This window comes from Verrucomicrobiia bacterium (genome assembly GCA_019634625.1).
In the GTDB taxonomy this organism is placed as follows: Bacteria; Verrucomicrobiota; Verrucomicrobiia; order Limisphaerales; family CAIMTB01; genus CAIMTB01.
In genome coordinates this window covers 115343-173013 of record JAHCBA010000005.1, presented here as the reverse complement: position 1 = coordinate 173013, position 57671 = coordinate 115343, and the positions used below count along the sequence as shown (strand labels likewise).

The window sequence follows — 57671 nt, the reverse complement described above, 5'->3', positions numbered from 1 at the left end:
CTTGAGTTTTGTTTCCCCGGCGAGACTCTTGCCGGCTCTATGTCTTCGGCAGCGACCCAACCGACGCCCGTGGCTCCCCCCCCGGAGCAGGATCGGATGATGCAGGTGATGGCCTGGCTCGAGATCCATCAGGCCCGGCTGATCGCGGCCCTGGTGGTGATCATCCTGGGGGTTTCCGTGCTGCTGGTCTGGCGGAACGTGCGGGCGGACCGGGAGTCGAAGGCCAATGCCGCCCTGCTCGCGCTGCGCGCCCGCCCCGGCGTTTCGGAGACGGCCCCCAGAGCGGCCGATTATCTGAGGGTGGCCGACCAGTATCCCTCCTCGATGGCCGGGCGACGGGCGCAACTGCTGGCGGCGGGGGCGTTTTTCGAGGCGGGTCAGTACTCGGAAGCCCTTTCCGAATTCGAGAAGGCGGGCGAACGCCAACGTTCGGGATCGCTCGCCGCCCAGGCCGCCTACGGTGTCGCTGCCTCGCTCGATGCCCTGGATCGGATCGATGACGCCGTGGCCCGTTATCAGGCGGTCATCGTGGAGTACGCGGGTGACAGCGTGGCCGGACAGGCCCGGCTTGCCCTGGCCCGCATTCACGCGAGCCGGGGGCAACCGGAGATCGCCCTCCGCCTCTACGATGAAGTTCTGCGTGACCGCGACGCCGGCGCCTTCGCCCAGCAGGCCATGCAGCAGCGCGAGTCGTTGATCCGGTCGCATCCCCAACTGGCCGGCAACGGCGCGCCGGTCGATTCGGTGCCCTGACGTGTCGTCACCCACGGCCCGGATTCCCATCGAGGTGGCTGCCGGGCTGATTTTCCGGGAGGGGCGCCTTCTCATCACCCAACGCCCGCCCGGTTCGCACCTTGCCGGGCTTTGGGAGTTTCCGGGTGGCAAGAGGGAACCGGGCGAGCCCTGGGAAGCCTGTCTCCGACGCGAACTCCACGAAGAGTTGGGGATCGAGGCGGGCGTGGACGGGCTGTATCAGGAGATCGAGTTCGAGTATCCGGGGAAGCAGGTGAGACTGCGCTTCTATCGGGCCCGGGTGCTCGAAGGGGAGCCGCAACCGCTGGGATGCGCGGCCCTGCGCTGGATTGGTCCCGATGGCCTCGACGCCCACGCGTTTCCAGCGGCCGACGCACTGCTCCTCGACCGCCTCCGTGCGGACCGCGTGTCCTGGGCGCGATGACAGGCGATCAGCCGTCTTCGGGGATGCGCCCCCAGCGCGTCGGCGTTCCGGGCGAGCGGATGCCGGGAGTCATGATGCCTTCGAAGCTTCGCACAGTACCTCCCACACCGGAGGTGGCTTCGCGGCTTGGCCTGGGCGGGCGGATCACATCGCCCCGCTGGTCAACGGGCGGGAGAGGGTAAGGCCGGGTGCCTGGGCGCGGCGCCGAACCGGCCCCGCCGGAGGCAGGCGTCTGGACCAGTCGGGGTGCGGCGAGCGGGGGAGGGATTGGAGCCGGGTGGGGATGCTGGGGCGGGCCGGCACTGGCCGCGGAGGCTCCGGGTGAAGCGACTGCCGCGGTGGCGTTGGGTGACGTCGGGGGTTCGGCGGACCCGGCAGACCGGGTCGATCCCGATGCGTCTGGGAGCAGGTCGGCCAGGGTTTGCTGCATCACCATCGAAAGCGTTCCCAGAAATCGCGCCGACAGATCGGCTCGCCGGGGCGTGTCTTCAGGGGGAGGGGCCTCCGAAGCTGGCCGGGGCGCCGGAGGGACGGGTGTTGCCAGCGGGACACTTGCAGGAGCCGTTGGGGCAGGCTCGTTGTGGGGTGCCTTGGGGATGGTCCATTCCGCCGCGGCCGACTGGTGGCGCCGCACCCAATCCGCCCCGTTCTCGGTGCGCTCGGTCAGCCCGGCCAGGGCGACCGCCAGAGTCAATCCGGCAGGCACCGCCGGGTGCGGATCGCGGACGCCAAAGTCGCGGATGCAGACGATGCGTTTCCGGAGGGTCCTCACGTCATCGAGGACGCCTGCCAGGGCGGGGACGAGGCGTTTCGGCGCACACTCCTCCAGCAGGCGCAGGAGAGTGAGCCCGTACTCCCGGGAGGCGCCCGGAAAGCACGACCGGAGGACCATGCTGTCGCAGACTTCCTCCCGGACGGCGAGCAGGCGCCGGAGGGCGAGCCAGACGACAGGGTTGAACCAGTGGAGGATCTGGATGGCCGCCAGGACCCAGTTCAGCGCCAGGTCCGCGCGTTTCACGTGAGCGAGTTCATGGAGGAAGAGAAACCGGATCTCGTCCGGGGTGAGCCGGCTGAGGAGACCATTGGGCAGGAGCAGGCGCGGCCGCCAGCATCCCGAGATGGCGGGGGAGGTGATTCCGGAAGTCTCGACGACCGTCACCCGTTCGCGCACCGCCATCACCGCCTTGCTCTGGCGGAGCAGGTCCAGCACCTCCGCATCGAGGATGGGCGAGGTGGCGCGCAAGGCGTGGACGAGCCGACGATGATCCCGCCAGACGAGAAAGGCCAGGATGAGCGCTCCCGGGAACCACAGGGCCAGCGCCCACACGAACCACCCGGGAGTATCGACGAGGGGATCGGGGAGCGCTTCGTGGGAGACCACCAGGGGCGCGGGCAGGCCCAGCACCTGCAATGCCACGCCGGCCACATTCGCCGGGGCGAGGTCCACCAGGTTGAAGAGGCTGAACGAGCTTTCCGGCGCGGCAGGCAGCAGCAGTCTTGCCACCACCACCAGCCACATGGCGTATCGCCAGCGCGGCGGCAGGCTCCTCCCCACGGTCCGCTCCAACCCCCACACCACGACCGCCAGGATGGCGGCATGGGCGGAGTTGCGCAGGAGCCAGCCGAACAGCCAGCCCGCCGCTTCGGCGAGCCCTTGCATGGCCTAGTCCCTGCCGGTCAACACATCCCGCAGCTCCTTCAGATCGGTGGGGGAGAGCCGCTCATGCTGAACGAAGTGGGCGACCATGGGCGCCAGGGCCCCGTCGAACACCCGTTCCAGGAACGACCGGCTGTAGTGGGCCACCGCATCCTCCTCGCTGATTCCCGCCCGGTAAATGTAGGCCCGGCCGTCCTCCTTGTAGGTGAGTGCCCGCTTCTTCACCAGCCGGCCAATCAACGTCCGCGCCGTCTTGGGATGCCAGGGCTCACGGGAATTCAACGCCTCGAGGATCTCGTTGGCCGTGCACGGGCCACGGGACCAGACGATCTTCATGATCTGCCACTCGGTTTCTGAAATGCGCGGAACCTTCTTCATGACGACTGTGGTGTTCCCACCCGACTACGCGGGTAGTCGCTTCAGGGCAAGCCGGAAATTGGGCCGGCGTCGGAAACCGATGCCTTCAGGAGCTGTGGGGAGAGAGGTGCGAGCCTCGCGAAGCGTGGCCCCGGAGGGCCGGGTTCCATGAGGCCCCAGGGGAGGGGTGCCATGGATTGGGGACTCGCGGAGCCCGTCCCTCCGATTCTCTGCCTCCTCACCCACCACCCGGGGTGCACCGCCAGGGAGCCTGTCTGAAACCGCGGGCCCCGCCGGTCACGCCGTCGGCCAGTCCCGCAGGAGCCCGATCAGGTCCGACACCGCCGGGCTGCGCCCCGTCCGCACATAGAATCCACTGGTCCCCACGCCGCACAGCAGGGCCTGGCCGTTGGTCAGGCCGAGGAGTTTCCCGAGCACGAACCCGGAATTGAAATGGTCGCCCGCCCCGGTGGTGATCAGGGGTTTGGCCACAAATGGGCCGTCCACATCGTCCACTCCGGCGCCGCTGGTGGCGAGGGCGTGCCGGGTCGGATGCACGACCACGGTATCCACCGGAACTTCGCGCCGGATGGCCGCCGTCAAGGCCTGAAGATCCGTCCGGCCCTGGTGAAAACCGGACAACCCCAACACCTCCCCCACCTCGAAGGCCTCCTTCTCGTTGAGGCCGAGGATGCAGTCGAAATGCTTCTGGAACCCGACGATCAATTCGAGGGCCCGCTTCCGCTCGCTCAACGGGCGCTTCTCGGGATCCGCCAGGTCGAAAAACATCGAGCGGCGCGGTCCTGTCAGCTTCGGGCAGATCTCCCGCTGCATTGCCTCCCAGATGTCGCTCATGTACGGCAGCATGGTCCAGTTCACGAACCCCACGAGCGACGTGCTTCCCATGTGGTGTTCGACCAGCTCCCGCTTGCCCTGTTCCTCGATGGCCTCCCAGGTCACTTCCGCCAAGGGAAACATCTTGCCAAGCAGCAGTTTTCCATCCTCGAACTCGAGCGCGTCGGTACGTCCCGGATCGGCGATGCTGTGGACCTCGGCCCGCGTCGCCAGTTCCTCGAAGACCGGATGGAGCGTCGGATGACCCAGGGCGCCGAGATAGGTGACGCGGACGCCAAAGGCGGCCAGGGCATTGGCCATGATGGGTCCGTTGCCGCCCAGTTTCGTGCGGGTGGTGACCAGTTCGATGTTGGTGCTGCGACCGGCGGCGGCGCCGATCCGTTCGGCCAGCGCCGAGATGGTGGGTATTCGCGAGTAGTCCTCCGAGTTTCGCCGCTCGTCCACCACCGCGATGATTTCGTCCACGAACCCGTCGAGGCCGAGGAATGCCGTCAGTTCCGGCACCCGGCCGGACGCGGCTTCGAGGGCGTCGGCGCAGGCGCTGCGCAATGCTGTTGTGTTCATGAATTCGCTTCGTTTCCTTGGCCGGGCCACCCCGGCTTCCCTAAACCGCTCCGTTTCCCGGAGGGTCGGATTCCTCCATGCGGATGCCCATGACCTCGAGGACCCGTTCGAGATCGGCGTCGTTGGCGAACCGGATGTCGATCTGCCCGCGCCCCTGGCGGTACCGCAGGTTCACCCGCGTTCCCAGGCGCTGCCGCAACTGGTCCTCCATCGCCGCCACATGCGGATCCCGTCCGCCTCCCGCCCCGGACGACGCGGGTGCCGCGGCGGGTCCGGAGGGCGCGGACTCCGGCTTCGCCGTCCACAGGGCGACGAGTTCCTCCACCTGGCGAACGCTAAGACCGTCGTCGAGCACCCGTCGGGCGGCGCGGGTTTGAGGTTCGCCGGGGGGCAGTGCAAGGATGGCCTTGGCATGGCCGGCGGTAAGGCGGCCTGCCCGCAGCCAGCCCTGAACGTCGCCCGGCAGCTTGAGGAGGCGCAGCGCGTTGGCCACCGACGCACGGCTTCGCCCGACCCGGGTGGCGACGGCCTCCTGGGTGAGGTCGAATCGTTCCATCAATTCCCCGTACCCCTGGGCCTCCTCCATCGGGTTCAACCCCTCCCTTTGGAGGTTCTCCACCAGCATCCATTCGAGTGCCGTGGTGTCGTCCGCCTCCCGCACGATGACGGGCACCTCGGCCATCCCGGCCCGCTGGGCGGCCCGCCAGCGCCGTTCTCCTGCGATCAGTTCGAGGAACTCGCCCTGTTGCCGTACCACTAGAGGCTGAAGGATTCCCTGTTCCCGGATCGAATCCGTCAGTTCCTGCAGGCTCTGCTCCGGAAAATCGCGCCGCGGCTGCAGGGCGGACGGACGGATCCGCCCGACCGGCACCCGCTCCACCCCGCCTTCTCCCGGCACCCTCGAGACCGCGGAGGGGGCGGAGGTCCCGGACGGCCCGATCGGCGGGGGCGCAACACTTGGCGTCGCATCAGGCGCCGAATTGGGCGCCGCATTGGGCGCCGCCGGCGGCCCTGACGCGGCCGGCGCGGACTCCGTCGAGGCCCCGCCGGGCGTTCTGCCGCCCAGCAACGCTGACAACCCACGACCTAGCGCCGGTTTGGACATCGAAGCGCGGACTCTCCCGAACCTTCCCCCCCAAGTCAAACCAGCCGGACTTTCCCCGGATCCCTATCGAACGATTTGGCTTGAGGAGGGATAAGGGCTTCTGGGGCCCAGAGGTTTTGTACGCTTCCGCTGCAGGCTCAGTTCGACGGACTGCTGGCGGGTTGGGAGACACTATCGCGGGGACAACCGGTCCAGGAGAGGAGAGCGATCAACCGATTGCTACAACAATATAAAATAATAGGACTGGCAAATGACTGTTGACCGGGTTGCATCTAATACGCCCGGCAAGATTGGGTTGACGATCTGCGATCAGGGCGTCCATGGCGGCTCGATCGGATTCATGGGGGGTACCGGGCAGGAATGTGGCGTCCACAACATAATGCCCGACTTAATATACTAGAATGCAATACCCGAAGAATTCGGGGACTTCCCTGCCGCCCGCCACATCGCTTCACTTCCCCGAACAACCCCGTCCCGCGATGCATGCCGCCGTTCGCGCCCTGGCCTTAGGTTTTGGCTTTGCCCTGCCCTGCGCTCCTGCCCTTGGGGTTGTCGCGGGCGGCGAATGGACCGAAGGCGACGGGTTCCGCCTCCGGCCCCTCGCCGGCCGGAATGCAGACCCGGCCCGGGTCGGGTTCACCCGACTCTCCGCCGACCGTACCGGAATCCGCTTTGTCCACCGTCTGGACGAGGCAGACGGGGCGGTCCGACGGGTTCTGGAGAACGGCGCCGGGGTGGCGGCGGGGGATTATGATGGCGACGGCAGGCCGGACGTGTTCCTGGCCAGTCTGTCGGGAGGGAGCGCCTTGTATCGAAACCTTGGGGACTGGCGGTTCCGGGAGGTTACGGACGAATCCGGCCTGGGCCTCGCCGGCGAGGCGGTCCGAGGGGCGGTCTTTGCCGACCTCGACGGCGATGGCCACCTCGATCTCCTGGTTGCCACCCTGGCCAATGGGCTCCGTTGCTTCATGAACTGTGGCGACGGGCGCTTTCGCGAGACCACCCGTGAAGCCTTTCCCGCGATCTGGCCCGGGACCACCACCCTGGCCCTGGCCGACGTGGATGGCGACGGCACCCTGGATCTCTACGTCGTTCGCTACCGGGCCGAGGACGTGCGGGACGATCCCAATGTCGAGGCCCGCGTCGTGGGGGGGCGCACGGTCCTGCATCCGAAGTATCGCGACCGGCTCTTCATCGGGCCCCGCGGGCTCCTCGAGTACGGCGAGCCCGACGTGCTGCTGCTGAATGACGGCACCGGGCGGTTTCGGGCCGTTTCGTGGACCGGAGGGGCCTTCCTGGACGAGGCGGGACAACCCCTCGCGGGTCCGCCGCGCGACTGGGGGCTCGCCGCGTCCTTCCGCGACGTCAACGGCGACGGGCTCCCTGACCTCTACGTTTGCAACGACTACTGGACGCCCGACCGGTTCTGGATCAACGCGGGCCAGGGCCGGTTTCGGGCCGCTCCCCTCGATGCGCTGCGCCACACCAGCGAGAATTCGATGGGGGTGGACTTTGCCGACCTCGACGGGGACGGCGAGGTGGATTTCCTCGTTCTCGACATGCTTGCCCGCGACCCGGCGCTGCGTCGTCGTCAGGCCCTCGCCCAAACGCCCCAGGGCCGCCTGCCGGGCACCTTCCTCGACCGTCCCCAGGTGATGCGCAACACCCTTTTCCTGAACCGGGGCAACGGCACGTTTGCGGAGATCGCCGACTTCGCCGGACTCGCCGCCTCCGACTGGTCCTGGCAACCGCTCTTCCTCGATGTGGACCTCGACGGGTTTGATGATGTCATCATCTCGACCGGACATCGGCGGGACATCCAGGATCTGGATGCCACGGCCCGGGTACGATCCCTCCAACGGCCGTGGCCGCCGGGTCTTGACGCGGAGGCCCGGTTGCGCCGGTTCCAGCAGGATCTCCGGGACCACAACCGGCTCTATCCGTCATTGGCCACGCCGATGGTTGCCTTCCGACAGACGGCTCCGCTGCGGTTTGAAGATGTCTCGGCCGACTGGGGATTCCGGATTCCGGGGGTCCATCAGGGATTCGCGGCGGCCGATTTCGACGGGGACGGAGATCTCGACCTGGTCATCAACGCGCTTGACGGTCCGGTGGCCGTGTACCGGAACGAGGCGGCCCTGCCCCGGCTCGCCGTTCGCCTCATTGGCCTGCCGCCCAACACGGAGGGCATCGGCGCCGTCGTCACGCTGCAGGGCGGTGCCGGTCCGGTTCAGTCCCGGGAAGCGGTCAGCGGGGGCCGGTATTTGTCCGGGGGTCAACCGCTGCTGGTCTTCGCCACCGGGCCGAACCCGGGCCCGATGAAGCTGACGGTTCGCTGGCGGGACGGCCGGCATCGGATCCTCGAAGGGGTCCGACCGGACCGCCTGTACGAGATACGGCAGCCGCGGCATCGGCGACGACGCCTGGGCGGTTCCCGCTGCCTCGGACGCCGCCTGGTCCATCCGGATCAGCAGTCCGTGAGCCCAGGGCGGCAGGAGCGCTGATTTTGGAGTTCACGACGGGCCGGAGGTGACTCCGGTCCGTTTTTTTGCCAAAGGAGGCCGCGATGTCCGATGCGCATCTGGTGTTTACCCTCCTCGGTCTGACCCTTGCCGCCTTCGTCTGGGGTCGGCTGCGCTATGACCTCGTGGCCTTGCTGGCCCTGATCGCGGCGGTGCTGGTCGGCGTGGTCGAACCCACCGAGGCCTTCCTCGGCTTCGGCCACCCGGCCGTCATTACCGTGGCCGCCGTTCTCGTTCTCTCCCGCGGTTTTCAGCGGTCCGGCCTGGTGGACTGGATGACCGGCCGGCTTCTCAAGGTTGGCGACGCGATCACCTGGCAGCTTCTCGCCCTGGTGGGGACCGTGGCGGTGATGTCGGCCTTCATGAACAACGTGGGGGCCCTGGCCCTGCTGCTTCCCGTGGCCATGCGTATCGCCCGCGAACATCGGACTCCGCCTTCCCGGCTGCTGATGCCCCTGGCCTTCGGCTCTCTCCTCGGGGGCCTGTCCACCCTGATCGGCACCCCCCCGAACATCATCGTCTCGAACTTCCGTGCCGACCGCGTCGGCGAAAGCTTCGGCCTGTTCTCATTCCTTCCCGTCGGCGGCGGTGTCGCTCTTGCCGGGGTCGCCTTCCTCGTCTTCCTCGGCTGGCGTCTCACCCCGCTCCGCAAGGGACAGGCCTCGCAGGACGAACTGTTCGAGACTGCCGATTACCTCAGTGAACTCCAGGTTGTCGCCGAAGCGAAGGGTGCCGGCTGGACCCTCCGCGAGCTGCAGGACGCCTGCGAGGACGCCGTGCCCGTGGTCGCCGTCATCCGCGGCTCCCGCCGCATTCCCGGGCACGCCTTTCACGGCATCCTCCGTCCGGAGGACGTCCTCCTCGTCGAGGCGGAGCCCGAGGAACTCCGCACGCTCCAGGAGAAGAGCGGATTCCAACTCGCCGGCGGCGGCAAGGTGGCAGAGCAACTCGCCTCCGCGGCCGACCTCAAGATCGTCGAGGCGGTCGTCCGATCCGACGCTCCGATCGTGAATCGCACGGTGGCCCAGCTCCGGCTTCACGAACGGCACGGCCTTCACCTCCTCGCCGTCGCCCGCGACGGCGGGCGGCTCCGGCAGCGACTGAACCAGGTCCGGTTCCATGCCGGTGACGTTCTCCTGCTGCAGGGCGATGACGATGGACTGGCGGAAAGCCTGTCGGCTCTCGGCTGCCTGCCCCTGGCCAGCCGCGACCTGGGACTCGGCAAACCCCGGCGCCTCCTCCTTTCCGTCGCCCTCTTCGCCGCCGCGGTCGTTGCCATGCTCCTTGGCTGGCTGCCGTCGGCCATCGCCCTCACCTTCGCCGCCGTTGCCTTTGTCCTCACCGGCATTCTGCCCCTGCGCGAGGTGTACGATGGCATCGACTGGCCCATCATCGTTCTGCTGGGCGCCCTGATCCCGGTGGGCGAAGCCCTCGAAGCCACAGGTGGAGCACGGATGATCGCCCAGGGTCTGATGTCGGCCAGTGGCGCGTGGCCCCCCTTTGTGGCGCTGATTCTCCTGTTCACCATCACCCAGGCGCTCTCCGACGTCATCAACAACGCCGCGGCGGCCGTCCTCATGGCCCCCATCGCCATGCGTCTCGCCGACGGCTTCTCGGCGTCCCCCGACCCGTTCCTGATGGCCGTCGCGGTGGCGGCCTCATGTTCGTTCCTTACTCCGATCGGGCACCAGTCGAACACGCTGGTCATGGGGCCCGGTGGCTACCGGTTTGGCGACTACTGGCGGGTGGGGCTTCCGCTCACTTTCGTGGTCATGGGGGTGGCGATTCCCCTGATTCTGGTGGTCTGGCCGATGTAGGGCGGCACAGCACATCGAGGGCCCGCAACGTCGCGGCATTCCGGTTTTCGGTGCCCAGCTTGTTGAAGATGTGGCCGAGGTGGACCTTCACCGTCTTTTCCGCCATGCCGAGGATGCCGCCCACCTCCGGGTTGCTCTTCCCCTGCGCCACCCAGAGCAGGACCTCCGCCTCGCGCGGGGTCAGGCCGAACGCCTGTTCCAGCGGCAGCGGGGAACTGAAATCCGGATGAAACCCCCCAGGTTCGCCCGCGGCTTCCGAGCGGGCCGCCTCCCGTTCCAGTCGGGCGCGCACCGCCCGCAGGACCTCGTCCACGGCCGCCGGCTTGACGAGGTAATCGTCCGCTCCCAGTTCCATTCCGAGCCGCTGGTCCTTCCGCTCGCCGCGGGCGGTGAGGAAGATCACCGGGATTCCGGCGGTCCCCTTTTCCCGGCGGAGGGTCCGCAGCACCTCATGGCCGTCCACCTCCGGCATCATCACATCGCACAGGATCACCGACGGCTTCTCCTGTCGCACCCGTTCCAATCCCTCCGCTCCGTCCACCGCGGTGACGGCCCGGTACCCTTCCATCTCCAGGATGGTCCGCAGATTCTCCCGCGTCTGGGCGTCGTCCTCGATGATCAGTATGGTGGTCATAGGGTCCGGTTCACCCGTCTCCCGGCTCGTCCGATCCGGTCCGCCCGGTCGCCTCGAACAGCGGCAACCGCACCGTGAACGTGGTGCCGGCCCCCACCGAACTGGTGAACGCCACGGTTCCACCGTGCCGCTCCACGCACCGTTTCACGATCACCAGGCCGAGCCCCGTTCCCGAGCGGCTCCCGACATTGCTGCCGCGGCGAAAGGATTGGAAGAGCCGAGCCTGGTCGGACTCCGGGATGCCGCATCCCCGGTCCGACACTTCGAACACCGCGTCCCGTCCCTCCCGCCGGATGCCGAATCCCACCGGCACACCGGGCGGGGAATACTTCACGGCGTTCGAGAGCAGGTTGGTGAACACATGACCCAGCAGGGACTCGTCCCCCGTGGCCCCCTCGAGGTCGCCGTCCGCATGGAATTCCCACGTCACGTCACCCCCTGTTGCCGCCCGCACCTCATCCCCCATCCGGCCCTGAAACGCCCGCAGATCGAGCGGCGTACGGGTCAGTTCCACCCGGCCCGCCTCGAAGCGGCCGAGCAGCAGCACCTCGTCCATCATCTCCGCCATGCGACGCACCGCCTTCCGGATCGCCGCGACCTGACCGGCCCGTCGGCCGGGCTCAAGCCGGTCGTGGTACCGTTCCAGGATCTCCGCGGAGGAGAGGATGACTTCGAGCGGCGTGCGGAATTCGTGGGAGACCAGGGAGACAAAGTTGCTTTTCAGCTCGCCCAGTTCGCGCTCGTGGGCCAGGGCCCGACGCAACTGTTCCTCGACGGCCCGCCGCTCGGTCACGTCCAGGCTTGCCGAGAGAATGCTCGGTTCCCCGTCGATCTCGACGAGTTCCGCCGCCAGGAGAAACGTCCGCTCCCGTCCGTCGCGCAGCCGGATGCCCACCTCACGGCCCCGCACATGACCGTCCTCCCCCACGTCGCGAAACACCGCCTCCCGGTCGGCCGGATTCACCCAGATGCCCAGGTCCACCGTGGAACGTCCCAGCACTTCGTCCCGGGCGAACCCCGTCACCGACAGGAACGCTTCGTTCACCTCGAACAGCGCTCCGTCGCGCAGGCGCGCCAGCGTCATGACCGCGGGGCTGCTCGAAAAGGCGCTCAGGAACCGTTGCTGGGAGGCGCGCAGGGCCTCGCGTCCTTCCCGCAGATCGGCCTCCACCCGGGCCCGCTCCGCCACCTCCCGGCGCAGGCTGGCGTTGGTGCCTTCCAGTTCCGCCGTGCGCGCCGCGATCCGCGCCTCCAGTTCCGATGCCTCGCGTCGTCGCTGCCGCAGGCGCCACAGGAGCAGGGCCACCCACCCCGCGAGCCCCGTCGCGACGGCTCCGGGTGCCATGGTCCAGCCCAACTCCACCCACTCCTGGCGCGGGCCCAAGGGTGCCCGCAGTCCCCCATCCTCAGCGCCCGCCGCCCCGTGGGCGGCACGCACCGCCAGAATTCCGATCCCGCACGCCAGGGAACCGGCCAACCTCGGCAGCCGCCACCATCCGCGCTGTCTTCGACCGGTCACGACGCGGAACCTATCCGAGTCCCGTCAGCCCGCTCCAGCCCGGCCTTCCGCCCCGCCCGCGGTGCGGAGGGCGTCTTCCACAAGGCCCCCCCGTGGAGTGGAAGGTCCGATGGGTTGCGTCATCACGCCAAAACGCTCGCTCAGGATTCCCGTTGAGTCAGGATGCAGGCCATGCAGATCGACGTCGGGATCGTGACGATTTCAGATCGGGCCTCGCGTGGGGATTACGAGGATCTGGGGGGACCGGCGTTGCGGGAAGCGGCGGGGGGATACGGGTGGCGGGTGCTGGCGGAGGACCTGGTGCCGGACGAACGGCGGGAGATTCAGCGGGCGATCCGGGCGCAGATCGAGAAGGGATGTTCGCTGGTCCTGACGACGGGCGGGACGGGAATCGCCGTGCGGGATGTGACGCCCGAGGCGGTGCGGGAGATGGCCCGGTGCGAATTGCCCGGGTTCGGGGAGGCGATGCGGATGGAATCGCTGAAGCTCACCCCGAATGCGATCCTGTCGCGGGGATTGGCGGCGGTTGTGGAGCGGAGCCTGGTGGTCTGTCTGCCGGGGAAGCCGCGGGGGGCGGTGGAATGCCTGGGATTCGTGGCGGGAGCCATTCCGCACGGGGTCAAGGTGGTGCGGGAGGTGCCGACCTCGTGCTGATCGCCCGCCCTTACTGCATGGGTACGGCCGAGCGCCCGCTCTGAGAACGCGGGATCAGAGGAGGTTGGCGGCGAGTTCGGCGAGCTCGGAGCGTTCGCCCTTCTCGAGGTGGACATGGGCGGCGAGGGCCTGGTCGCGGAAACGGTCGATGAGGAAGACGAAGCCGTTGGAACTGGAGTCCACGTAGGGGTTGTCGATCTGCCAGGGATCGCCGGTGAAGACGATCTTGGTGCCCTGGCCGACGCGGGTGAGGATGGTTTTGACTTCGATGGGGGTGAGGTTCTGGGCCTCGTCGATGACGATGAACTGATGGGGGATGCTGCGACCCCGGATATAGCTGAGGGCCTCGACGACGATGCTGCCATTGCGCATGAGGTCGGCGCTGCGGCGGTTTTCCTGGCCCATGTTGAGGTCGCCGAGCAGTTCGAGGGCGTCGTGGATGGGCTGCATCCAGGGGGCCAGCTTTTCCTCGAGGGTGCCCGGGAGGAATCCGATTTCGCGTCCCATGGACACGGTGGGGCGGGCGACGAGGACGCGGCGGAACTCACGGTCCACGACGGAGCGGCGGAGTCCGGCGGCCAGGGCGAGGAGGGTTTTGCCGGTGCCCGCCTTGCCCATGAGGGTGACCAGCTTGATGCGGTCGTCGAGGAGGGCATCGAAGGCGAAATGCTGCTCGCGATTCCGGGGGCGGATGCCCCAGACGCCCTCGCGGGCATCGACGATGGGGACGAGGAGGCGGCCCTGGGGATCGACCTTGCAGAGGAGGCTGCGTTTGGGGTGGGTCTGGTCGATGAGCGTGCAGTATTCGTTGGGGGAGTAACGGTGATCGGTGGGAAGCGGGAGCTGGTCGTTGGCCTTGAACTCCGCGAGGGCCTCCGGGGTGACGGCGTGTTCGATGAGGCCGCTGTAGAGCTCGGAAAGCTGGACGCGGTCCGTCTCGTAGTCCTCCGCCGGGAGCCCGAGGGCATCGGCCTTGAGGCGGAGGTTGATGTCCTTGGTGACGACGACCAGGGGAAGGCTGGGATCGAGTTCCCGGGCGCCGAGGGCGCGGGCGAGGATGCGGTTGTCCGTGCTGCGGGAAGGGGTGCCGTTGGTGGAGGCGGAGGGGCGATGGGGCGGGGAGGACGGGGCGCCCTGGGGATCGAAGATGATGCGCAGGGTGCCGCCGCCGGGCAGCTGGATGCCCTCGCCGAGATGGCCCTTGGCACGCCAGCCATCGAGGAGGCGGGAGACGGTGCGGGCGTTGCGTCCGAGTTCGGAGGATTCGCGCTTGAAGCGGTCGATTTCCTCGATGACTTCGATGGGGATCAGGACGTTGTTGTCCTGGAAGCTGACGAGGGAATTGGGATCGTGAAGGAGGACGTTGGTGTCGAGGAGGAAGTTTTTTTTCACGCGGAGGAGGATTGCCTCAGGGAGCGCATGCGACCGTACCAGTCGCGGAGATGGGCCATGGCTGCCGGCAGTTCGTAGTGACCGGTGAAGAGAAAGTTGGCGAGGATGCCGAAGAGGCAGAAGTCCGCGAAGACGGGGCGGGAGGCGAGGAGGAAGGGGCGTGCGGCGAGCATCTTCTCGGCCGGGTTGAGGAGGACTTCCAGACGGGCGAGGAGTTGGGGGTGCTGACCCCGCCACTCCTCGAGGCAGCCGCGCCCGAAGCGGCGTTCCTTGTGGCGTACGAACCCGCAATGATCGGCCTTGGGGACGAACTCGCGCCAGTAGATGTCGTTGAGCTTGAAGCCCACCGCCTCGACGTCGTTCTCGAAGTAACGCCAGAGGATGTCCTGCACGCCCTCGCACTCGCGGGGGAACAGATCCAGGGCGAAGCGGTTGTCGAGGTACTTGGCGATGACCTGGGAGTCGGGGCCGGTTTCGAAGACCACCTGGCGGCCGTGCTTCAGGACCGGCACCTCATAGTACCGGGCGCGGGTTAGCTGCCACAGACGTTTGCGGTCGCCAGCGGACACCTCGACGGTCTTGAAGGGAATCCGGCCGAATTCGAGGATCCTGCGCTGGATGAGGCAGTAGGGGCTCCAAGCCAGTTGGTAGAGAGAGATCATGGAAGGCGTTCAGAACAGGCGCGGCGACCAATCGGAGGAGTAGCCCTGGAAAAGGCGCGCATCGCGTTCCATGACGGCGAAAGACGGGGGGCAGCGTAGGAATTGGGGGAGGGGCGACTCAAGAGAAAAGCCCATTGAGGGATCGGCGCCCGTGCATCCCGGAGTTGTGGGTGGAGGTACGAACTACGCCAAGCGGCGCTTCGGAGGGCCGAGTTCCACGAGGCTGCAACGGAGTGGAGCGTTGTGTTGAGGACTCGCAGAGCTCGCCCTTCCGATTCGCTGGCTCCTCACCCACAACTCCGGGATGCACCTGATCGGCGCCGGAATCCTCGGCGAACCTTTCGCCAATGGCCGCACGGAAATTCTTGTGGGTTTCGGGCAGGAGCAAGGCGTCAACAACTGTGAGCCTGACTATATAGCCAGTGGCGTCAACAAATAGGGGTCTGACTTATTGCCGTAGTCTCGTTGCCGTAGGGTCAACATTAGTGAGCCTGACCTATTGTTGTAAGGGATGGGATTTGGCCGGCTTGTATCGTCGCTCCTGGGTCACAGCCCGCTGTCGGGTATGCTCGATCCTCCTCCTCCGCGCCTCGGCATCCGGCCATTTCTTCGAAACCGGGCCCCTTCGAATTTTCAGAGAGGCTCCGAGGGCTCGAAAGCGTGGATTGTCGGCGGCGGGTTGGGCAGACTTCCGGCGTGGCGCATCATCCGACCGCCGTGATTGATTCCCGGGCCCGCATCGATCCGACGGCTGAGGTGGGCCCGCACACGGTCATCGACGGCCATGTCGAGCTGGGGCCGGGATGCCGGGTGGGTCCGCTGGTGCATCTGACGGGATGGACCCGGATCGGGGCCGGGAACTCCTTCGGAGCGGGGTGCGTCATTGGCGGTCCGCCGCAGGATCTGCGCTATGGAGGTGAGCCGACGCGGCTGGAGATCGGGGAGGGCAATACCTTTCGGGAACATGTCACGGTGCATTGCGCCAACCGGGCGGACGAGCCGACGCGGATCGGGTCCGGCGGCTTCTTCATGGCGCACTGCCACGTCGGGCACAACGCCCAGATCGGGGACCGGGTGATCATCGCGAACGGGGCGCAACTGGGCGGGCATGTGGTGATCGAGGACATGGCGTTCATCTCGGCAAACTGCCTGATCCACCAGTTTGTGCGGGTGGGGACGCTGGCGCTGATGCAGGGGGACTCCGGCATCAGCAAGGACCTGGCGCCGTTCTGCATCGCGCGGGACCACAACCGGGTATGCGGCTTGAATGTGATCGGGCTGCGACGGGCGGGATTGCCGGCGGCGGTCCGATTGGAACTGCGCCGGATCTACCACGCGCTGTTCCGCACCGGGCTGGGATTCCGGGCGGCGTTGGCGGCGGCGGAACCGCTGGCGGAGAGCGAATGGGGGTTGCGGTTGGTGACCTTTGCCAAGGGGAGCCGGCGCGGCCTGGTGACGGAGCGCCGGCATGCGGCGCAGGGCCGGCCCGCGCCGGGGGAAGAGTCTGGGGACGAGCGGGAGGAGGATTGACCGGGAAAGGCTGGCCCGGGTCGGGGCGGCGCCTTATGTTCGGTCGTTGTTGAACCCTGTTGATCCGAGGTTGCCATGAACGCTCGATTTGCCGCGGTCCTGTTGGGAATGGCGTTGCCGACATCGTTGGTCTTGGCGAATGCCGCCGAACCGTCCCCGGCCGCCCCCCCAGGGGCGCCGGGGACGGTTGGGGCTACCGAAGGACGGGAGGTGGCGCCCGCCCTGCCGGCATTCCGGCAATCGACGGGCGCCGCGGAATCGATTCCGGCGGCGCTGCCCGTGCGGGTGCTGCCGCCTCTGGCCACGCCCGGAATGCCGCTCAACGAGGCGGGGGTGGCCGGGGTGGTCGGGACGGGGGCGGAGGTGCAGTGGCTCAGCGAGCCGGTGGAATTGCGGGTGCCGACGGCAGCCGAGGTTCGGACGAACCGGGTGTCGCGGACCCGCGGCGCGCTTCCCGAGGCGGGCCGGACGGAGCGGAGGGGGGTGGGTGGCTTCCTGGCGGGTCTGGCGGGCCTGTTCAACCCGCTGGCGCCTGTGGAACGTGGGGTGGCGGTTCCACCGGCGCACGCCTATGACGGTCAGTTGCAGCCGGCTCCGCTGCCGCGGGGATTCCGGGATGAGCGTTACCACGAGCCGCGGGTGGAGGTGCTGCTGGTGGACTTCGAGCCGGTGAGCCGGCCCGGGGGCAGGCAAGGGAGCGTCGAGGGCTCCGGCGTCAGGGGGCGATGACGAGATCAATCTCGTGCGGGTCATCCGTGCCGAGTTCAAGAAGGCGGGCGTTGGAATAAAGTTCGAAGCGGCTGGGTCCTGGGGGGTCCCCGGCGGCGACCCGCAGCCGGTTGAGTTCCTCGATGGAGAGCACGTCGAGCGCGACGGGATCGGTGCTGAACCGGAGCTGGTTGAGGGCGCCGGCCCGGTGGAGGAGGCTGCGGTGACGCCCCTCATACTGACCGACCAGGGCATCGACGATATTGAGGGCGACGCGGTCGGCGAGCTGGGGTTGCCCGTAGATCTCCGGGACCGCGGAGGCAAGGAGCGAAGCATGAGCCTCGAAACGGACGAAATTGTCGGTGGCGGCACTGGCGACGGTATAGAGGATGCCACTGACGCCGGCGGTGTTGTGATTGAGAAGGGGGGCGATGTTGATGTGCCGGGTGAGGCGCCGGGTGACCAGGCGCGAAAGGTGGGAATGACGTCCGGCGACCGGGCCGGACTCCCGTGGCGTTCCGGGCCGCGTCCGTTCGAATTCGAGATCCCCGAAAACGGGCCGGCCGAGGAGCGGGTTGGCGTAGAAGACGTCCGGGTCGAAGCCGGCATCGACGGCCCCGGCAATCTGAACGCCGAGGGCGGTCGCCAGCGTCTCGAAGCCGGCCCGGCGCAGGTCTTCGAGACGGCGGTCCCACAGGACGATCCGGGAGGCGGGATGACCGGCCTCGATGAGGCCCCGGATGACCGCTTCGGCGACTGCTGGACGCGACCCGCTGAAGGGTCCGGGCGGAGCGTGGACCTTGATGCCGACGATGTCGTCCGGGGCGATGAGGGAACGCCAGGCGGCGGAGGCGGAAGCTTCGCCGGTGAGGGTGGTCACCCCGCGTCTTACCATCTCTGTCACCACCGATCCCGCGGGAGCGAAGGCTTGGGTGGCGTTGGGGTCCCGGACCACCACGACGCGGGATTGCCCGGGCTTCACGCCGCCGAACACTCCGGGATCGGCGAACGACAGACCGTCAGCACCCCGACAAAACGACTGACAAATCGAGAGAAGGATGAGTATGACTCGCGTCATGACGCGACAAGCATGGGCCCGGACGCCGGCCTTGTCCGGGCGAGGATGCTAGCCGCAAACCGAATGTTGACGACAAGAATCCCAATTCGGCGCGGTGCCGCGATGGTGGCGGTGGGCCTGGCGCTGGTGCTGACGGCGTGCACGCCGCCGGGGCCCCGCGCCTTGCTGGATGGGGAGCGGCTTCTGCAGAAGGGGCGTCCGCGGGACGCGGTGCGCCGGCTGCAGACCGCTGTGGAGTTCCTGCCGGGGAACGCGCAGGCCTGGAATCATCTTGGATTGGCCCAGCACGCCGCCCGCCAGCCGGGGGAGGCATTGCGGGCCTATCAGCACGCCATCCGCCTCGACGCCCGCCTTGGGGCCGCCCATTTCAATCTGGGGCATCTCTGGTTGGAACAGGGACGCCCGGATGAGGCGGCGGAGTCCTTCCGCTCGTATATCGCGATCGAACCCGAGTCGGCGGAGGGATGGCGGGCGCATGGGCAGGCATTGCTGCGGGTCCGAGAGTGGGGCCAGGCGGAACGAAGTTTCGGCACGGCGCTGCGGTTGCGCGCCGGGGACGTCGAGGCGTTGAACGGGCTGGGAATCGCCCTGCAGCAGCAGCGGCGGGCCCGGGAGGCCTGGCAGTGTTTCAGCGAGGCGGCGCAGCGGGAGCCGGGATTCGCTCCCGCGTGGTTGAACCTGGCCGTGGCGGCCCAGCAGTTGGGCGCCCGACCTCAGGCCGTCGAGGCCTACCGGCGTTACACCGCGCTGCGACCGGAGGCCGCCCGTTCCCTGGGAATCGCCGCCATCCTTCGCCACCTTGAGACGCCGCCCGCAGTGCCGGACGTCCCTGGGGCCGCCGCACTTCCCGTGGCCGGGGCAACGCCCCTTACAGGGACGGCCGGCCCTTCCTCGACCCCCGCGGTGCCGGAGGAACCGACCCAGGAACCTACCGCTGCGCCCGTTCAACTGGCCGCGACCAGGGCTGGGACCAGCCTACCACCGGAGTCCTCGCAACATGGCGGGACGATTGATGCCCCTCCCCCCGTTCGGCTGGAACCGCCGCCGCCCACGGCGCCTTCCCCTTCCATTCCCTCTGAGCTGCCGCCGTCAGCCCCGACCCGCGCCGTTGACGCCAGGGCGTCCGCAGGCATCGATTCCCGCTCCACGGCGCCCGGGCCGCGGGTGGATCCGGATCCCGTGGAACCGGATCCTGCCCCTGCCCCTGCGACTGCCGCGGTCGAGGTGCCCGAGGTGAACGTGGTGGAGGAGCCGTTGCCGCCGCCCGCTGTTCCCGACCGGCTTGTGGCGGCCGTGGAGCCGCCACCCGTTGCCGTGACGGAAGCGGTGGAAGATCGGATGTCCGAGCCGCCCCTGCGCGTGCTGCCGCAGGTGGGGTTGCGTCTTCCGCCCGAGCCGACGCCGCCCCCGACACCGGTCCCGCCGGTGACTCTGGCCGTGGAAGGGCCCGCGCCGGAACCCCTGCAGGTGGTGGAGGTGCCGGTGCCCGCTGGGTTTGCGCGGGAGACGCGGGACGAAGCCTGGGCCCCTGTGCTGCCGGGGGTGTCTTCGGAGGGGACGGCGACTGGCGACGAGGCAACGCGGGAGGTTGGAATCGCCCGACCGGATGCCGACGCAGCCGAACGGCGGCGGTTCTGGAGTCGGGCCAATCCGATGCAGTGGTTCGCTTCCGATGGGCGAAGCGTGGAACCTGGGCCGTCCGCAGGTGAGGACAGGGAGGCGAGCGAGGCGGGACGGTGGCGTTGGGTGAATCCGACGACGTGGTTCCGTTCCGAGGACGGCGCGGAACGGGCATCGGACAGGGAGGTGGCTGCAACCCAGGCGGAAGTGGATCGATCGGCACCCGTTGTCGACGGGATGGGCATCCCCTTGCTGACCGAGCCGAGCATCCGGGTGGTGCGCGTGCCCTCGTCGCCGGGCCCGGCCGACGTTATGCCGGGTCGGTTGGAGGGGGTGGAGCCGATGCCCGGGGCCGTGCGGGAGATACCGAGGTACGTGTACCAGCGTCCGAACCGGCCCGCGACGGGTGACCGGGCAGCGGCTCGGCCGGTCATGCTGCTTGGCATTCAGGAGCACCGCCGAGGACGGATGGAGTCGGCCGTGACGCACTACACGGAAGTGATCCGGCTGGATCCGGCGGCGTACGAGGCCTACCGCAATCTGGCGACGGTTCATCTCCAGACGGGGGACTGGTCGCGATCGCTGGATGCCAGCGAGTGGGCCTTGTCGTTGGACCCGGATTCCCTGTCGGCACGACTGACCTTTGCGCTGGCCCTCGAGCGCGCCGGGTACCCCACCGACGCGGCGATCGAGGCGGAACGGATCGTGACCACGGATCCCGACCATGTGGCGGCGCATCTGCTTTTGGGGAACCTGTATGCGCAGCGGTTGGGGAATGGCGGAAGGGCGCGGGCGCATTACCTGAGAGTCATCGAGCTGGATCCGGAGCACTCGCAGAGCCTGGCCATCCGGCGGTGGCTGGCGGGGCGACGGTAGGGAGTCCGGGGGAGAACCGGAGGGACGAGCTCCGCGAGTCCACGACCCAACGCTCCACACCGTTGCGGCCTCGTGGAACCCGGCCCTCCGGGGAGATGCGTTGCGGAGTTCGCACCTCCCGCCTGCTGCATGGATACGGCCAAGGTGGCGCTCGAAACGGTGTGCGTGCGGGTTCGAGGACGAGTACGAGTACCGCCCTTCGGGCTGAGTACGAGTCCCCACGAGGCATGGCCTGGGCGAGTCCCAGAAATCTGGGCTGCGCCCGGGGCGACTGCGACCGTCATTTTGCACGTGCCTTCGCGGGCGCGGGGGATATGGTGGGCGCATGCTCATCTGGATTGTCGGCGTACTGCTCCTGGCCCTGGCAGGTGTCATTGGCTACTTCCTGGGTGCGATTCGATCCGCGATATGCCTGGCGGGGCTGGTGGTCAGCGCGGCGCTGGCGAAGACCGTGGGGGCGTGGTGTGCCGGGTTGATTCCGTTGATCGGCTTCACCAATCCGGTCTGGCAGTTCTACCTGCCGCCGCTGGTGGGGTTTCTGCTTTTGTCGCTGGTGTTTCTGGGGGTGGCGCTGGGGGTGGATTACTGGGTTCAGAAGCGGTATCGGAACAGCACGGACGAATACTCCTATGCCCGGTGGCTGCGTTTGAACCGGCGCATGGGGACGGCGGTGGGGGCGGGCGTGGGCACCGTCTGGCTGGTCCTGCTGGGGATGGTGGCCTATGTGCCCGGCTACCTGTCCACGCAGCTGGCCAACGAGGATGAGGGGACGATGTCCCTTCGGTTTGCGAACCAATTTGCCCGGGGGATGGAGCAGTCGGGCCTGAGCCGGATCGTCGAGCGGTTTCAACCTGCGGACGAGGCGCACTATCTCGCGTCGGACATTCTGGGGATGGTTTACCACAATCCATCGGTGCACAGCCGGCTGGCCAGCTATCCGCCCTTCCTGGGCATGGCGGAGCGGCAGGAAGTGGCGGACCTGGGCCGGGATCCCGAGATCCAGACACTGCTCCAGTCGCGGGCGGGGCTGATGGAGATCCTGGAGCATCCCCGGATTCGGGCGGTGGCGGACAACCATGAGATCGTGAACGAGTTGCTGGAGTTGGATTTGCGGGATCTGGAGGCCTACCTGCGGACGGGGGTTTCGGACCGGTTCAAGGACGAGCGCATTCTGGGACGCTGGCGCTTGAACGTGCGCCGCAGCATTGCGGAGATGCGCAATGTCGGGTCGGAGCGGCTGCCCGCGGTGGAGTTCAACCTGCTTCGACGGGCGTTGAACGTTTACTTGGACGAGATGGTGCTGGGCTTCACCACGGATCATCGGGCGCTCCTGAAGGTCAAGGCCAAGGACGAGCACAAACTCCTGGAAGTGGTTGGCCGGGCGGGATCGGCGAGTGCTCCCACGTCAGCGACTCCGGTGGATGGAGAGTATGCCCCGTCGGCTCCTGGGTCGGGTTCCGGAATGACGGCACGATCTTTGGCGGCGCGGGCCTTGCCGCAGGCTCAGCCGACGGAGAGCACCGCGGATCTCTATCGGGATCGCTACGGTCTGGGCGGTGGCGGTGGCGGTGGCGGCGGTGGGGTGCAGCAGCGCGGCGTGCCGTTGGCGACCACGACTCCGCGGATGGCTCCAGGACGTCCTCCTTCGCGGCCCAGTTCGTCCTCCATCCTGGCGCCGATGATGACCACGGGGGATGGCGAGTGGTCCCGGGCCGGGGACGACTATCGAATTCGCATTTCCCAAGGGGGCAACTCGTTGGATCTGCAGGCGACCATCCGGGATCGCCAGATGATGACCTCGGTGGACGGTCGCATCCTGGTCTTCGACCGCCTGTAAGGGGAAGGAGGGGAAGGTCGGCGTGACGCCCGATCGGTCGGGTTCACTGAACCTGACGATCGGGTGCCGTCGTTCATGCCCGGTTGACTGGATGGGCCTACGCGGTTCAGGAGGGCTTTGAATCGGGCGGTTCCGAGAGAGGCTTGGGCTCGGGCGGCTGGGGGGAGAAGGGATCGAGGAGGTGCAGCGTTTCGAAGCCCTCGATGTCCACGATCTCCCAGTCCACGAAGTAGCGACCCTCTCGCTGGGAGATGCGACGCATGAGCTGGGAACGGGCATGGGCGCGGGTGTCGGCCGGGGGGGTGTCGAGGGCCTTGGTGGCGTCCCCCTGACGGATGGCCCAGGGATCGGGCGAACGGTCGAGGGCGTGGCCGAGGGAACGGGTGACGGAGGCGTGGTGGAATTCGAGGTCCTGGGAGCGGAGCCAGGGATCGTCCCAGGACACGCCCTCCCGTTCCACGAACTGGGAGAGGAGCCATTGCTTGGTGATCCAGTCCACCCGGCCGATCAGGCGTTGGGGGTCCTTGGAGAGGGCATCCAGGGTTTCGGCCCAGAGGGCAAGGATGGCATCGGTTTCGGCATCGCGACCGCGGAATTCGGCCGACGCGGCGGCCTGATAACGGGCGAGGATCTCGATGGCATCGGCGGACCCGCCTTCGGCCAGCGTGACCTCCCAGGGGCCGTCGGTCTGGTGGGACAGGATGCGGAAAGTCTGGACCGAGTCGGCGAGGGAGAGATGGGGCAGGTGGTCGATTTCGAGGAGATCGAGGACGAGCGCCGTGGTGCCGATTTTGAGGGCGAGGGTGCAGGGGAGGACGCTGGTGTCGCCGTGGAGGAGGTGGAGGCGGCGGAAGCGGCGGGGATCGGCGAGGGGTTCGTCGCGGGTATTGATGATGGCGCGGTTGAACTGGACCCACTCGAACAGCTCGTTGTTGATGTAGTCGGCGCGCTGACTGATCTGGAAATGAGGATTGGCGCCGGGCCGGCGGTGATCGCCGCGGTTCTCGGCGCCGAGGGAGGAGCCGACCCGGCCGGCGCCCGAATAGAGGACGCGAAGGGTGAGGAAGGCGAGGACGGAGAGGACGTTGCGCTCGGTGAGGGGGGCGCTGCGGCGGACGAGATAGTTTTCGTGGCAGCCGAAGGTGGCCCCCGAGTAGTGGTCGATGTTGTTGCGGATGAAGCCGGCCCGTGCGGTGAGGCCGAGGGAGGAGAGGGCTTCGTCGAGGAGGAGATCGCCGGCGCGGTCGTAGAGGATGAGGTCCCGGAGCTGGAGACACTCGGGGGTGCAGTATTCGAGGTGCCCCATGTCCACGTAGGCGCGTCCGCCGTTGAACAGGAATCCGCCGTTGCCGGGCGGTTCATCCCAGTCGCGCTGGAAGACATCGGGCAGTCCGTAACGCTGACGTTCGAACAGCCAGCCGCGGACGAGTCCGACGGTTGCCGCCGGGCCGGCGGGGTCGTCGGAGAGGCAGCCGTATTCGGTTTCGAGACCGACGACGCGGGTCATGCGGGGGGGGGCACGAGTTGGGCCGGGTCCAGGGGCTGGTAGCGGGCTTCGCCGGGCGCGGTGCGGCGGAGCAGGGCGGCTTCGACCTGACGGCCGGCGGGGAGGGTCCACGCGGTTCGGGGACGGTCGAGGTCGGCCGGGAACGGTTCGGAGGCGGTCAGGCGATGCCAGGCCTCGAGGAGCCAGAGGGACGCATCGGGCAGGGATGTGGACGAATCGATGCGCGGGGCAAGCCAGTCCCCGGCTGCGGCGGTTCCGGAGGGGCTGTCGGCTGCGATCGCCACGCCGCCGGGCCGGAGTTCGAAGGAACCGTCGAAATCGAGCCGGACGAGGAGATCGTTGGTTGGGCGCTGGCCCACTTCGGCGAGGAGGAGTCGGACGAGGAAGGGCGGGCTGAAGAGCTGTTCGAAGGCGGTTTTGAGCTGGGGTCCGAGGCCGAAGCTGACCAGGCGCCGGAGGGAGACATCCGCCGAGGCGCGGGTGAAGGCTTCCAGGTGGGCGGCATCGATCAACGTCTGGCGGACCCGTTCGAGGTCGGTGGGATGCCCGAGACCGGCGAGGGCGTGGCGGTCGAAGATTTCGAAGACCTTGGAATGTCCGGTGCCGACGCCGAGGAGCAGGATCCCGTCGTCGAGGCTGGCGGCGAAGACGGGCGAACCGCCCCGGAGCTGGGTTTCCACGTATTCGCGGCGGTTCCCGATCGCCTCGATCCACCTGTAGGGTTCTTCAGTCATGGTCCGGGATCGGGTGGGACGTCAACCGAGGGCGTCACGTTGTTCCGCATCGTCCACCGTCGAGATGCCGTCCGGACCGAGGATGCGGAGGGTGGCGAAGCGGGAGGCATCGGGCTGGATGCCGCCGGTGGCGGTATCGAATTCCGCGGCGACGGTGAGGACGCGGAGGGCGAGCTGGACGGCTTCACGGCGCGGGAGGCGGGAGGGCGTGGGGGACCCGAACCGTTCCTGAAAACTGAGGAGACTGCGGATGGTGATGGCACCCGAGCCGGAGGCGGCGAAGGCGGCGGCCTGGAACTGCGCTCCGAGGGGATCATAGAAATAGATCTGGGGCCGGGGTGGTGAAGAGGTGGTGTCGAGGCCGGCGAAGAGGGGGGCGACGACACCGACCCCCTGAAGGGTGAGGGGGAGGTTATCGCGGAGGGCGCGGGAGAGGGCGCGGAGCCGGGCGGGAAGGCTGAGGGACTGCAACTGGCTGCGCCGGTAGTATTCGAACGACGTCTTGAGGGTACGCGCGATCTCGAAGGCGGTGGCCGGAACGCCGGCGATGGCGAGGAGGGATGAGGCGTCCAGTTCGAGGATTTTGTCCACCTGCTCGGTGACGATGAGGTGGCCGGCGGTGGCGCGCCGGTCGCCGGCCATCAGGACGCCCCCGGCGAAATGGAAGGCGAAGACCGTGGTGGCCTGGATCTGGGTGGGGGGCAGCGAGGCCGAGGCGTCCGGCGCGGGGTTCTGGAGGTGGTGACGGGCCAGGAGGGCGAAGAAATCGCCCGCCAGCGGAGGGGGTAGGGAGTCTCCCACAGAGTTTAGCAGGGGTGGGCGAGGTTACTCGCCGGTGCGCTGGCGGTAGCGGCGCGCCTGATCGGGATCGACGCGGCGCATGCGTTTGAGGAGTTCCTCGGTATTGGGCTTCTCGATGTCGGGGGCTTTCGGTCCTTCACCGCCTCCGCCGGACGGGCGCGGGATGGGAGGGCGAGTCTTTTGAGTCTGCTCGGGCATAAGCGGGGAGAGATTGGCGGTTAGTTTCCGTCGGAAGGGGCAAAGCGCAAGTCGTCCGGTGTCGCGGCGGCGTGCAGGGCGGCAAGGAGGGATTCGAGACGTTCCGGGGTGAAGAGATCGGTCAGGTCGATGCGCAGGGGGCCACGCCGGGTCTGGAGGGTGACATGGTCCCACTGGGCGGAGAGGACGAAGGGGGCGAAGCGGGCGATGCACAGGCCGCGCACGGCGGCGCGGGTGTTGTCGGGGGGGGAATGGATGGCCCGTTCGACATCGGCGGGCGGGGGGACACGTCGCATGGCGCCGGAGTCCTCGAGGGCGAAGTAGAGGCCCTCGGCGGTGTCGAGGCGGTGGTACTCGAGGTCAAGGCTGAGCAGCCAGGGATCGTCGTCACGGATCTGCTGGGCCGCCTGGAATTCGCGGATGAGGGCATGTTTGGCAACCCAGTCGAGGCGGTCCCGGCATCGGGCGGGGTCGGATTCGAGGTCATCGAGGACCCCGGCCCAGGCGGTCACCAGGGCGGCACGGTCGGGGTCGGACAGGTCACAGGTTTGGCGGACGGCATCGAGGTAGTCGCGCTGGACGGAGATGGCGGTGGCGGGGGAGCGGTCGGTGCAGCGGATTTCCCAGCGCCAGTGCGGGTCGGCGGAGATGGTGCGGAGGGCGGCGAGGGGATCGGCGAGGGCTGGCCAGGGGTGGGCGGGTTCGCGGACGATCGCCTCGAGGGTGAGGGCGGTGGTGCCGACCTTCAGCCAGGTGGCGAAGGGGGACATGTTGGCGTCGCCGAGGATGACGTGGAAGCGGCGCCAGTAGCGTGGGTCGGCGTGGGGTTCGTCGCGGGTATTGACGATGGGGCGCCGCTGCATGGTGTCCACGCTTTGCAGTTCGCTGAAGAAGTCGCTGCGCTGGGAGATCTGGAATCCGTGCCCGACCAGGCGGTCCTCCTCCTCGAAGGCAAACTTGCCGGCTCCGGCGAAGATCTGGCGGGTGACCAGGAAGGCCTGGATGGCGGTCGCGAGAATGTTCCAGTCGAGGGCGCGGGGGATGAGGTAGTTTTCGTGGCAACCGTAGCTGTGGCCGGCGAAGTCGGTGTTGTTCTTGTAGAGGCGGACGGTTTCGCCGCGCTGGCGGGAGAGGGCGGCGGCGCAGGCCATGACGATGCGTTCCCCGGCGCGGTCGTGGAGGACGAGGTCGGAGAGGCGGGCGCATTCCGGGGTGCAGTATTCCGGGTGGGCGTGGTCGTTGTAGAAGCGGGCGCCGTTGGCGAAGACGAAATCGCTCTTGATCTCGGCGAAGCTGAGTTCGCGCCGGGCGTCCTGGGCAAAGTAACGGGCCTCGTCGTCGTCCTGGCGGAGCTGGGCGACGTCGAAGCCGCGCATGTCCCGGTGGGGATTTTCGGAGGCGTAATCCCAGCGCATCAGGACGCCGGGTTCGGCGGCACTGCGGACGAGGGCAATGGACTCGGCGACCACGTCGAGGTCGGGGTGGTCGCCGCGGGCGATGCCGAACTCGGTTTCGAGTCCGAAAAGGATCGGGGCGGGCTGGATCACACGACGGCGCTCCGTTCCTCGCGACGGGGCCGGATGGGGCCGAGGCGGACGACGTTTTCGGGGTCGAAGTCCGTGAGTTTGAGCCAGTCCTCGGTCAGGTCGCTGGAAGGGAAGAGGTCGTTTTCCGCGTGTTCGAGGCGGAGGGCGGCGAGGAGGTCGTCGCGGGTGAGTTCGCCGGCGGTGCTGGAGGCGATGGCACGTTTGATGGCGAGGCTTTTGGCGCGTTCGACGACGGCGGCGATGATGGCGCCGCTGGCGACGTCGCCGCGGGTGAGGACATCACGGCGGCCGCTGCGGAAGGTGACTTCGAGGAATTCGTTGTCGGGATGGCGGGCGTAATGGGCGTCGGCGATGGCGGCGGCCAGGGTGTCGGAGGGCTCGGCCAGGGGCAGCGAATCGGTGAGGTAGATGCCGTAGATCCGCCGGGCGCCGTCCTTGTCGGGGCGGCGGACGCGGATTTTCCGGTCAATGCGGCCGGGGCGGAGGATGGCGGGGTCGATGAGGTCGGCGCGGTTGGAGGCGAGGATGATGACCACATTGGAGAGCGGTTCGAGGCCGTCCATCTCCGTGCAGAACATGGGGACGAGGGTGGAGAGGATGCTGTGGACGCGACCGCCGCGCCGGACGCCGAGGATGCTTTCGGCCTCGTCGATGAAGAGGAAGGCGAGGTGGCCTTCGGAGGCGCGTTCGCGGCATTGGGCGAAGAGGTCGCGGACCTGCCGTTCGGATTCGCCGACCCACATATTGAGGACCTCGGGTCCCTTGATGTGGAGGAAGAACTCGGGGTGTTCGACCCCGGTGGCGTCGAGGATCTGCTGGCGGAGGTTCCAGGCGGTGGCCTTGCCGAGGAGGGTTTTGCCGCAGCCGGGGGGGCCATGGAGGAGGAAGCCCTTGGGGACGGCGTGCTGGAAGCGGCGGAAGAGGTCGCGGTGGAGGAAGGGGAGTTCGATGGTGTCGCGGATGGCCTGGACCGCTTCGTCCTGGCCGCCGATGGCGGACCAGGGGATGGGTGTGACGCGGTCGAGGGAGCGGTCGATGCGTTTGCCGACGCCGAGGACTTCGAGGGCGACGCGTTGATTGGCATCGAGACGGACTTCCAGCCCGGGCTTGAGTTTTTCCTTGGCGAGCAGGGCGGAGCGAAGGACGACGACGGGGGCGGTACCGGCCTCGGTGCCGATGCGGAGGCGGCCGTCGGAGAGGGCTTCATCGATGCGGACGAGGGGGCCGCCGCGGTCGAAGCCGAGGCCCTGGACGACGGCGAAGGCTTCGTTGCAGAGGACGCGCTGTCCGATCTGGAGACTGGAAAGCGCGAGTTGGGGATCGACGCGGCAGATGTAGTCGGCGCCGCCGAGGCAGACATGGGCGCGGTCGGGTTCGAGGGCGGCGAGGAAGGTGCCGACTCGGAGGGCGGGGGAGCGGAGTTTGTCGAGGGCCTCGTCGTACTTCTCGATGACCTGGCGGGCCTGGTCGTTGGTTTCCTCGAGGCCGACGACGCGGTCGCGGAGGTAGGCCAGGTCGAGGAGGGCGGAATGGCGGGGGGGCAGTTTGCCGGCGATGAGGTCGAGGATCTGGAGGGTGGAGAGGCGGTCAAGTTCCTCGCGGGAGAGGAGGTCCATCATGGCCGGCGGCGGCGCGAAGGGAGCCTCCTCCGGGTTGGGTTCGCCGGGCGGGGGAACGGCGGGGTTCTTCTTCTTCGGCTCAGCCATGACGGCACGGTACGGGTGCGGGATCGTTTTTCAACCGGCCCACAGACGGGCGGGGCCGCCAGGCAGTCGGGGAGCCGGGCGGCGCGCCGATCCGTTGCGCGGGGTGGCCGGGGCTACTGCGGGCGGGTGGTACGTTCCTGGAGCCAGACGACATCCCGGTTGTTGGGCGAAGCCACATTGAGCGGGATGGTGCCATTGGGGCGGAGCGCCGGCCGGGTCCGGGGATCGACCCAGCGGCGGATTTCGGAGTGGCCATCGGCAAAGGAGAGGCCGGCGGCGCCGTTATGGTAGCTGGCGGGGTAATCGACGATCTTGGTCTGGGCGGTGTTGGGGTAGCCGTCCATGGAGATCACCCAGAAGCCGTCGTTGATGCTGTCTTCGCGCTCGTCGATGAGGACCCAGGTTTGGGACGGGCCGGGATCCTTCATGTCGGTGGATTTGAGATAGAGAGCCATGCGCGGGGCGGTGACATGCCACCAGGAGAGCTGATTGGCGCGGACATCCTCGTAATTGCCGCCGACCCATGAATTCATGGAGATGCTGCGGACACGGGGGAGGCGCTGGCCGCGGCGATCGCCGGCGGTGACCTGGACGGAGGATTTGTCAGCGGGGCATCGGAAGATGCCGTAGCTGTTGCCGATGTAGGGGGCGAGGGGGCTTTTGGCGAGGTCTTCGTTGACATCCCAGTTGGAGCGGTTGCCGCCGTTGTAGTCCATGATGCCGACCACCCAGGCGTAGCGCTCGTTGGGGCCTCCCTTGGCGGCGTAGGCGCCGGGTAGGCGTTCGTCGTTGTCCTCCACATACATGCGCCAGCCGAGCATCATCTGCTTGGTGTTGTTGAGGCAGGAGATGCCCTGGGCCTTGCTTTTTGCCTTGGCCAGGGCGGGCAGGAGCATGGAGGCGAGGATCGCAATGATGGCGATGACCACCAGCAGTTCGATCAGGGTGAATCCGGGAAGGGAGGGACGGGTCCTCGGCGCTTTCATAGGCGTGGGGGAGCCGGCTGGGGACTTCCGGGCCACGACTCCCGGAGGAACGCTGCGACGAGAGGCGGGAAGATTGCAAGTGTAGCTGGCCCGAAATGGCGCTGGCGGCGATGAAAACGGAGTGTGCTTTTCGGTGCGCATGGAGAGTGGCGCGTGCGGGGCGGGGCGCTTCGGGAGGGGAGGGTTTGTCACGGAGTTGTCACCGATCGGTCGCGATACCGCAATCGGGCGGCGGGCACTGTGCCACGCGATGCGGATCATGGTCATTCTGATGGGAGTGCTGGCGTTTCCGGCCGGGGCGTTTGCAGCGGCCGAGGGGACGCTGGCCGGGGCGCGTCAATGGGTGACGGAATGGGTTCGGACCCAGGAACTGCTGTCGCGGACGCGGACGGAATGGGAGCGGGACAGCGAGTTATTGCGCCAGACGGCAGGATTGTACGAGCGCGAGCTGAGATCGATCGAGGAACGGTTGGGCGGATTCACCACCAACACGACGCAGATCGACCGGGATTTGGCAGAGGCACGGGCGGAGTTGGAATTGGGGGAGAAGGCGCTGGGGGTGGCGCGGGACCGGGTGGGGAGATACGAGGCACGACTCCGGGAATGGGCACCGCGGTTGCCGGCGCCGTTGCGCAGCCAGATTGATCCGCTGGTGCGACGGATCCCGGCGGAGGCGGCGGCCAGCGGCCGGGCCGGGGTGATGGAACGGCTGCAGAACGTGGTGGGGATCCTGCACGAGATCGACAAGTTCAACGCCGCGGTGACGGTGGTGAGCGAGGTGCAGCGACGTCCGGAGGGCGCGGAAGTGCAGGTGGAAACCGTGTATCTGGGACTGGGCCAGGCGTGGTTCACGGATCGGTCGGGGCGGTACAGCGGCGTGGGCCGGCCGGGTCCGGACGGCTGGGTATGGGAGGTGCGACCCGAGGTGGGGCCGGCGGTGCGGCGGGCGATCGCCATGTATCGGGACGAGGCACCGCCGACGTTTGTGGGATTGCCGGTTCAACTGCCGTGAACCCGGGGGGAGGGACAGCGATGAAAACGAGTCTTCTTTGGGTTCTGGCGGGGATGCTGGCGGGCGGTTCGGCGTTGGCGAACGAGACCCTGACCGGGTTGCAGGCGGGATCCGCGAGCCGGCTCGAGGCCGCTCTGGCGGAGTTGTCCGAACTGCGTCAGCGCATCGAGGCGGAGCGGCTGCCGCTGGCGGAGTCGGTGAACGGGTTGGAGCGGCAGGTGCTCGACCGGCGACGGGAACTCGACCGGGCGGAGCGTGCGAACGAGAACGCCCTGGTGGTGCTCAACGCGGAGCGTGCCCTGGCACGGGCGCGGGGCGAGGAAGTGCGGTTCGTCGAGGCGCTGCTGGGCGAGTATCTGAGGGTGTTCGAGACGCGGATTCACATTGCCGAGGTGGACCGATGGGCGGAGGGGATCGGAGCGGCGAAAGAGTCGGGTTCCGGGCTGGGTCGGGAGCCGTCCGAGCGGCTGGAGGGGATGCTGGGGGTGATTGATCTGGCGTTGGACCGGCTGGGCGAGGTTTCGGGGGGGGCGCGATTCGAGGGCAAGGCGTTGACCGCGGCGGGGCGTCTGGAGACGGGGACCTTCCGGCTGCTGGGACCGGTGGCGTATTTCACGAGCGGGGAGAGCGACGCGGCGGGACTGGCGGAACTGCAGTTGGGTTCGGCGGGGCCGACGGTGGTGCCGCTGGGGCCGCAGGAGACCGGATGGATCCGGGCGTTTTCGGCATCGGGTGCGGGGCCGTTGCCGGTGGATGTCACGGGAGGCAATGCGCTCAAGCTGGCGCGGACCAAGGACGGGCTGGTGGAGCATGTGAAGAAGGGCGGGCCGGTGATGGTGCCGATCCTGGCGCTGGGGTTGTTCGCGGTGGGGATGTTCGGGGGGAAATGGTTTCAGCTCGCGCGGGTCCGGATTGCGACGCCCCTGGACCTGCAGGGGATCCTGGCGTCCCTGAAGGCGGGCAACCGGGACCAGGCGATGGCGAAGGCGCGCGGCGTGGCGGGTCCGGTGGGGAGGATGATCGAGCGGGCGATCGGGCATGTGGACGAGCCGAAGGAGTACATCGAGGAGGTGATGTACGAGGAGATGCTGCAGACCAAGCCACGGATGGAGAAGTGGCTGCCGTTCATCGCGCTGTCGGCGGCGGCGGCGCCGTTGCTGGGGCTGCTGGGGACGGTCACGGGGATGATCAACACGTTCAACATGATCACCGTGTTCGGGACGGGCGATCCGAAGACCCTGGCGGGGGGGATCTCGGAGGCGCTGATCACCACCGAGTTCGGGTTGATCGTGGCGATTCCGTCGTTGCTGCTGCACTCGGTGTTGTCCCGGAAGGTCAAGGCCGTGCTGGGGAGCATGGAACAGACGACGGTGGCGTTTATCAACGGCCTGGAGCAGCCCGGGTTGAAGGGGGCGGCGACGCATGGCCACGCTTGAACGGATTCTGGAGATCTGGCGGGCGGGCGGCTGGGTGATGCTCCCGTTGCTGGCGATCTGCCTGACGATGTTCTTCGTCGGGGTGCGGCTCTGGCTGTCGGTGCGGGGGCGCGGGGGGCGGATGGTGGAGGAACGGACCTGGATGGAATGGGTGGTGGAACCGCGTCGGGGGGAGGGATGGGCGGGCGAGGTGATCCGGTACACACAGGACGAAGTGACCTCGGTGGAGGACATCCACCGGCGTTTCTCCGAGGTGGCGGTGGCGGAACTGGGACCGGTGGACCGGCAACTGGCGTGGCTGGGAACGCTGGTGGCGGCGGCGCCGCTGGTGGGATTGCTGGGGACGGTCTTGGGGATGCTGGTGACGTTCCAGGCCCTGGCGGCGGGCGGCGGGGGGGGGCAGGTCACCGAGGCGATGGCGGCGGGGATTTCGCAGGCGTTGTTTCCGCCCGAGGTCGGGCTGTGCATCGCCTTGCCCGGGCTGATCCTGATCCAGGTGATCCGGCGTCGGCGGGCGGAGTTCGAGGCCTTTCTGGCCCGGTTGGAAAGTGTGACGACCCAGCGGTTCAACCGGGCCGGGACGTTGGGCGGCGGGAGACCCTCCATGGCACCAGGCGCATGAGATACCGACGTTCCGTGACCGACACCGAGGAAGTGAGCGACATCAACGTGTCGCCGCTGATCGACATGGTGTTCATCCTGCTGATCTTCTTCATCGTGACGACCACCTTTGTGGAGGAGACCGGGGTGGACGTGGACAAGCCGCAGGCGGCGTCGGCGTCGCAACTCGACAAGAACAGCATCCTGCTGGCGGTCACGCCGCAGGGGCAGGTGGTGTACGGGGGGCGGGAGATCGGGTTGAGCGGGGTGCGACCGCTGGTGAAGCGGCTGACCGACAAGGAAAAGCTCCCGGTGATCATCCAGGCGGATCAGCAGGCGACCGCCGGGCTGCTTACGCGGGTGATCGATGAGGCCATTCTTGGCGGCGCAAAGAACGTGAGCCTGGCCGCCCGGCCGGGGGGAGGCTGAGCCGGTTTGAGGAAACGCCTCTCTGCCGAACCGCGATCGTACCGACCATGCGCCGAGTTTATCGACCCCCGGAAGAACGCATCGGACTCGGGGTGTCCACGGTGCTGGCGGGGTTGCTGGCACTGGGGGTGTTCCTGGTGCTGCCGCTGACGCAGATGGCGTCGAGCCGGTTGAACAAGGACCTGACCCTGCGACGGGTGGATGCGGCCCAACTGCAGGCCCCGGAGACCGAGCCCGAACCGCCGCCGCCGCCGCCTCCCGAGGAGACCCCGCCGGAACCGCCGCCGCCGCCGATGGCCGATGCGCCGCCCCCGATGGACTTCAACGTGAGCCTCGATGTGGCGGTGGGATCGGGCGGGGCGATGGCGATGGGGTTCGGAGGGCTTGGGGCGGGGAGCGAGGGAACCGGGCTGGATGTCTTCGACATCAGTGAACTCGAACGCCGGCCCGAGGCGATTTCCCAGGTGGCACCGGTGTATCCCCCGGAGCTGCGGCGGGCGCGGGTGGAGGGGATGGTCACGGTGGTGTTCCTGCTCGACGAGGAGGGGCGGGTGCACGATCCGCGGGTCGAGAGTTCCTCCCATCCCGAATTCGAGCGGCCATCCCTCGAGGCGGTGCGGCGATGGCGGTTCAAACCTGGCATGAAGGACGGGGAGCCGGTGAAGACGTACCTGCGGTTGCCCCTGCGGTTCCGGTTGAGCGGTTCCTGAACGGATCGATACGAATGCCGATGCGAAAGCCCATGAGAATTCCCGGAAGCCTCTCCTTGCTGGTCGGGCTGCTGACGGTGGCGATGGCGGCCCCAGCGCAGACCTCGCGGTCGCGGCGGGACCGTGACGGAGCCGTGGAGGCGGCGCCGGCGTCCAGGGCACCGACCACCTTCGCGCCCCTGCCGGTGGAGCATCCGCTGTCGGGGATCTGGAACGACCCGGACTTCGTGCGGCGACTGATCGGGAGCTACGGGTTTCTTTCGGAGGCCGAGCCGCGGATGACGGCGGAGGAGCAGGCGTTGTTACGGGACCGCATCGTGCCGCTGTTGCAGGAGGATCCGTTGAAGGCGGTGGAACCGCTGGAAGCGCTCATTCAGCCGTCGGGCTCGGCGGTGTTCGAGTACACGCTGGGGACGGTGTATTTCCAGAATGAGCAGTTCGGGCAGGCGGTGCGGTACTACGAGCAGGCCCTGGCGAAGTTTCCGGACTACCGGAGGGCGCAGCGGAACCTGGCCTTGGCGCTGGTGCGGGACGGCCGGTATTCCGAGGCGATCCGGCCGCTGGCCCGGACGCTGGCCCTGGGCGGGTGGGACGGGCGGATTCTGGGGCTGCTTGGATTCGCGTATCTGAACGAGAGCCGGTTCGCCTCCGCGGCCGGGGCGTATTCCCAGGCGACGATCTTCGAGCCGGACAACGTGGATTACAAACTCGGGCTGGTGAAGGCCTGGATCGGGCTGAACCAGTTCGATGCAGCGGTCGCGATGCTCGACGAGTTGATCCAGCAATTCCCCGAGCGGGAAAGCCTGTGGTCCCTCCAGGCCAACGTCTTCATCCAGCAGGAGCGGTCCGATGCGGCCATCGTCAACCTCGAGATCCTGCGTCAGCTCGGGCACGCGGGCGGAGCCCAACTGGCGCTGCTCGGGGACCTGTACCTGATGCGGGAACACGCCGACCTGGCGTTGGCCGTGTACCTTGAAGCCGTCGCGAAGGACGGTGCGGCCACGGCCTCGCGGGGGTTGCGTCCGGCGGGCATCCTGGTGAGCCGGGGCGCGTGGGAGCCGGCGCGCACGTTGATCGCGGCCATCCGCGAGGCGGGAGAACTGGAAGGGGACAACGCCCTGACCCTGCTGAAGCTGGAGGCGCGGGTGGCGGTGGGGACGGGCAACACGGAAGAGGGAATCGCCATGCTCGAGGAGATCGCCCGGCGCAACCCGCTGGATGGCGACGTGCTCCTGCTGGCGGGGGATGTCCTGGCGCGGAACGGGCAGGCGGAGAAGGCCGCCTTCCGGTACGAATCCGCGGCGCGGATCGAAGGGTTCGAGGCGGACGCGCTCCTGAAGCACGCCCAGCTCAAGGTGCAGCAGCAGAAGTACGCCGAGGCGGTCGAAATGCTGCGCCGCGCGCAGCGGATCCGTCCGCGCGACAACGTGGCCCGCTACCTGGAGCGGGTGGAACAGGTGGCGGCCCGGGCGCGTTCCTGACCGTGCCCATGCGAGCCGCAGACGTCATGAGAACCGGGTTCCCGCGGAGCTGGGCCTTGGCCGTGCTGGCCTTCGTCGTGGGGCTGGCCGGTGTTCTGCCGGGATGGGCGCAGGAGACCGGCTCTGTTGCCGGAACGCTGATCGAAGGTTGGGACGGGCGACCGCTGGCGGGGGTGACGGTCACGGTGCGGGGAACGACCCTGGCGACGGTGACCGACGGACAGGGGCGGTACCAGTTGGGCGGCGTCCCGCCCGGGGAACAGGTGGTGCGGTTCTCGAGGCCGGGTTACGCCACCGCCGTGGTCACCGAGGTGCGCGTGCTGCCCGGGCAGACCACCGCGGTGAACGGCAGTCTGCGTCCGGAATTCTACGAGATGGAGGAGTACGAGATCACCGCCGAAGAGTTCGAGGAACAGGCGGTGCAGTTGCTCCAGGAGCGGCAGCAGTCGAGCGCCCTGCTGGATTCCATCGGGTCGGACGCCTTCGCCCGGCTCGGGGTGAGCGATGCGGCAGGGATCGTGGGGAAGGTGACGGGCGCCTCGGTGGTGGACGGGAAGTTCGCGGTGATCCGGGGACTGAGCGACCGCTACACGGCGGCGACGCTGAACGGGGCGGAGATTCCGTCGGCGGATCCCTACCGGAAATCGGCGCAGCTCGACCTGTTCCCCGCCTCGCAGATCGAGCGGATGGTGGTGGCGAAGACCTTCACGCCGGACCAGCCGGGGAGCTTCACCGGGGGGAGTGTGAACATCATCACCCGGAGCTTTCCCGAGCGCACCTTCGGGAAGGTGTCGGCGGGGGTGGAGTTCAACACGCAGACCAGTCTCAACGACGCCTTCCTCGTGGCGCCCGAGGCCAGCGCGTCGTGGTACTCCCTGGGGCGGGATTTGCGGGGCGTGCCCGCGGCTCTGCGCGACCCGGATTCGCTCCGGATCGCCGGGCAGCAGCCCAGGGCCAACGATCCGGCACGGCGGATCCCGGGCAATGCGACCCCGGAACAGGCCCAGCGCATCACGGACGGCGCGCGGGAACTGGAGTCGTATCAACGCGCGCTGGGTCCGGCCGGATTCGCCGGGGTGCGGGACAGGGCACCGTTGAACCACGACTACGACTTCGAATTCGGGACCGTGCTGACCAACGTGTTCCGGCGCCGGCTGGGGGTGTTCGCGGCCATGACCTACGATCGCGGGTTCGAGTTCTACGAGGACGGTATCAACAACCGGTACTTCGCCGACGGTCGGCCCCGGTTTCTCGGGCGTGAAGCACGGGGCCGGATGCGGACGGAGGTGGGGGGCGGGGCGAACATCGCGTATGAACTCGCTCCGGCGCACCAGGTGAAGTTCAACCTGCTCTTCAACCGGAACATCGAGGACGAGGCGCGGTTTGTGACCGGACTGCTGCCCGAGGGCGACTCCCAGGACCCGCTGGTGATGCACCAACTGCACTACACCGAGCGGCAGATCCAGGCCTACCAACTGGCCGGGGAACACGAGATCACCGCCCTGGACGGCAACCGGGTGGACTGGCTGGCGTCCTATGTGGCGACCACCCAGGAGGAACCCGACTACCGGTTCTTTCACGGCTTTCTCAACGAGGCGGGACGGTACGGGTTCGGCGGGAACACGCTGCCCCAGCCGAACCTGCCCAGCCGGACCTTCCGCGAACTCAAGGAGGAGAACCTGACCTTCCGGCTGGACGACACCCAGCCCTTCACCTGGTGGCGCGGCCTCGAAGGTCGCGTGCGCCTCGGGTATTACCGCAGCCAGTCCTGGCGGGACGGTTATGAGCGGACGTTCTCCTATGTCGGGGACCGCGGCTCGGACGCCAACGGGTTTCTCGGTTCGCCGAACGACTACCTTCGGGACGACAACCTGGGGTTCCGTCCGGTGCCCCAGGCGGGCGGGGCGACGCAGTTGTTCTTCGACCGGTTGATCACCGACGCCTTCGGCAACAACCAGGGCGGCGGCACCAACACGGTCAACGCCGGCTACGCCATGATCGATGCCCAGGTGTGGGATCGGTGGCGGTTGATCGGCGGATTGCGGTATGAGACGACCCTCCTCGATGTCTCGGGACGCGTGGGCACGAACGTCGTGGGGAACATCATTGATGAAGGGCACCTGCTGCCGGCCGTGGGGGCGGTCTTTGCCATCCGGACCAACATGAATCTGCGCGTCCATTTCGCCCAGACCATCGCCCGGCCCTCGTTCCGCGAGATCACCCCGACACGGAATTACGACGTCACCACCGACGACCTGTTTCTCGGGAACCCGTTCCTCGAGATCAGCAACGTGGACAACTACGATCTGCGCTGGGAATGGTTCCGGCGGCCCGGCGAGGTGCTGTCGGTCAGCCTGTTCTACAAGGACATCGGGCGCCCGATCGAACTCGAGTACACCGACCAGCAGGCGAACATCTCGATCTTCCGGAACCGGGACGCCGCCAAGCTCTACGGCGTCGAGTTCGAGGCCCGGAGCCGCCTCGATACGCTCTGGCCGACGCTCGAGGATCTCAGCGCCGGCGTGAACTTCGCCTACATCGTGTCCGAGGTGCCACTCACCCCGGTCGAACTGGCGACCAAGCGGCAACTGGACCCGTCGGTCGGTCCGACCCGCCCCCTCTACGATCAGTCCCCGTACATCCTGAATCTCGACCTGAGCTGGGACGCCGAGCGCTGGGGAACGCTGGTGTCGGTCGCCGCCAACCTGACCGGGGAACGCCTGTTCATCGCCAATCCCCTCGGGGTCGATATCTACGAGCATCCCCCGGTGTCCCTCGACCTGGTGATTCAACAGCGCCTCGGAGAACGCTGGCAGCTCAAGTTCACCGCGAAGAACCTCCTCGATCCCGAGTATCGCCGCACCTACGGACCCGAATCGGACGGGCTCCGGTTCACCTCGCACCGGCGTGGACGGGTGTTCGGACTCAGTCTCTCCGCGGAATTCTGAGGGGGGGGCATCCCTGGAGTTGGCTTCAGGATTCCGTTTCGGCATCGGCCTGCCCGGGGTTCGCATGGCCGGTGCCTTCGCGTCCTCCCAACACCGCAACCGGCCTCCATCAAGTCGGACCGGAGGGCCGAGTTCCACGAGGCCGCAACGGTGTGGAGCGTTGGGAAGAGGACTCGCGGAGCTCGTCCCTCCGGTTCGCTGGCTCGGTACCGACAACTTGGGGATGCACCGCGACCTCCGCAGGATTGCTGTATGATCTTGCCCGCCCTCCTGGCCCTGCCATAATGCCGGCCGTTGGGCACGTGCTGGAGCCGTGCTGGAGCCGATTCGGCCCTCACGGGAACGATCTCCGCTGGCAGACCTGGCCTCCATGGCATCGGCGTGATCGATGGACGCATCCATTGCAGCCGCGATGCGGGATACAGGAGCCGGGTGCAAGGGCCGGCCTCGCGAGGGACAGTTCCAGCACAAGTGCTTCAATAAGAACTGGTTGGAAGGGTGGCTGAGTGGTTTAAGGCACCTGACTCGAAATCAGGCGTAGTCGAAAGGCTACCGTGGGTTCGACTCCCACCCCTTCCGCCAAGGTTCCCGCAGGCATCCGTTGCGGCACCGGGTTTCCTTCCGGTGGATCAACGCCATCCGAAACGCCATCCGAAACGCCATCCAACCGCAGTCGATGATCGTGTCGCTCATGAGTCGATCACGGACATCGGACCGAGTTGCGTCTTGACGCCGCCCCGTCCGCCGCCGGGCAATGCGCGCACGATGGATCCGGACCCGCTCCCGTCGATCATGCCCCGCCCCGATCTGGACGCCTTGCGGTCCGAAGGGGACTTGAACCTGTCACCGCGCCGTCAGGCGTGGGCAGCCGAACATCTGGACCGGGAGACGCAGGCGCTTCTCGATCGCGACAGCCGGGTCTTCCTCCACCAGGCGCTGTCCACACCGTGCCTGAACGTTCTCGGAGGCTGTTCGGGGGCAATCCTGACGGATCGGCAGGGCCGGGAACTCCTCGATTTCCACGGCAACAATGTTCACCAGGTGGGGTTTGGTCATCCCCGCGTCATCGAGGCCATTACCCGGCAGATGGCCGGGATGAGCTTCTGTCCGCGCCGCTACACCTGCACCCCGGCCATCGAGTTTGCCGAACGGCTCACGGAGCTGGCCCCGGGGCGGTTGCGCCGGGTTCTGCTGGCGCCCGGGGGCACCAGCGCCATGGGAATGGCGCTCAAGCTGGCGCGGGCCGCGACCGGCCGGTTCAAGACGGTCTCGATGTGGGAATCGTTCCATGGGGCGTCCCTGGACTGCATTTCGGTGGGCGGCGAAGCGATTTTCCGGCGCGGCATGGGCCCGCTCCTGCCCGGGTGCGAACATGTGCCGCCCCCCGATCCGAGGCGCTGCCCGTTCCGATGCGGCGCCGCGTGTCATCTGGGGTGCGCGGACTATTTGGAGTACGTGCTCGAGCGCGAGGGGGACGTGGCGGCAGTGGTGGCGGAGACCATCCGATGTGCCCCGTTCATCCCGCCGCCCGATTATTGGAGGCGCATTCGCGACGCCTGCGACCGCCACGGGGCGCTGCTGATCCTGGACGAGATCCCGATCGGGCTGGGCCGGACGGGCAGGATGTTCGTCTGCGAGCACTACGGGGTGGTTCCGGACATGCTGGTGCTCGGCAAGGGGCTGGGTGGCGGCATCTTCCCGGTCGCGGCCCTGCTGGCGCGGGAGGATCTGAATGAGGCCATGGCCCACGGGGCGCTGGGCCACTACACGCATGAGAAGAACCCGGTGGCCTGCGCCGCCGCATTGGCGACGCTGGACGTGATCCGGGACGAGGGCCTGGTCGAACGCGCCGCCGAGCTTGGGATCCATGCGCTCGAGCGGCTTCGGTCCATGGCCGGGCGGCACCCCATGGTCGCGGAAGTGCGGGGTCTCGGGCTGGTGCTGGGGGTCGTTCTTGCCCGGCCTGGACAGGAACCCCGTGCACCCGCGACCGACGAGGCGGAAGCGGTCCTGTACGAGGCGCTTCGGCGGGGCCTGAACTTCAAGGTCACCATGGGCAACATTCTCACCCTGACGCCACCCCTCACCCTCACGCGCGAGCAACTGGATCGTGGCCTCGACATTCTTGACGAATGTCTGACCCAGGTGACCCGGGTGGGGACGGCCTGAAGAAGAATCCCGTTGGAAAAGGGGGAGGGGAGGGCGCAGACTCCCGCCCCTTTCGAATGAAGCGCACGCATCACTGCAACGCCCTCCGGCCGGAGCACGCCGGGCAGGCCGTCGTCCTCGAAGGTTGGGTCCACTCCCGCCGGGACCTTGGGGGCGTGTTGTTCCTGGATCTGCGGGACCGGGAGGGCCGGACCCAGACGGTGTTCGATCCGTCGGACGTCCCGGCTGAAGTGTTCGACCGGGCCACCCGGTTGCACAGCGAGTCGGTGGTCCGCATCGCCGGAAAGGTGCGGGTGCGTCCGGCGGGCACGGAGAATCCCAAGATCCCGACGGGCGCCGTCGAGGTGGTGGCGGAGTCGCTGGAGGTTCACAACGAGGCGGCGGTCCTGCCGTTTGCGGTGGACGACCCCGAGGTGGCGGGGAAGGTCAACGAGGAACTGCGGCTGAAGCATCGCTACCTCGATCTGCGCCGTCCTGAAATGGCACGGCACCTGCGGTTGCGTTCGAAGGCCGCCATGGCCACCCGCGCGTATCTGGACGAACAGGGCTTTCTCGAGGTGGAGACGCCGCTCCTGTTCAAGTCCACGCCGGAAGGCGCGCGCGAGTTTCTGGTGCCCAACCGGCGGGATCCCGGGACCTTTTACGCCCTGCCGCAGTCGCCCCAGCAGTTCAAGCAGATCCTGATGGTGGCGGGCGTCGAGCGGTACTTCCAACTGGCCCGGTGTTTCCGGGACGAGGATCTCCGGGCAGACCGGCAGCCGGAGTTCACGCAGATCGACCTCGAGATGAGCTTCATCGAGCGCGAGGACCTGTACGGGCTCATCGAGGGGCTGCTGCAGCGGGTCTGGCGGGCCACGCTGGGCCGGGAGATCCCGGTGCCGTTCCCGCGGCTGCGGTTCGAGGAGGCGCTGAACCGGTACGGGATCGACAAGCCCGACACGCGGTTCGGTCTCGAACTGGTGGACCTGACCGAAACCTTCCGGTCGAGCGCGTTCAAGGTGTTCTCCGGCGCGGTGGCCGGGGGAGGCGTGGTGAAGGCCCTCAACGCGAAGGGACTGGCGGATGTCACCCAGGGCCAGATCGAGACCATGACCGAGTACGCGCGAAGTTTCGGGGCCAGGGGGCTGGCGTACATCAAGGTCGAAAACGGCGAGTGGAAGTCGCCGATTGTGAAGTTCTTCACCGCCGCCGAAAAGGAAGCCCTGATCGAGTCCCTGAAGATCGAGGAGGGGGATCTCATCCTGTTTGCCGCCGACGCCTGGTTGAACGCCTGCGAGATCCTCGGCCGGATCCGGTTGTACTGCGCCGAGCTGCTGCAGACCCGCGGCCGGCTCGACATCCCCGCGGACCGCTTCGATTTCCTGTGGGTGGTGGACTTTCCGCTGCTCAGCTTCGACAAGGAACAGAACCGCTGGTACTCGAGCCATCATCCCTTCACGGCCCCGGTGGCGGAGGACATCCCGCTGCTGACCACCGATCCGCGCAAGGTGCGCGGCCAGCACTACGACGTGGTGGTGAACGGGGTCGAACTCGGCGGCGGATCCATCCGGATCCACCAGCCCGAGGTGCAGCGGACCGTGTTCGAGGACGTGCTGCAAATCTCCCCCGAGGAGACCCGGGCCCGCTTCGGGTACATGCTCGAGGCCTTCCGCTACGGGGCACCGCCGCATGGCGGCATCGCACTCGGGTTCGACCGCCTGTGCGCCATCCTGGCTGGAACGCCCAGCATCCGCGATGTCATCGCCTTCCCCAAGACCGCCAAGGGAACGTGCCTGATGACCGAATCGCCCAGCGCCGCCACACCGCGCCAGTTGAAGGAGCTGTACCTCGAAGTGAAGGCAGCCCGGAAGGAGTAGGATCCGGACGGCAAGGGCACCGTCGCCCGCCTTGGGTGTTTGGGTCGCCGAAGGCACATTTCTTCGCGCGTGGACGAGGCGGGCGACGGTTCCCGTTCAGGGATCTATCGGCGGAATCCTGCCGGGATTGAGCGAAGCCCGATTTTTTCCTGGCTGGAATCCTCCCCGGTTTTCGCCACTCCCCATGTTGGCCCGCCATGTCGGGCCTTCATTCCCATCGCCTATGAGAACGCATTGTCCTTCCCTGGTCGCCCTGGCCCTCCTCGCGGTTCACGGGGGCGTCGTCCCGGAATCCCTGGGCCGGTCGCCCCGGCCGTCCGCGCCCCTGTTCGACAACCTCGGGCGGCATCACCACCCCATCACCACCCGTTCGCCCCTGGCCCAGCGGTACTTCAACCAGGGCATGGTGCTGCTTTACGGATTCAACCACGCCGAGGCGATCCGCTCGTTCCAGGCGGTGGCCGAACTGGACCCGGCCTGCGCCATGGCCCATTGGGGCATCGCCTACGCGCATGGTCCCAACATCAACCGGCCCATGGAACCCGGCGACGTTCCCCAGGCGTGGAACGCTCTCCAGAAGGCGCAGGAACTCGCCCCCCAGGCCGGGCCCCGGGAACAGGCCTACATCGCCGCCCTCGCCGAACGGTACCGTCCCGAACCCCTCGAGGATCGGTCGGCGCTGGACCTGGCGTATGCGGACGCCATGCGCGAGGTGATGCGACGGTTTCCCGACGACACCGACGCCGCCGCGCTCTTCGCCGAGGCGCTGATGGACACCATGCCGTGGGACTACTGGCAGCCCGACCGGCGTCCCAAGCCGGCCACGATCGAGGTGATCGCCGTGCTGCGAAACGTCCTGCGGCGCGACCCGGATCATCCGGGCGCCCATCACTTCTTCATCCATGCGGTTGAAGCGGGACCCACACCCGAGGACGCCCTGCCCAGCGCCGACCGGTTGCGCGCGCTCCGCCTCGGAGCGGGACACCTGGTCCACATGCCGTCCCACATCTACATCCGCACCGGCCGGTACGCGGACGCGATCGCCGTCAATGCGGAGGCCACGAAGATCGACCAGCGCTACATCGACCAGTGCCGCGCCCAGGGCTTCTATCCGGCGACCTACTATCCGCACAATCTTCACTTCCTCTGGTTCGCCCAGACGATGGCGGGCCGGGGACAGGATGCCGAGAAGACGGCCCGGCGGATCGAGGTTCTCGAAGCGGACGTGCGCTGCGGGCCGTTCCCCCTGATGGAAGCCCCGCGATTCCGGCACCTGACGATCCTCACCCTGGCCAGGTTCGGACGCTGGGATGCGCTGGTGCGGGAACCCAGGCCCGGCGAGGACAATCCCCTCGATCTCGCTCTCTGGCACTTCGCCCATGGGCTCGCCGCAGTGGCCGGCCAGCGCGCCGAGGTGGCCGGGCGCCACCTCGCGGAGATGAACCGAATCGATGCGTCACCCGCCCTCAAGGCGATGGACTCACCCATCCTCCCCGCCACCCAGGTCTTCGGCATCGCCCGGGCCATTCTCTCGGGCAAGGCCGCCCTGGCCCGGGGGGAAACGGGACGGGGCCTGGACCACCTGCGGCGTGCGGTGGAGCTCGAGGATGAACTCCCTTACATGGAGCCGCCGTTCTGGCATGCCCCGGCGCGGCAGACGCTCGGCGCGGCCCTGCTGGACGCGGACTTCTCCGCCGATGCCGAGGCGGTCTTCCGGGCCGATCTTGACCGGAATCCCCGCAACGGCTGGTCGCTCTTCGGACTGCAGGAAAGCCTCCGGCGCCAGCGACGGATCGAAGCGGCCGACGCCGTGGGCCGCGAATTCGCGCGGAGCTGGGAGCAGGCGCAGGGCCCGCTTCGGTTCGAGTGGTACTGAAGCGACGCCTCTGCCCCCCCGTGGACCGAAGCTGGTCCACGGGGGGGCTCTTGCGGCATTGACGCACGCCCGCGGCGGAGCAACTTGGTCGCCCCCGATGCGATCAGAGTCCCAACCGAAGTCGAACGGAACATCGAAACCGCCCAGGGCGCGAAGGCCGGCGGGCACGCCATCCAGGACGCTTGCTCTTGCGCCCGCGGCGGAAGTTGCGCTTGCTCTCCGGCACCGCGGGTTGGGGGGTTGCCCCGGGGAACACCCGACCCCAGGAGTTTCCATTCGGCCATGAATAGTTCGCTTCCAGTGGCGCTGGTCACCGGCGCCAACAAGGGTCTCGGACTCGAAATCGTCCGCCAGCTGGCGGTGCTCGGCGTGCAGGTCTGGATCGGGGCCCGCGACGAACGGCGCGGCGCCGAAGCCGCCCAACGCCTCGCCCTCGACGGATTGGTCGTCGAGCCCGTTCTCCTCGATGTCACCCGACCCGAAAGCATTGCCGCCGCCGCCGCGACGGTGCGGGACCGGCTGCCGCGCCTGGACGTGCTGGTGAACAACGCGGGCGTCCTGCTGGACCGCCAGCAGCCTCCCAGCCAGACACCGCCCGACCTGCTGCGGGCGACCCTCGAAACGAACGTCATCGGGGTGCTCCAGGTCACCCGCGCCTTCCTGCCCCTGCTCCAGTCCACGCCCGGTGCGCGCGTCGTCAATCTTTCCAGCGGCGGCGGCCAGTTGAGCGACATGACGGGGTCGATCTGGGCCCCGGCCTACCAGATTTCCAAGACAGCGCTCAACGCCCTCACCTGCCTGCTCGCCGGCGAACTCAAGCCGCTCGACATCCCCGTCAATGCCGTCTGCCCGGGCTGGTGCCGCACCGACATGGGAGGCACAGACGCCCCCCGCGCACCTGCCGACGGGGCCGAAACCGCGGTCTGGCTGGCGACCGCGGCGCCCCGGGATCTGACCGGCCGGTTCTTCCGCGACCGGCAGGAAATCCCCTGGTGACTTCACCCTTGAACGACCCCCACCCCCTTCCCCTAGCCTGCCGCCCTTCGCTCGGCCGGGGAGGAACGGTCCGGGACATCGCCACCCGCGGCACCGAGCCTGTCCACCGTCATGAACATCTGCTGCATTGGAGCCGGCTACGTGGGAGGCCCCACCATGGCCATGATCGCCCGGAAATGTCCGGATCACCGCGTCACCGTGGTGGACATCAATCCGGACCGTATCGCGTCCTGGAACTCCGACCGGCTTCCCATCTACGAACCCGGCCTCGATGACCTCGTCCGCGAAACCCGCGGTCGCAACCTGTTCTTCTCCGCCGACGTCGATCGCGGCATCCGCGAGGCGGAGGTCATCTTCGTCTCGGTCAACACCCCCACCAAGACCTACGGCCTCGGTTCCGGAAAGGCCGCCGACCTCCGCTACCTCGAACTGAGCGCCCGCCGCATCGCCGAGGTGGCCAACGGGGACAAGATCGTGGTCGAAAAGTCCACCCTCCCCGTCCGCACCGCCGAATCGCTCAAGCGCGTCCTCGAAGCCAACAGCCGCGGGCACCGCTTCGAAATCCTGTCCAATCCGGAGTTCCTCGCCGAGGGCACCGCCATCGCCGACCTCGAGAACCCCGACCGCGTGCTGATCGGAGGCGACCCGTCCCCCAGCGGACAGACGGCCCTCGGCTGCCTCGTCGATCTCTACGCACGATGGGTCCCGCGTGACCGCATCCTGACCACCAACCTCTGGTCGTCGGAACTCTCCAAGCTGGTCTCCAACGCGCTCCTCGCCCAGCGCATCTCCTCGATCAATTCCATCTCCGCCCTGTGCGAGGCCACCGGCGCCAACGTGGACGAAGTGGCCGTGGCCGCCGGTCAGGATCGCCGCATCGGGCCCCGCTTCCTCAAGGCCTCGGTGGGCTTCGGCGGGTCCTGCTTCCAGAAGGACATCCTCAACCTCGTGTACCTCTGCGAGCATTACGGCCTGCGCGAGGTCGCCGAATACTGGGAACAGGTGGTCCGCATGAACAACTGGCAGAAGCGCCGCTTCGTCGAGCGCATCATGCGCAGCCTGTTCAACACCGTCGCCGGCAAACGCATCGCCATCCTCGGCTTCGCCTTCAAGAAGGACACCAACGACACCCGCGAATCCGCCGCGATATACGTCTGCCGCGATCTCATCGAGGAACAGGCCCAGGTGGTGGTGTACGATCCCCAGGTCTCCCAGGCCTCCATCGAGCGCGACCTCGCCGCCGCCACCGGCCGCCCGCCCGCCGATCTGCGGAACAACCTGACCCGCGCCGCCGATCCCTACGAGGCCCTCGCCGACGCCCATGCCTTCGCCGTCCTCACCGAATGGGATGAGTTCCGCACCCTCGACTTCGCCCGCGTCTTCGCCGCCATGAAGAAGCCCGCGTTCGTCTTCGACGGACGCAACATCCTCGACCACGCCGCCCTCCGCGCCATCGGCTTCGAAGTCCACGCCATCGGCAGCGCCTGACCCGGCGTCAGGGCCCGGCACCATCCCCGATCGCGTCGCCCATCGAGGGTCATCCCCCCGTCACGATTCCTGCCCGCCCCGCGGCTCCCGCGGCTTCGACGTCATCGTGCCCCCGCCAGCCGGACCGTCCGCTTCGTCGCCGCGCTGCGCACCGCCGCATCGACGATCTCCTGTCCGGTCCGGCTGATCGGCAGGGATACCGGCCCTTCCAGAGGCAGTCCCCGATCCAGGCAATGGAGCAGATACTCCACCGGGTTCCGATGCGGCGCCCGCGGAGCCGGGGCCGCCACCGCATGCGGCTTCGGACGCCGCCGCGTCTGGATCGTGATGACATCGTCGTAATCGTGGCTCGACACCGTGCCCTCGGTCCCGGCGATGACGAAGCCGCAGCGGGGCTGCGGCTGGATGTGCCACGGGTCGGTGAACGTCCCCCAGCGGGTCTCGAACTTCGAGAGCCCATGGGCGTACCGCGCCACCACGATGCTGTGCTCGTCCACCTCCAGACCCGCCGGTTCGTCCACCGTCGCCGTCACTTCGATCGGCCGGCGCCCGCCCTGGAACCAGGTTCCCAGCGTCGTTCCGTACCCCAGGTAGTCGAGCAACGACCCGCCCCCGTGCGCCCGCTTGTAGAACCACGACTGCGGCTTCTCCCCTGCCACCTGGTCCGCCGTCTTTTCGTCCTTGTCCGCCCCGTGCCAAAGCGGACCCCGGTTGCCGCCGAAGTGCCAGACGTTGAGCACCTCCCCGATCTCGCCGCCGGCGACCCGCTCGTAGGCCTTGCGGTGCGACGCCACCCATTGGAGCGGCCAGTTGATCATCAGGGTCGATCCCTTCGGCATCGCGCGCACCATGGTGTCCGCCTCCTTCAACGACGCCGCAAAGGGTTTCTCCACCATCAGGTGCGCCCCGCAGGGCGCGACCTTCTTCACCCATTCGCCGTGTCGCGACGCCGCCGGGCACAGGATCACCACCTCGGGACGGGTCTTCTCGAGGCATTCGCGGTAATCCGTGAAGGCCCGGTCCCGCGCGATGCCCAGCTTGCCGATCGCCTCCTCCATCTTCTCCGGACGCTCGTCGGAAATCCCGACGATCTCCGCGCCTGGATGCTCCGCCGTGTACCGGAGCAGATCGCCCATGTGGAAATGATCGAAGTTGATCCCGGCCACCCGCCAAATCTTCCTTTTCATGTGGACCCTAAACGCAGACTGACTGATGGGAATTTGCTTTTTGGGGTGCCGCGAGAATGGCGGATCGGGAGGGGGAGTTCAAGCCAACAGGCGGGCTGAAGCGGGGCGGAATATCACCACGGCCGTCCCCCGGGGGAAGGCCGTGGCGCGCTCCGCCGGTTCGCCGGACCTGGCCCCGCGGTTGGGGAGGCGCCGACCAGCCCCCGGCTGGGGGTCGGAGGCCGATCGAGGGCACACCCACCCGTTGGGCAGATCGCACCCCCGCAAAGCGGCGTGATCCTCCCCACCGAGTTCTTCCCGGCCTCGGTGACCTCGAATTGTCCCGCCGTAGCCTTGGCGGAGGCGGATCATCCGAGTCTGGCTGAAGGGGCAACGAAGGAAGTACTGAAGCAAGCGCTGGAAGCCGGCGGTATCCCCCGCCTCCAGGCGCGTTGCGCTCGATCCGCCTCCGCTGAAGCTATGGCGGGACAGGCCAGAAGGTAAGACGGCCGATGGCGGTAGCGCAGCGCGGGGTCGCCTTCGCATTCGGCGTCGAGCCACGCCGCCCGCCTCGCGGCGGGCTTTGCGAGCGCGAGGGCGAACAGGGCTTCTTCGTTGGAGGGAGGCATGGGATGAGTTGAAGTGGCACTTAAAATGGAAAGTGATGGCGTCTGCGCAATTTGACATCAAATTACGATCAAGGCACGCTTCCGCCATGAGAACGACGTTGACTCTGGACGATGACATCCTCGAACTGGCCGCCCGGCAGGCGAAGCTCCGGGGCGTTTCGCTCGGCAAGACCGTCTCGGACCTGTTGCGCAAGGGGCTGAACGCCTCCACCCCGGCCCGGGACAAGGGCGGCCTCGTGGTCTTCGACCTGCCGGCGGACTCGCCGAAAGTGACCACGGACGACGTGCGCCGCATCGAGACCGAGGGCGTATGAAGGGCTACCTGCTCGACACCAATCTGCTCATCGCGCTGCTCTGGCCCAGCCATGAGCAGCACGACCTCGCGTTGAAATGGTTCACCCGCCATCGCGCCAAGGGCTGGGCGACGTGCCCCTTCACCCAGGCCGGTTTCGTTCGCATCGTCTCGAATCCCGCCTTCTCCCGCGACGCCGTCCAGCCGCGCGAGGCCATCCACGTTCTTTCCGCCAACACCGCCGCCAAGGACCACGCCTTCTGGCCGGACGAACTTCCGGTCGCCGAAGCGGTCGCCTTCACCGGCGTCCGACTGATGGGGCATCAACAGGTGACGGATGCCTACCTGCTCGGCTTGGCGATCCGCCGGGGTGGTGTGCTCGCGACGCTGGACCAAGGCATCGCGGCGCTGCCCGAACCGAGGTCAGCAGACCTCAAGGTGCTGGAGATCGTCGCGTAACTGCCCCAGGACGGAGCGATAGGATGGATTGGGTCCGAGAGCGGGATCGGCCTGGAGGCGGGCGACGAGGTTGTCGGCGTGGAGTTGGTCACTCCAGGAGGGATGCTCGCGATACTGGGTGGTGAGCCAGCGAATCGGAGGGACGAGCTCCGCGAGTCCACAACCCAACGCTCCACACCGTTGCGGCCTCGTGGAACTCGGCCCTCCGAAGCGCCGCTTGGCGGAGTTCGTACCTCTACTGACAACTCCGGGATGCACTGCGCTGCGGATGCAGTTCAAAAGGCGGCTTGGCTTCGGGCACGAAGTTGGCCATGTTCCTGGCCATGAACAAGACCGTCAATGTCGCGGAGTTCAAAGATCGGTTGTCCGAACTGCTCACCTTGGTGGAACAGGGGGGCGAGATCGTCGTCTGCCGTCGAAATGTTCCGCTGGCCCGCGTCGAACCGATCCGCAAGCCGGTGCCGCGGAAAGCGCAACACAGCGCCTTGGGTTGCATGAAAGGCACGGTCCAGATCCATGGTGATCTGAGCGAACCGTGTATTCCGGAAGCCGACTGGGAAATGCTGAAGTGACGCGGCCATGCCCTATCTCCTCGACACCTGCGCCATTCTGTTCATCGCGGAAAGCACCGCCGACCTGTCGCCGGCCACGCTCCAGTTGATGGACGCCGCGCCGGCCGGCGAGGTCTTCGTCTCGGCAATTTCGGTGGCCGAACTCGCCTGCCTTCAGGAGCGCGGGAAGATCACGCTCAAACAACACTGGCGCGCCTGGTGGGATGCCTTGTTGAAGCGGACAGCGTGGACCTGCCTGCCGATTACCGCCGAAATCATGGCCGAAGCCTACGGCCTGCCCGCGCCCATTCACCGCGACCCGGCGGATCGCGTCCTGATCGCGACTGCGCGCTATGAACGCCTGACGCTCGTGACCACAGACGGCAAGATTCGCGGCTACCCGCACGTCACGACGATTTCCTGACCCGCTTGAACCCGGCGAGCGGAACCATCACTCCGTGGCTCCCACCTTGAGGCCTGAGACCTGAAGCCTGAGACCTGAAGCCTGAGACCTGAAGCCTGAAGCCTGAAGCCTGAGACCTGAGGTCTGAAACGACTTGACCCGGTCTTCCAGTTCCATCCGCCAGTCCTGAAATGGCGGAACCCCGCCCGTTACCGCCTCCGGCGTCCCAGCGATTCCACGGGCGCATAGTCGTCGGTCAGCAACGGCGCCCGTTCCACCTCCCGCGGCACATCCAGATGGAACGAAGGCAATCGCTGGAACAGCCCCGCCGGTGGCGTCAACCCGCCCCGGATCAGCTCCGTGGCCCGCCTCGACAAGTCCGCGTTCGTCCACCGTTGGGAGTCCTTCGTGGCGATCAGGACGGCATTGAGCGAGGTGTTGGCGCGGAACACGTACACTTGGGGAAACACCGATTGCAGGGTCCGCGCCAGCGCCAGCCCGGCATCCGCCCCGCCGAGCCGGCCGGTTGTGATCACATTGTAGGCCAGCACGCCATTGGTGGTGAGCCGGCGTTGTGCCAGTTCGAAGAACTCCCGTGTGGCCAGGTGCTGCGGGATCTGCGAGCCGTAGCGATGCTTGGTGTAGGCATCCAGCACGATCAGGTCGTACGTGTCCTGTGAGCGCCGTACAAAGGTCCGTCCATCATCCACCCGGATGCGATGCCGCTCCGACGCCGCCACATGGAAATAGTTGCTCGCCACCTGCACCACCACCGGATCGATCTCGACCGAGTCGAGGGTCACCGCCGGGTAGTGGTGGAGAAAGGACCGCTGGGCGCTCCCGCCCCCCAATCCCAGCATCAGGACCCGGTTCAAATTGGTGTTCCAGAGCCACCCGAAATGGAAGAATTCCGTGTACTCGAAATGCCCCTGCAACGGGTTCCGCAGCGACATCCTTGTTTCCTGGGTGCCGTCGAAGCTCAGGATCCGCAGGCCGCCCTGCTCCAGCACCATGACGTGGTGATAAGGCGAGTATTTCTGGAAGACCACCCGCGCCTCGACCGGCGGCACCCGACCGCCTGCCACCAGCGCCAGCCCCACCGCCAGCACTGCCCACCCCCGCCTTCCACACGTCACCGAGGCTCCAGAATCAGGGATCGTCTTCATGGCTTCGCAGGTTCCAAAACCAACACAGCACCGCCAGCGCCAGGATCAACCCTCCGGTCCCCAGAAAAAGCCAGGGCAGCGGGAACAGGTCGATCAGGATATAACCCGACGCAAACACCCCCACAATGCTTCCCGCCGAGCCTGCGCCGTACACCCACCCGCTGACCCGCCCCACCCGATCCACCGCCCCGGTGGCCAGGCGGATCAGATAGGGCGGCAGAATGGCCAGCAGCAGGCACGGTGGCAGGAACACGACCGCAGCCCCCAGGGCCGGGTCCAACCGCTGCCACAACGCCGGAATGTCCTGGTCATGCGGATGCCGGTCCACCAGGTAGCCCATCACATCCCCGGCAAACCACGGAATCGCCACCGTGAATACACCTGCCGCCCCCAGCACCCAGGCCAGCAGTCGGGGGCGCCGATACCGATCCGCCAGGACGCCCCCCACCACGTAGCCGATCGCCAACGCCACCAGAACCACCCCGATCTGGCTGGTCCATACATAGAACGATCCCCCGAAGTCCCGCGCCAGCATTCGCGCCCCGACGATCTCGATCACCATCACCGCCATCCCGCTCAGAAAGGCCAGTCCGATCGCCGCCATGAGGTGCATGAACCCACCCTGCGCCGCCCGGGTCCCCGGGGTCAAAGCCCGCCTTTGACAGGCTTGTCGAATTCGCCCAGCTTCCCGCCGTCCATAACGGCCCGAAACTATGACCGGAACCAAGTTCAAACCCATCTTCGTCTCCTTCCTCGCTGCGGCCGCCACCCTCGCCGTACTCGGCGCCGCCAAGGTGGATGAAAGCAAACTCCCGCCCCCCTCGACCAAGACGGGGATCACCTTCGACAAGGACATCAAGCCCCTCTTCGAACGCTCCTGCGTCGAGTGTCACGGCACCGAGGGACGCCCCAAGGCCCGCCTCCGCCTGGACACCCTCGAATGGGTCATGAAGGGCGCCGGCGGCGATGAGATCCTTAAGAAGGGCAAGAGCGCGGAAAGCCTCCTGGTCCACTCCATCGCCCGCATCGACGAGGACAGTGCCATGCCCCCGGAAGGCAAAGGTGACCCCTTCACCAAGGAAGAGGTCGGTCTCGTCCGGGCCTGGATCGATCAGGGCGCCAAGTAATCCCCCGCCCCTTTCCGTACACGGGTGGAGCCGGGCCCCCAGGCCTGCCTCCACCCGATCCCTTTTCCCGCCATGAAGTCCTACCTCGACCTCCTTCGCCACGTCCTCGAACACGGTCAGGTCAAGGACGACCGCACCGGGACCGGCACCCTCTCCCAGTTCGGTGCCCAGCTCCGCTTCCCTCTCTCCGAAGGATTCCCCCTCGTCACCACCAAACGAATCCACGTCAGGAGCGTCTTCTACGAACTCCTCTGGTTCCTCCGCGGCGACACCAACGTCCGCTGGCTTCAGCAACACGGCGTCTCCATCTGGGACGAATGGGCGGATCCGGAGTCCGGGGACCTCGGCCGGGTCTATGGCGCCCAGTGGTGCGACTGGCGAACCGCAGACGGCCGCTCCATCCACCAACTCGACCAGGTCATCGCCCAGATCCGAAGCCAGCCCGACAGCCGGCGCCTGATCGTCACCGCCTGGAACCCCGGCGAGATCGATGGCATGGCCCTGCCTCCCTGCCATGTCCTTTTTCAGTTCTACGTCCTCAACGGCCGTCTGAGCTGCCAGCTCTACCAGCGCAGCGCCGACCTCTTCCTCGGCGTTCCCTTCAACATTGCCAGCTACGCCCTCCTCACCCACATGGTCGCCCAGGTGTGCCGCCTCGAACCCGGCGATTTCATCCACACCTTCGGCGATGTCCACCTCTACCGGAACCACCTCGATCAGGCCCGCACCCAGCTCGCCCGCGAACCCCGTCCCCTCCCCCGCCTCCGCCTGAATCCTGACGTCCGCGAACTGCCCGATTTCCGTTTCGAAGACCTCGTCGTCGAGGGCTACGACCCCCACCCGCCCATCAAGGCCCCGGTCGCCGTCTGATGCTCCGCAGCCCCGCGACGCCTCCCCGGTGAACCCCGTTCATGCACCCTGACGTCCGTCGTCCCTGCCCGATTTGCGCCACGACGGATTCCGTCCCCTTCCTCACCAAGGCCTCCCTTCAACTCGTCCGCTGCCGGACCTGCAACCTGGTTCACGCCGATCCGCTTCCGGCGGATGCCGACGCCTCCGCCTACGATCGCCTGGGACATCCCTATTACCTCTCCCCCGACAAGCTCGGGAGCGACTACGCCGGCGTCCGCTTTGAACGCGAACTGCGCCTGCTCCGGCGCCACTGCCCCCGCGGCCGGGTTCTGGATGTCGGCTGCAACACCGGCGCCTTCCTCTTCCACCTGCTTCGCCGCTTCGGAGGCGACTATTCGGCCGTCGGCCTCGACGTTTCCCGATCCGCCCTCGACCACGCCCGCCAACGCGGTCTGCCGGTGCTCGACGGCTCCCTGCTCACCCACGACTTCGGCGCCGCCCGCTTCGACGCCATCACGTTCTGGGCGGTGATCGAGCACCTTCCCGACCCGGCGCCGCTGCTCCGGCGCGCCGCGGAACTGCTGAGCCCGGGCGGTGTGTGCCTGGCCATTGTGCCGAACCTCGATTCCCTCGCCTTCCGCCTCCTCGGTGCCCGGTACCGCTACGTGCTGCCCCAGCACGTGAACTACTTCACCCGTTCCACCCTCGACCGGCTGTTCCTCCGTTCGGGACTGGTCCCGCTCGCCCATGGCGGCTGCCACTTCAACCCCGTCGTGCTCTGGCAGGACCGGCGCCTCCCTCCGCACACCTTTGTCCCCGACGCCGAACGCGCCTCGCTCCTCCGCACCACCACCCGGCTGAAGCAATCCCCCCGGATGCAGCCCGCCCGTCGCCTGCTCGCCGCCCTCGAAAGACTCCTCGCCTTCGCCCGCCTCACCGACAATATCTGGGTCGTGGCTCAAGCTGCATGAACGAAGCCCAGACCACCTTCGAGGAGATGCTCGATCTTCCCGCCGATCCGCGCCCGTCGCCGCCGGCTGCGGCCCGTCGCTCCGAAAAGCCCGCCGCGGCCATCCCCCCGGGCACCGTCCTCGACTGGAAGGCCATCGCGGCCATGGCCGAAAACCGGGTCATCGGCCACCACAACGGCATTCCGTGGCATCTGCCCGAGGATTTCCGCTGGTTCAAGGAATGCACGCTCGGACAGATTGTGGTGATGGGGCGGAAGACGTTCGAAAGCCTGCCCAAGCCCCTGCCGGGCCGGACGACCTTCGTCCTGACCCGGAATCCCAAGCTCCTCCGCGACCGCCAACCGAACCTGTTCGCCAGCGGCAAGGTCTCACGGTCCGCACTGGCCCACCGGGAATCGATGGGTCAGATGCCGCTGGCGCCCTTCGCCCAGCCCGACCTGCGCCTCATCCCCTCCCTCGACCTGCTCGCCCGCGAATCCTTCCCCTGCCAGGTCTTCATCTGCGGCGGCGCCGAGATCTACCGCCAGGCCCTCCCCTTCTGCCGGGAACTGCTCCTGACCCGGGTCCACCGCACGGTCGAAGGCGACACCCAGTTTCCCGCCTTCGAACCCCTCTTCGAGCGCGCGGCAATCCTTCGCGAGACACCCGACTTCACCATCGAACGCTGGACCCGTCGCGGCCCCGTCAGTCCTCCGCCCGGACCACCAGGTTCTCCATGATGTAGTCGCGCCGGGTGGGCGTGTTGCGCCCCATGTAAAACCCGAAGATGTGCGTCGAGTCCGGCTTGGGCGCGAACTCGACCTGGCTGAGGCGCATGTCCGGCCCGATGAACTGCCGGAACTCCTTCGGCGAAATCTCCCCCAGCCCCTTGAACCGCGTGATCTCCACACCGCGTCCCAGCCCCTTCGCCGCCTCGTCGCGTTCCTCCTCGGAATAACAGTACCGCGTGGTCTCCTTGTTCCGGACCCGGAACAGCGGGGTCTCGAGGACATGCAAATGGCCGTCGTGGACCAGCGGTTCAAAGAACCGGAAGAAATACGTGATCATCAGGTTCCGGATGTGCAGGCCGTCCACGTCGGCATCGGTGGCCAGGATCACCTTCTCGTACCGCAGCCGGTCCGCCGTGTCCTCGATGTCCAGCGCCCGCATCAGGTTGTACAACTCGTCGTTGCGATACATCACGTCCCGCTTGAGGTCCCACACGTTCAGCGGCTTGCCACGCAGCGTGAAAATGGCCTGCGTGTTGGTGTCCCGGCACGAGACGATCGACCCGGCCGCGCTCACCCCTTCGCAAAGGAACACCATCGTCCCCCGACCCTTGTTCCGCGCCTTGTCGAAGTGCATCCGGCAGTCCTTCAGTTGCGGGATGCGCAGGGTGATGGCCTTGGAACGTTCGCGCGCGAGCTTCTTGACCTCCTGCAGTTCCTTCCGGAGCTGCTGCGTGTCGAGACACTTGGCCACGATCCTGTCTGCCGTCGCCTTGTCCTTGTGCAGGTAGTGCAGCACCTCCTCGCGGACCCGGTTGACCAGGTCGCCCCGGATCTCGGTGTTGCCCAGCTTGTTCTTGGTCTGCGACTCGAAGACAGGGTCCTGCAGCCGGATCGCCACCGCGCCCACCATGCATTCCCGCACGTCGTCGCCTTCCAGCTTCCCGCCGGCGAGTTCGTTGACCGCCTTCAACAATCCCTCGCGAAAAGCGCTGAGATGGGTCCCGCCGTCGCTGGTGTACTGCCCGTTCACAAAGGACCAGAAGGTCTCCCCGAACCGGCTGTTGCTGTGCGTGAAACAGAACTCGAGCGTCTTCGACGTGAAATACAGCGGCGCGTAGATCGCCTCCTCCTTCACCTCGTCCAGAACCAGTTCCAATAGACCCCGCCTCGACAGATACTCCCGCCCGTTCCAGACCAGCTTCAATCCGCTGTTGAGATAGGCGTAGTGCCGCAACCGGTGGTCGAGGTGCTCCTCCCGGAATTCGTACGCCTTGAAAATCTCCCGGTCCGGCGTGAACCGGACCAGCGTTCCGTCCGGCTCGGAGGTCTTGCCTTTGCGTTCCGCGGCCAGGGTTCCCTGACGGAACACCGCCTCGACGTACTGCCCCGACCGGTGGCTCCGTACCAGGAAGTCCTCGGACAGCGCATTCACCGCCTTGGTCCCCACCCCGTTCAGTCCCACCGAGAACTGGAAGACCTCGTCGTTGTACTTCGCCCCCGTGTTGATCCGGCTCACGCACTCGACGACCTTGCCCAGCGGGATCCCGCGCCCGTAATCCCGCACCGTCACCTCCGCCCCCTCGATCCGGATGTCCACCGACCGCCCGTGGCCCATGATGTATTCGTCCACCGCGTTATCCACCACCTCCTTCACCAGGATGTAGATCCCGTCGTCGTAGTGCGTCCCGTCGCCCAACCGGCCGATGTACATCCCGGTCCGCTTCCGGATGTGTTCGATCGATGACAACGTCTGGATCTTCCCCTCATCGTATTGGTGGCTCTTCGAGGACGACATGCTTCGAACGCCACTGTCTGCGTGCCCCCGGCATCGTGGCAACGCGATTCCATGAACCGCACCCACCCATCGGGCCGTCCCCACGGAAATCCCGTTTGCGCCGCCCCGACGTCCCTCCGAGAATGGCGCCCATCGATGGATGCCCCCGGGCCCACTGACACCGACAGTCGTCCCCACGCCCTGCCCCTCCCCACCACCTTCGGGGGCGTTGCGGCGCTGGCGTCCGGCCCCCCAACCCGTCTGCGCATCTGGCAGACCCTCATTGCCGCGATCTCGGCGGGCATTCTGGTGTGGGCCTTTCAAGCGACCTGGGGCCGCGCCCTCGAGCATGCTGCGGCCTCCCTCCCGGCGAGGGGGGAAATCCGTCAGGGTGCCCTGGTCTGGGAACATCCGGCCCCGCTCGTCCTGCATCAGGGGGCGTTCCTGAGCCTGGTGATTGATCCCCACGGAACCCGCGAAATCGGCCAGGCCGCCGATGTCACCCTCAGTCTTGAAGCCTCCCACCT

51 protein-coding genes and 1 tRNA gene (1 of these 52 cut by a window edge) are annotated in these 57671 nt (G+C 67.5%); 31 read left to right on the top strand and 21 right to left on the bottom strand.

What is annotated here, in order from left to right; translation table 11 throughout:
• The first annotated feature begins 69 nt into the window (after positions 1–69).
• Complete coding sequence (locus KF833_04910; GenBank protein ID MBX3744627.1) at positions 70–753, top strand: tetratricopeptide repeat protein; 684 nt, start codon at positions 70–72, stop codon at positions 751–753.
• A gap of 22 nt (positions 754–775) precedes the next feature.
• Positions 776–1177, top strand: a complete 402-nt coding sequence (gene mutT, locus KF833_04905) for an 8-oxo-dGTP diphosphatase MutT (protein MBX3744626.1) — start codon at positions 776–778, stop codon at positions 1175–1177.
• A gap of 7 nt (positions 1178–1184) precedes the next feature.
• On the opposite strand, the gene KF833_04900 is transcribed toward mutT, so the two are convergent.
• From KF833_04900 to KF833_04885, 4 genes are all read right to left on the bottom strand, one after another.
• Entirely contained in the window at positions 1185–2837 is a 1653-nt protein-coding gene (locus KF833_04900; protein MBX3744625.1) for a hypothetical protein, read from the bottom strand.
• Between the two features lie 3 nt (positions 2838–2840).
• Positions 2841–3212 (bottom strand): BlaI/MecI/CopY family transcriptional regulator, encoded by a 372-nt coding sequence (locus tag KF833_04895; GenBank protein ID MBX3744624.1) that lies wholly within the window; start codon positions 3210–3212, stop codon positions 2841–2843.
• Between the two features lie 276 nt (positions 3213–3488).
• On the bottom strand, positions 3489–4610 hold the full coding sequence (locus KF833_04890) for a hypothetical protein (protein ID MBX3744623.1): 1122 nt from the start codon (positions 4608–4610) through the stop codon (positions 3489–3491).
• 40 nt (positions 4611–4650) lie between these two features.
• Positions 4651–5715: a ParB/RepB/Spo0J family partition protein gene (locus KF833_04885; GenBank protein MBX3744622.1), complete on the bottom strand. Its 1065-nt coding sequence runs from the start codon at positions 5713–5715 to the stop codon at positions 4651–4653.
• A 479-nt stretch (positions 5716–6194) separates the two neighbouring features.
• Between KF833_04885 and KF833_04880 the strand changes: the two genes are divergently transcribed.
• A complete protein-coding gene (locus KF833_04880; protein MBX3744621.1) occupies positions 6195–8219 on the top strand; it encodes a CRTAC1 family protein in 2025 nt (674 codons plus the stop codon).
• A gap of 62 nt (positions 8220–8281) precedes the next feature.
• Positions 8282–10054 carry an anion permease gene (locus tag KF833_04875; protein MBX3744620.1) on the top strand — a complete coding sequence of 591 codons (1773 nt, stop codon included), beginning with the start codon at positions 8282–8284 and terminating at the stop codon, positions 10052–10054.
• On the opposite strand, the gene KF833_04870 is transcribed toward KF833_04875, so the two are convergent.
• Positions 10008–10688, bottom strand: coding sequence for a response regulator transcription factor (locus tag KF833_04870; GenBank protein ID MBX3744619.1), 681 nt, complete (start codon positions 10686–10688; stop codon positions 10008–10010). The two genes, KF833_04875 and KF833_04870, sit on opposite strands and share 47 nt — an antisense overlap.
• A 10-nt stretch (positions 10689–10698) precedes the next feature.
• Positions 10699–12207: a PAS domain S-box protein gene (locus tag KF833_04865; protein MBX3744618.1), complete on the bottom strand. Its 1509-nt coding sequence runs from the start codon at positions 12205–12207 to the stop codon at positions 10699–10701.
• A 162-nt stretch (positions 12208–12369) separates the two neighbouring features.
• Between KF833_04865 and KF833_04860 the strand changes: the two genes are divergently transcribed.
• Positions 12370–12861 (top strand): MogA/MoaB family molybdenum cofactor biosynthesis protein, encoded by a 492-nt coding sequence (locus tag KF833_04860; protein MBX3744617.1) that lies wholly within the window; start codon positions 12370–12372, stop codon positions 12859–12861.
• 54 nt (positions 12862–12915) lie between these two features.
• Here the strand turns inward: KF833_04860 and KF833_04855 are convergent, their stop codons facing one another.
• Positions 12916–14253, bottom strand: coding sequence for a PhoH family protein (locus tag KF833_04855; GenBank protein MBX3744616.1), 1338 nt, complete (start codon positions 14251–14253; stop codon positions 12916–12918).
• Entirely contained in the window at positions 14250–14915 is a 666-nt protein-coding gene (locus tag KF833_04850; GenBank protein ID MBX3744615.1) for a glutathione S-transferase, read from the bottom strand. The genes KF833_04855 and KF833_04850 overlap by 4 nt, the downstream gene beginning before the upstream one ends.
• A gap of 696 nt (positions 14916–15611) precedes the next feature.
• Between KF833_04850 and lpxA the strand changes: the two genes are divergently transcribed.
• On the top strand, positions 15612–16445 hold the full coding sequence (gene lpxA / locus KF833_04845; protein MBX3744614.1) for an acyl-ACP--UDP-N-acetylglucosamine O-acyltransferase: 834 nt from the start codon (positions 15612–15614) through the stop codon (positions 16443–16445).
• A gap of 75 nt (positions 16446–16520) precedes the next feature.
• Positions 16521–17174 (top strand): hypothetical protein, encoded by a 654-nt coding sequence (locus KF833_04840; protein MBX3744613.1) that lies wholly within the window; start codon positions 16521–16523, stop codon positions 17172–17174.
• Here KF833_04840 and KF833_04835 read toward each other — a convergent pair.
• Positions 17161–18231: a DUF362 domain-containing protein gene (locus tag KF833_04835; GenBank protein ID MBX3744612.1), complete on the bottom strand. Its 1071-nt coding sequence runs from the start codon at positions 18229–18231 to the stop codon at positions 17161–17163. The two genes, KF833_04840 and KF833_04835, sit on opposite strands and share 14 nt — an antisense overlap.
• A gap of 63 nt (positions 18232–18294) precedes the next feature.
• On the opposite strand from KF833_04835, the gene KF833_04830 reads away from it, so the two are divergent.
• Positions 18295–20727 carry a tetratricopeptide repeat protein gene (locus KF833_04830; GenBank protein MBX3744611.1) on the top strand — a complete coding sequence of 811 codons (2433 nt, stop codon included), beginning with the start codon at positions 18295–18297 and terminating at the stop codon, positions 20725–20727.
• A gap of 325 nt (positions 20728–21052) precedes the next feature.
• Positions 21053–22564, top strand: a complete 1512-nt coding sequence (locus tag KF833_04825; GenBank protein MBX3744610.1) for a CvpA family protein — start codon at positions 21053–21055, stop codon at positions 22562–22564.
• 106 nt (positions 22565–22670) lie between these two features.
• Here the strand turns inward: KF833_04825 and KF833_04820 are convergent, their stop codons facing one another.
• From KF833_04820 to KF833_04790, 7 genes are all read right to left on the bottom strand, one after another.
• Positions 22671–24071, bottom strand: coding sequence for a proteasome accessory factor PafA2 family protein (locus KF833_04820; GenBank protein ID MBX3744609.1), 1401 nt, complete (start codon positions 24069–24071; stop codon positions 22671–22673).
• Positions 24068–24805: a proteasome subunit alpha gene (locus KF833_04815; GenBank protein MBX3744608.1), complete on the bottom strand. Its 738-nt coding sequence runs from the start codon at positions 24803–24805 to the stop codon at positions 24068–24070. Before KF833_04815 ends, KF833_04820 begins: the two co-directional genes overlap by 4 nt.
• Positions 24806–24826: 21 nt before the next feature.
• A complete protein-coding gene (locus tag KF833_04810; GenBank protein MBX3744607.1) occupies positions 24827–25606 on the bottom strand; it encodes a proteasome subunit alpha in 780 nt (259 codons plus the stop codon).
• A gap of 24 nt (positions 25607–25630) precedes the next feature.
• The gene (locus KF833_04805; GenBank protein MBX3744606.1) at positions 25631–25804 is read right to left on the bottom strand and encodes a ubiquitin-like protein UBact; all 174 of its coding nucleotides are present in this window, start codon (positions 25802–25804) and stop codon (positions 25631–25633) included.
• Positions 25805–25824: 20 nt separating this feature from the next.
• Complete coding sequence (locus tag KF833_04800) at positions 25825–27348, bottom strand: proteasome accessory factor PafA2 family protein (GenBank protein MBX3744605.1); 1524 nt, start codon at positions 27346–27348, stop codon at positions 25825–25827.
• Positions 27348–28970: an AAA family ATPase gene (locus tag KF833_04795; protein ID MBX3744604.1), complete on the bottom strand. Its 1623-nt coding sequence runs from the start codon at positions 28968–28970 to the stop codon at positions 27348–27350. Before KF833_04795 ends, KF833_04800 begins: the two co-directional genes overlap by 1 nt.
• 200 nt (positions 28971–29170) lie before the next feature.
• Positions 29171–30043, bottom strand: coding sequence for a DUF1559 domain-containing protein (locus KF833_04790; GenBank protein ID MBX3744603.1), 873 nt, complete (start codon positions 30041–30043; stop codon positions 29171–29173).
• Between the two features lie 250 nt (positions 30044–30293).
• Between KF833_04790 and KF833_04785 the strand changes: the two genes are divergently transcribed.
• The 8 genes from KF833_04785 (at position 30294) to KF833_04750 (ending at position 39241) form a co-directional block, all read left to right on the top strand.
• Positions 30294–31055 (top strand): DUF3450 family protein, encoded by a 762-nt coding sequence (locus tag KF833_04785; protein MBX3744602.1) that lies wholly within the window; start codon positions 30294–30296, stop codon positions 31053–31055.
• Between the two features lie 20 nt (positions 31056–31075).
• Positions 31076–32491, top strand: a complete 1416-nt coding sequence (locus KF833_04780; GenBank protein MBX3744601.1) for a MotA/TolQ/ExbB proton channel family protein — start codon at positions 31076–31078, stop codon at positions 32489–32491.
• Positions 32478–33113, top strand: a complete 636-nt coding sequence (locus tag KF833_04775) for a MotA/TolQ/ExbB proton channel family protein (protein MBX3744600.1) — start codon at positions 32478–32480, stop codon at positions 33111–33113. Before KF833_04780 ends, KF833_04775 begins: the two co-directional genes overlap by 14 nt.
• A complete protein-coding gene (locus tag KF833_04770; protein ID MBX3744599.1) occupies positions 33110–33520 on the top strand; it encodes a biopolymer transporter ExbD in 411 nt (136 codons plus the stop codon). The genes KF833_04775 and KF833_04770 overlap by 4 nt, the downstream gene beginning before the upstream one ends.
• 47 nt (positions 33521–33567) lie before the next feature.
• Positions 33568–34230: an energy transducer TonB gene (locus KF833_04765; GenBank protein MBX3744598.1), complete on the top strand. Its 663-nt coding sequence runs from the start codon at positions 33568–33570 to the stop codon at positions 34228–34230.
• Between the two features lie 32 nt (positions 34231–34262).
• Positions 34263–35711 (top strand): tetratricopeptide repeat protein, encoded by a 1449-nt coding sequence (locus tag KF833_04760; GenBank protein MBX3744597.1) that lies wholly within the window; start codon positions 34263–34265, stop codon positions 35709–35711.
• Between the two features lie 26 nt (positions 35712–35737).
• Positions 35738–38659 (top strand): TonB-dependent receptor, encoded by a 2922-nt coding sequence (locus tag KF833_04755; protein MBX3744596.1) that lies wholly within the window; start codon positions 35738–35740, stop codon positions 38657–38659.
• Positions 38660–39151: 492 nt separating this feature from the next.
• Positions 39152–39241, top strand: a tRNA-Ser gene (locus tag KF833_04750).
• Here the strand turns inward: KF833_04750 and KF833_04745 are convergent.
• Positions 39209–39352 carry a hypothetical protein gene (locus tag KF833_04745; GenBank protein ID MBX3744595.1) on the bottom strand — a complete coding sequence of 48 codons (144 nt, stop codon included), beginning with the start codon at positions 39350–39352 and terminating at the stop codon, positions 39209–39211. The two genes, KF833_04750 and KF833_04745, sit on opposite strands and share 33 nt — an antisense overlap.
• A gap of 72 nt (positions 39353–39424) precedes the next feature.
• Here KF833_04745 and KF833_04740 point away from each other — a divergent pair, with 72 nt between their 5' ends.
• From KF833_04740 to KF833_04720, 5 genes are all read left to right on the top strand, one after another.
• Positions 39425–40828, top strand: a complete 1404-nt coding sequence (locus tag KF833_04740) for an aspartate aminotransferase family protein (GenBank protein MBX3744594.1) — start codon at positions 39425–39427, stop codon at positions 40826–40828.
• 56 nt (positions 40829–40884) lie between these two features.
• Positions 40885–42684, top strand: coding sequence for an aspartate--tRNA ligase (gene aspS / locus KF833_04735; GenBank protein MBX3744593.1), 1800 nt, complete (start codon positions 40885–40887; stop codon positions 42682–42684).
• Between the two features lie 223 nt (positions 42685–42907).
• Positions 42908–44560, top strand: coding sequence for a hypothetical protein (locus KF833_04730; protein MBX3744592.1), 1653 nt, complete (start codon positions 42908–42910; stop codon positions 44558–44560).
• Between the two features lie 282 nt (positions 44561–44842).
• Entirely contained in the window at positions 44843–45556 is a 714-nt protein-coding gene (locus tag KF833_04725) for an SDR family oxidoreductase (GenBank protein ID MBX3744591.1), read from the top strand.
• A gap of 111 nt (positions 45557–45667) precedes the next feature.
• On the top strand, positions 45668–47044 hold the full coding sequence (locus KF833_04720; GenBank protein MBX3744590.1) for a UDP-glucose 6-dehydrogenase: 1377 nt from the start codon (positions 45668–45670) through the stop codon (positions 47042–47044).
• A 101-nt stretch (positions 47045–47145) separates the two neighbouring features.
• On the opposite strand, the gene KF833_04715 is transcribed toward KF833_04720, so the two are convergent.
• Positions 47146–48231 carry a Gfo/Idh/MocA family oxidoreductase gene (locus KF833_04715; GenBank protein MBX3744589.1) on the bottom strand — a complete coding sequence of 362 codons (1086 nt, stop codon included), beginning with the start codon at positions 48229–48231 and terminating at the stop codon, positions 47146–47148.
• A gap of 694 nt (positions 48232–48925) precedes the next feature.
• Here KF833_04715 and KF833_04710 point away from each other — a divergent pair.
• The 4 genes from KF833_04710 to KF833_04695 all read left to right on the top strand — a co-directional run bounded on the left by KF833_04710 (position 48926) and on the right by KF833_04695 (position 50565).
• Positions 48926–49153 (top strand): antitoxin, encoded by a 228-nt coding sequence (locus KF833_04710; GenBank protein ID MBX3744588.1) that lies wholly within the window; start codon positions 48926–48928, stop codon positions 49151–49153.
• Positions 49150–49590, top strand: a complete 441-nt coding sequence (locus tag KF833_04705; GenBank protein MBX3744587.1) for a PIN domain-containing protein — start codon at positions 49150–49152, stop codon at positions 49588–49590. Before KF833_04710 ends, KF833_04705 begins: the two co-directional genes overlap by 4 nt.
• Before the next feature lie 323 nt (positions 49591–49913).
• Positions 49914–50162 carry a type II toxin-antitoxin system prevent-host-death family antitoxin gene (locus KF833_04700; GenBank protein MBX3744586.1) on the top strand — a complete coding sequence of 83 codons (249 nt, stop codon included), beginning with the start codon at positions 49914–49916 and terminating at the stop codon, positions 50160–50162.
• A 7-nt stretch (positions 50163–50169) separates the two neighbouring features.
• Positions 50170–50565 carry a type II toxin-antitoxin system VapC family toxin gene (locus tag KF833_04695; protein ID MBX3744585.1) on the top strand — a complete coding sequence of 132 codons (396 nt, stop codon included), beginning with the start codon at positions 50170–50172 and terminating at the stop codon, positions 50563–50565.
• Positions 50566–50753: 188 nt separating this feature from the next.
• On the opposite strand, the gene KF833_04690 is transcribed toward KF833_04695, so the two are convergent.
• Together KF833_04690 and KF833_04685 are read right to left on the bottom strand one after the other, a co-directional pair.
• The gene (locus KF833_04690; GenBank protein ID MBX3744584.1) at positions 50754–51710 is read right to left on the bottom strand and encodes a fused MFS/spermidine synthase; all 957 of its coding nucleotides are present in this window, start codon (positions 51708–51710) and stop codon (positions 50754–50756) included.
• Positions 51694–52323, bottom strand: a complete 630-nt coding sequence (locus KF833_04685; GenBank protein ID MBX3744583.1) for a fused MFS/spermidine synthase — start codon at positions 52321–52323, stop codon at positions 51694–51696. Before KF833_04685 ends, KF833_04690 begins: the two co-directional genes overlap by 17 nt.
• A gap of 100 nt (positions 52324–52423) precedes the next feature.
• Between KF833_04685 and KF833_04680 the strand changes: the two genes are divergently transcribed.
• The 4 genes from KF833_04680 (at position 52424) to KF833_04665 (ending at position 55379) form a co-directional block, all read left to right on the top strand.
• A complete protein-coding gene (locus KF833_04680; protein ID MBX3744582.1) occupies positions 52424–52837 on the top strand; it encodes a hypothetical protein in 414 nt (137 codons plus the stop codon).
• 72 nt (positions 52838–52909) lie between these two features.
• Entirely contained in the window at positions 52910–53707 is a 798-nt protein-coding gene (locus tag KF833_04675; protein MBX3744581.1) for a thymidylate synthase, read from the top strand.
• Between the two features lie 41 nt (positions 53708–53748).
• Entirely contained in the window at positions 53749–54660 is a 912-nt protein-coding gene (locus KF833_04670) for a class I SAM-dependent methyltransferase (protein MBX3744580.1), read from the top strand.
• Positions 54661–54686: 26 nt separating this feature from the next.
• Entirely contained in the window at positions 54687–55379 is a 693-nt protein-coding gene (locus KF833_04665; GenBank protein ID MBX3744579.1) for a dihydrofolate reductase, read from the top strand.
• Here the strand turns inward: KF833_04665 and KF833_04660 are convergent.
• On the bottom strand, positions 55345–57165 hold the full coding sequence (locus KF833_04660; protein ID MBX3744578.1) for an ATP-binding protein: 1821 nt from the start codon (positions 57163–57165) through the stop codon (positions 55345–55347). The genes KF833_04665 and KF833_04660 overlap by 35 nt on opposite strands.
• 135 nt (positions 57166–57300) lie before the next feature.
• Between KF833_04660 and KF833_04655 the strand changes: the two genes are divergently transcribed.
• On the top strand, positions 57301–57671 hold the 5' portion of the coding sequence (locus KF833_04655; GenBank protein MBX3744577.1) for a hypothetical protein. The gene runs 517 nt beyond the window's last position; only the first 371 of its 888 coding nucleotides appear in the window; the start codon lies at positions 57301–57303; its stop codon lies off the right edge, out of view.

Coding starts and splice junctions, on each gene's coding strand:
- KF833_04835 (MBX3744612.1), bottom strand. CDS start 18,231: ATGACGCGAGTCATACTCATCCTTCTCTCGATTTGTCAGTCGTTTTGT.
- KF833_04685 (MBX3744583.1), bottom strand. CDS start 52,323: ATGCACCTCATGGCGGCGATCGGACTGGCCTTTCTGAGCGGGATGGCG.
- KF833_04785 (MBX3744602.1), top strand. CDS start 30,294: ATGCGGATCATGGTCATTCTGATGGGAGTGCTGGCGTTTCCGGCCGGG.
- KF833_04700 (MBX3744586.1), top strand. CDS start 49,914: ATGAACAAGACCGTCAATGTCGCGGAGTTCAAAGATCGGTTGTCCGAA.
- KF833_04875 (MBX3744620.1), top strand. CDS start 8,282: ATGTCCGATGCGCATCTGGTGTTTACCCTCCTCGGTCTGACCCTTGCC.
- KF833_04675 (MBX3744581.1), top strand. CDS start 52,910: ATGAAGTCCTACCTCGACCTCCTTCGCCACGTCCTCGAACACGGTCAG.
- KF833_04725 (MBX3744591.1), top strand. CDS start 44,843: ATGAATAGTTCGCTTCCAGTGGCGCTGGTCACCGGCGCCAACAAGGGT.
- KF833_04885 (MBX3744622.1), bottom strand. CDS start 5,715: ATGTCCAAACCGGCGCTAGGTCGTGGGTTGTCAGCGTTGCTGGGCGGC.
- KF833_04815 (MBX3744608.1), bottom strand. CDS start 24,805: ATGACTGAAGAACCCTACAGGTGGATCGAGGCGATCGGGAACCGCCGC.
- KF833_04740 (MBX3744594.1), top strand. CDS start 39,425: ATGGATCCGGACCCGCTCCCGTCGATCATGCCCCGCCCCGATCTGGAC.
- KF833_04755 (MBX3744596.1), top strand. CDS start 35,738: ATGAGAACCGGGTTCCCGCGGAGCTGGGCCTTGGCCGTGCTGGCCTTC.
- KF833_04795 (MBX3744604.1), bottom strand. CDS start 28,970: ATGATGGACCTCCTCTCCCGCGAGGAACTTGACCGCCTCTCCACCCTC.
- KF833_04860 (MBX3744617.1), top strand. CDS start 12,370: ATGCAGGCCATGCAGATCGACGTCGGGATCGTGACGATTTCAGATCGG.
- KF833_04665 (MBX3744579.1), top strand. CDS start 54,687: ATGCTCGATCTTCCCGCCGATCCGCGCCCGTCGCCGCCGGCTGCGGCC.
- KF833_04840 (MBX3744613.1), top strand. CDS start 16,521: ATGAACGCTCGATTTGCCGCGGTCCTGTTGGGAATGGCGTTGCCGACA.
- KF833_04745 (MBX3744595.1), bottom strand. CDS start 39,352: ATGAGCGACACGATCATCGACTGCGGTTGGATGGCGTTTCGGATGGCG.
- KF833_04790 (MBX3744603.1), bottom strand. CDS start 30,043: ATGAAAGCGCCGAGGACCCGTCCCTCCCTTCCCGGATTCACCCTGATC.
- KF833_04805 (MBX3744606.1), bottom strand. CDS start 25,804: ATGCCCGAGCAGACTCAAAAGACTCGCCCTCCCATCCCGCGCCCGTCC.
- KF833_04770 (MBX3744599.1), top strand. CDS start 33,110: ATGAGATACCGACGTTCCGTGACCGACACCGAGGAAGTGAGCGACATC.
- KF833_04850 (MBX3744615.1), bottom strand. CDS start 14,915: ATGATCTCTCTCTACCAACTGGCTTGGAGCCCCTACTGCCTCATCCAG.
- KF833_04715 (MBX3744589.1), bottom strand. CDS start 48,231: ATGAAAAGGAAGATTTGGCGGGTGGCCGGGATCAACTTCGATCATTTC.
- KF833_04730 (MBX3744592.1), top strand. CDS start 42,908: ATGAGAACGCATTGTCCTTCCCTGGTCGCCCTGGCCCTCCTCGCGGTT.
- KF833_04705 (MBX3744587.1), top strand. CDS start 49,150: ATGAAGGGCTACCTGCTCGACACCAATCTGCTCATCGCGCTGCTCTGG.
- KF833_04820 (MBX3744609.1), bottom strand. CDS start 24,071: ATGACCCGCGTCGTCGGTCTCGAAACCGAATACGGCTGCCTCTCCGAC.
- KF833_04825 (MBX3744610.1), top strand. CDS start 21,053: ATGCTCATCTGGATTGTCGGCGTACTGCTCCTGGCCCTGGCAGGTGTC.
- KF833_04680 (MBX3744582.1), top strand. CDS start 52,424: ATGACCGGAACCAAGTTCAAACCCATCTTCGTCTCCTTCCTCGCTGCG.
- KF833_04690 (MBX3744584.1), bottom strand. CDS start 51,710: ATGAAGACGATCCCTGATTCTGGAGCCTCGGTGACGTGTGGAAGGCGG.
- KF833_04695 (MBX3744585.1), top strand. CDS start 50,170: ATGCCCTATCTCCTCGACACCTGCGCCATTCTGTTCATCGCGGAAAGC.
- KF833_04830 (MBX3744611.1), top strand. CDS start 18,295: ATGTTGACGACAAGAATCCCAATTCGGCGCGGTGCCGCGATGGTGGCG.
- KF833_04765 (MBX3744598.1), top strand. CDS start 33,568: ATGCGCCGAGTTTATCGACCCCCGGAAGAACGCATCGGACTCGGGGTG.
- KF833_04890 (MBX3744623.1), bottom strand. CDS start 4,610: ATGAACACAACAGCATTGCGCAGCGCCTGCGCCGACGCCCTCGAAGCC.
- KF833_04900 (MBX3744625.1), bottom strand. CDS start 2,837: ATGCAAGGGCTCGCCGAAGCGGCGGGCTGGCTGTTCGGCTGGCTCCTG.
- aspS (MBX3744593.1), top strand. CDS start 40,885: ATGAAGCGCACGCATCACTGCAACGCCCTCCGGCCGGAGCACGCCGGG.
- KF833_04775 (MBX3744600.1), top strand. CDS start 32,478: ATGGCCACGCTTGAACGGATTCTGGAGATCTGGCGGGCGGGCGGCTGG.
- KF833_04870 (MBX3744619.1), bottom strand. CDS start 10,688: ATGACCACCATACTGATCATCGAGGACGACGCCCAGACGCGGGAGAAT.
- KF833_04880 (MBX3744621.1), top strand. CDS start 6,195: ATGCATGCCGCCGTTCGCGCCCTGGCCTTAGGTTTTGGCTTTGCCCTG.
- KF833_04780 (MBX3744601.1), top strand. CDS start 31,076: ATGAAAACGAGTCTTCTTTGGGTTCTGGCGGGGATGCTGGCGGGCGGT.
- KF833_04720 (MBX3744590.1), top strand. CDS start 45,668: ATGAACATCTGCTGCATTGGAGCCGGCTACGTGGGAGGCCCCACCATG.
- KF833_04895 (MBX3744624.1), bottom strand. CDS start 3,212: ATGAAGAAGGTTCCGCGCATTTCAGAAACCGAGTGGCAGATCATGAAG.
- KF833_04760 (MBX3744597.1), top strand. CDS start 34,263: ATGAGAATTCCCGGAAGCCTCTCCTTGCTGGTCGGGCTGCTGACGGTG.
- KF833_04710 (MBX3744588.1), top strand. CDS start 48,926: ATGAGAACGACGTTGACTCTGGACGATGACATCCTCGAACTGGCCGCC.
- KF833_04660 (MBX3744578.1), bottom strand. CDS start 57,165: ATGTCGTCCTCGAAGAGCCACCAATACGATGAGGGGAAGATCCAGACG.
- KF833_04670 (MBX3744580.1), top strand. CDS start 53,749: ATGCACCCTGACGTCCGTCGTCCCTGCCCGATTTGCGCCACGACGGAT.